This window comes from Amycolatopsis viridis (assembly GCF_011758765.1).
GTDB lineage: Bacteria > Actinomycetota > Actinomycetes > Mycobacteriales > Pseudonocardiaceae > Amycolatopsis_E > Amycolatopsis_E viridis.
The window spans coordinates 3,416,260-3,471,177 of sequence record NZ_JAANOU010000001.1; the positions used below are offsets into that span (position 1 = coordinate 3,416,260).

Annotated in this window: 59 protein-coding genes and 1 riboswitch (2 of these 60 cut by a window edge); of the genes, 23 read left to right on the top strand and 36 right to left on the bottom strand. The window is 72.4% G+C overall.

The window, feature by feature from the left end:
• Both FHX46_RS16990 and acnA read left to right on the top strand, forming a co-directional pair.
• Nucleotides 1–1,326 carry the 3' portion of a flagellar basal body protein FliL gene (locus FHX46_RS16990; protein WP_167115800.1) on the top strand. The gene continues 96 nt to the left of window position 1, outside the view, so 1,326 of the gene's 1,422 nt are visible here — the last part of the coding sequence; the start codon falls outside the window, past its left edge; it ends in the stop codon at nt 1,324–1,326.
• Nucleotides 1,327–1,527: 201 nt separating this feature from the next.
• The gene (gene acnA / locus FHX46_RS16995; protein WP_167115804.1) at nt 1,528–4,338 is read left to right on the top strand and encodes an aconitate hydratase AcnA; all 2,811 of its coding nucleotides are present in this window, start codon (nt 1,528–1,530) and stop codon (nt 4,336–4,338) included.
• Nucleotides 4,339–4,712: 374 nt separating this feature from the next.
• On the opposite strand, the gene FHX46_RS17000 is transcribed toward acnA, so the two are convergent.
• The 8 genes from FHX46_RS17000 to FHX46_RS17035 all read right to left on the bottom strand — a co-directional run bounded on the left by FHX46_RS17000 (nt 4,713) and on the right by FHX46_RS17035 (nt 11,899).
• The gene (locus FHX46_RS17000) at nt 4,713–5,948 is read right to left on the bottom strand and encodes an RNA polymerase sigma factor (protein ID WP_167115807.1); all 1,236 of its coding nucleotides are present in this window, start codon (nt 5,946–5,948) and stop codon (nt 4,713–4,715) included.
• Complete coding sequence (locus tag FHX46_RS17005; RefSeq protein WP_167115809.1) at nt 5,945–6,268, bottom strand: YciI family protein; 324 nt, start codon at nt 6,266–6,268, stop codon at nt 5,945–5,947. Before FHX46_RS17005 ends, FHX46_RS17000 begins: the two co-directional genes overlap by 4 nt.
• A 34-nt stretch (nt 6,269–6,302) precedes the next feature.
• Nucleotides 6,303–6,923 (bottom strand): dihydrofolate reductase family protein, encoded by a 621-nt coding sequence (locus FHX46_RS17010; protein ID WP_167115813.1) that lies wholly within the window; start codon nt 6,921–6,923, stop codon nt 6,303–6,305.
• Nucleotides 6,924–7,033: 110 nt separating this feature from the next.
• Nucleotides 7,034–7,504 carry a nitroreductase family deazaflavin-dependent oxidoreductase gene (locus FHX46_RS17015; RefSeq protein WP_167115816.1) on the bottom strand — a complete coding sequence of 157 codons (471 nt, stop codon included), beginning with the start codon at nt 7,502–7,504 and terminating at the stop codon, nt 7,034–7,036.
• 45 nt (nt 7,505–7,549) lie between these two features.
• Nucleotides 7,550–8,524 (bottom strand): L-histidine N(alpha)-methyltransferase, encoded by a 975-nt coding sequence (egtD, locus tag FHX46_RS17020; protein WP_167115819.1) that lies wholly within the window; start codon nt 8,522–8,524, stop codon nt 7,550–7,552.
• Nucleotides 8,521–9,282: an ergothioneine biosynthesis protein EgtC gene (gene egtC, locus FHX46_RS17025; protein ID WP_167115822.1), complete on the bottom strand. Its 762-nt coding sequence runs from the start codon at nt 9,280–9,282 to the stop codon at nt 8,521–8,523. Before egtC ends, egtD begins: the two co-directional genes overlap by 4 nt.
• Before the next feature lie 2 nt (nt 9,283–9,284).
• Nucleotides 9,285–10,670 carry an ergothioneine biosynthesis protein EgtB gene (gene egtB, locus FHX46_RS17030; RefSeq protein WP_208400179.1) on the bottom strand — a complete coding sequence of 462 codons (1,386 nt, stop codon included), beginning with the start codon at nt 10,668–10,670 and terminating at the stop codon, nt 9,285–9,287.
• Nucleotides 10,667–11,899, bottom strand: a complete 1,233-nt coding sequence (locus FHX46_RS17035) for a glutamate-cysteine ligase family protein (RefSeq protein ID WP_243871290.1) — start codon at nt 11,897–11,899, stop codon at nt 10,667–10,669. Before FHX46_RS17035 ends, egtB begins: the two co-directional genes overlap by 4 nt.
• A 186-nt stretch (nt 11,900–12,085) precedes the next feature.
• On the opposite strand from FHX46_RS17035, the gene FHX46_RS17040 reads away from it, so the two are divergent.
• The 5 genes from FHX46_RS17040 to FHX46_RS17060 all read left to right on the top strand — a co-directional run bounded on the left by FHX46_RS17040 (nt 12,086) and on the right by FHX46_RS17060 (nt 17,425).
• Nucleotides 12,086–12,679: a TetR/AcrR family transcriptional regulator gene (locus FHX46_RS17040; RefSeq protein WP_167115827.1), complete on the top strand. Its 594-nt coding sequence runs from the start codon at nt 12,086–12,088 to the stop codon at nt 12,677–12,679.
• A 194-nt stretch (nt 12,680–12,873) separates the two neighbouring features.
• Nucleotides 12,874–14,217 carry a hemolysin family protein gene (locus tag FHX46_RS17045; RefSeq protein WP_449224104.1) on the top strand — a complete coding sequence of 448 codons (1,344 nt, stop codon included), beginning with the start codon at nt 12,874–12,876 and terminating at the stop codon, nt 14,215–14,217.
• Nucleotides 14,214–15,257, top strand: coding sequence for a hemolysin family protein (locus tag FHX46_RS17050; RefSeq protein WP_167115833.1), 1,044 nt, complete (start codon nt 14,214–14,216; stop codon nt 15,255–15,257). Before FHX46_RS17045 ends, FHX46_RS17050 begins: the two co-directional genes overlap by 4 nt.
• Nucleotides 15,254–16,132: a 3-methyladenine DNA glycosylase gene (locus FHX46_RS17055; RefSeq protein ID WP_167115836.1), complete on the top strand. Its 879-nt coding sequence runs from the start codon at nt 15,254–15,256 to the stop codon at nt 16,130–16,132. Before FHX46_RS17050 ends, FHX46_RS17055 begins: the two co-directional genes overlap by 4 nt.
• 111 nt (nt 16,133–16,243) lie before the next feature.
• Nucleotides 16,244–17,425: a substrate-binding domain-containing protein gene (locus FHX46_RS17060; RefSeq protein ID WP_167115839.1), complete on the top strand. Its 1,182-nt coding sequence runs from the start codon at nt 16,244–16,246 to the stop codon at nt 17,423–17,425.
• Between the two features lie 25 nt (nt 17,426–17,450).
• Here FHX46_RS17060 and FHX46_RS17065 read toward each other — a convergent pair whose 3' ends face one another.
• Nucleotides 17,451–18,221, bottom strand: coding sequence for a helix-turn-helix transcriptional regulator (locus FHX46_RS17065; protein ID WP_167121514.1), 771 nt, complete (start codon nt 18,219–18,221; stop codon nt 17,451–17,453).
• Between the two features lie 124 nt (nt 18,222–18,345).
• Here FHX46_RS17065 and FHX46_RS17070 point away from each other — a divergent pair, with 124 nt between their 5' ends.
• Nucleotides 18,346–18,708: a nuclear transport factor 2 family protein gene (locus tag FHX46_RS17070; RefSeq protein ID WP_167115841.1), complete on the top strand. Its 363-nt coding sequence runs from the start codon at nt 18,346–18,348 to the stop codon at nt 18,706–18,708.
• 154 nt (nt 18,709–18,862) lie between these two features.
• Nucleotides 18,863–18,963: riboswitch (glycine riboswitch) on the bottom strand.
• A 42-nt stretch (nt 18,964–19,005) separates the two neighbouring features.
• Here the strand turns inward: FHX46_RS17070 and FHX46_RS17075 are convergent.
• From FHX46_RS17075 to FHX46_RS17105, 7 genes are all read right to left on the bottom strand, one after another.
• Nucleotides 19,006–19,572 carry a MerR family transcriptional regulator gene (locus FHX46_RS17075; protein ID WP_167115844.1) on the bottom strand — a complete coding sequence of 189 codons (567 nt, stop codon included), beginning with the start codon at nt 19,570–19,572 and terminating at the stop codon, nt 19,006–19,008.
• Between the two features lie 360 nt (nt 19,573–19,932).
• Nucleotides 19,933–20,406 carry a bifunctional nuclease family protein gene (locus FHX46_RS17080; RefSeq protein ID WP_017988091.1) on the bottom strand — a complete coding sequence of 158 codons (474 nt, stop codon included), beginning with the start codon at nt 20,404–20,406 and terminating at the stop codon, nt 19,933–19,935.
• A 247-nt stretch (nt 20,407–20,653) separates the two neighbouring features.
• The gene (ftsR, locus tag FHX46_RS17085) at nt 20,654–21,406 is read right to left on the bottom strand and encodes a transcriptional regulator FtsR (protein WP_167115846.1); all 753 of its coding nucleotides are present in this window, start codon (nt 21,404–21,406) and stop codon (nt 20,654–20,656) included.
• Nucleotides 21,403–21,867: a glycogen accumulation regulator GarA gene (gene garA / locus FHX46_RS17090; RefSeq protein ID WP_017988089.1), complete on the bottom strand. Its 465-nt coding sequence runs from the start codon at nt 21,865–21,867 to the stop codon at nt 21,403–21,405. The genes ftsR and garA overlap by 4 nt, the downstream gene beginning before the upstream one ends.
• Before the next feature lie 103 nt (nt 21,868–21,970).
• Nucleotides 21,971–22,354, bottom strand: a complete 384-nt coding sequence (gcvH, locus tag FHX46_RS17095; protein ID WP_167115848.1) for a glycine cleavage system protein GcvH — start codon at nt 22,352–22,354, stop codon at nt 21,971–21,973.
• A gap of 57 nt (nt 22,355–22,411) precedes the next feature.
• On the bottom strand, nt 22,412–23,023 hold the full coding sequence (locus FHX46_RS17100) for a CDP-alcohol phosphatidyltransferase family protein (protein ID WP_167115850.1): 612 nt from the start codon (nt 23,021–23,023) through the stop codon (nt 22,412–22,414).
• 86 nt (nt 23,024–23,109) lie between these two features.
• Entirely contained in the window at nt 23,110–23,313 is a 204-nt protein-coding gene (locus tag FHX46_RS17105) for a hypothetical protein (protein WP_167115853.1), read from the bottom strand.
• A 152-nt stretch (nt 23,314–23,465) separates the two neighbouring features.
• Between FHX46_RS17105 and FHX46_RS28270 the strand changes: the two genes are divergently transcribed.
• Nucleotides 23,466–23,951 carry a hypothetical protein gene (locus tag FHX46_RS28270; RefSeq protein WP_208400182.1) on the top strand — a complete coding sequence of 162 codons (486 nt, stop codon included), beginning with the start codon at nt 23,466–23,468 and terminating at the stop codon, nt 23,949–23,951.
• 39 nt (nt 23,952–23,990) lie between these two features.
• Here the strand turns inward: FHX46_RS28270 and FHX46_RS17115 are convergent, their stop codons facing one another.
• Nucleotides 23,991–25,706, bottom strand: a complete 1,716-nt coding sequence (locus FHX46_RS17115; RefSeq protein ID WP_167115855.1) for an AMP-binding protein — start codon at nt 25,704–25,706, stop codon at nt 23,991–23,993.
• 10 nt (nt 25,707–25,716) lie between these two features.
• Nucleotides 25,717–26,559: a crotonase/enoyl-CoA hydratase family protein gene (locus FHX46_RS17120; protein WP_167115858.1), complete on the bottom strand. Its 843-nt coding sequence runs from the start codon at nt 26,557–26,559 to the stop codon at nt 25,717–25,719.
• 79 nt (nt 26,560–26,638) lie between these two features.
• Between FHX46_RS17120 and FHX46_RS17125 the strand changes: the two genes are divergently transcribed.
• Nucleotides 26,639–27,457 (top strand): alpha/beta fold hydrolase, encoded by an 819-nt coding sequence (locus tag FHX46_RS17125; RefSeq protein ID WP_167121516.1) that lies wholly within the window; start codon nt 26,639–26,641, stop codon nt 27,455–27,457.
• Between the two features lie 172 nt (nt 27,458–27,629).
• Here the strand turns inward: FHX46_RS17125 and cobA are convergent, their stop codons facing one another.
• From cobA to rpmB, 5 genes are all read right to left on the bottom strand, one after another.
• Nucleotides 27,630–28,859, bottom strand: a complete 1,230-nt coding sequence (gene cobA, locus FHX46_RS17130; RefSeq protein ID WP_167115860.1) for a uroporphyrinogen-III C-methyltransferase — start codon at nt 28,857–28,859, stop codon at nt 27,630–27,632.
• 129 nt (nt 28,860–28,988) lie between these two features.
• The gene (gene rpsR, locus FHX46_RS17135; RefSeq protein WP_167115861.1) at nt 28,989–29,237 is read right to left on the bottom strand and encodes a 30S ribosomal protein S18; all 249 of its coding nucleotides are present in this window, start codon (nt 29,235–29,237) and stop codon (nt 28,989–28,991) included.
• Nucleotides 29,234–29,539 (bottom strand): 30S ribosomal protein S14, encoded by a 306-nt coding sequence (gene rpsN / locus FHX46_RS17140; RefSeq protein ID WP_167115864.1) that lies wholly within the window; start codon nt 29,537–29,539, stop codon nt 29,234–29,236. The genes rpsR and rpsN overlap by 4 nt, the downstream gene beginning before the upstream one ends.
• Nucleotides 29,539–29,703, bottom strand: a complete 165-nt coding sequence (rpmG, locus tag FHX46_RS28550) for a 50S ribosomal protein L33 (RefSeq protein ID WP_167115866.1) — start codon at nt 29,701–29,703, stop codon at nt 29,539–29,541. The genes rpsN and rpmG overlap by 1 nt, the downstream gene beginning before the upstream one ends.
• Nucleotides 29,703–29,939, bottom strand: coding sequence for a 50S ribosomal protein L28 (rpmB, locus tag FHX46_RS17150; protein WP_167115868.1), 237 nt, complete (start codon nt 29,937–29,939; stop codon nt 29,703–29,705). The genes rpmG and rpmB overlap by 1 nt, the downstream gene beginning before the upstream one ends.
• A 49-nt stretch (nt 29,940–29,988) precedes the next feature.
• Between rpmB and mrf the strand changes: the two genes are divergently transcribed.
• From mrf to rpmF, 3 genes are read left to right on the top strand one after another with little or no spacing between them, the layout of a single operon-like run.
• Complete coding sequence (gene mrf / locus FHX46_RS17155; RefSeq protein ID WP_167115871.1) at nt 29,989–31,227, top strand: ribosome hibernation factor-recruiting GTPase MRF; 1,239 nt, start codon at nt 29,989–29,991, stop codon at nt 31,225–31,227.
• On the top strand, nt 31,224–31,472 hold the full coding sequence (locus FHX46_RS17160) for a type B 50S ribosomal protein L31 (protein ID WP_167115873.1): 249 nt from the start codon (nt 31,224–31,226) through the stop codon (nt 31,470–31,472). Before mrf ends, FHX46_RS17160 begins: the two co-directional genes overlap by 4 nt.
• Complete coding sequence (gene rpmF, locus FHX46_RS17165; protein WP_167115876.1) at nt 31,472–31,630, top strand: 50S ribosomal protein L32; 159 nt, start codon at nt 31,472–31,474, stop codon at nt 31,628–31,630. Before FHX46_RS17160 ends, rpmF begins: the two co-directional genes overlap by 1 nt.
• Before the next feature lie 26 nt (nt 31,631–31,656).
• Here the strand turns inward: rpmF and FHX46_RS17170 are convergent, their stop codons facing one another.
• The 4 genes from FHX46_RS17170 to FHX46_RS17185 all read right to left on the bottom strand — a co-directional run bounded on the left by FHX46_RS17170 (nt 31,657) and on the right by FHX46_RS17185 (nt 36,427).
• Nucleotides 31,657–33,087, bottom strand: coding sequence for a pyridoxal phosphate-dependent decarboxylase family protein (locus FHX46_RS17170; protein ID WP_167115878.1), 1,431 nt, complete (start codon nt 33,085–33,087; stop codon nt 31,657–31,659).
• On the bottom strand, nt 33,084–34,385 hold the full coding sequence (locus FHX46_RS17175; protein ID WP_167115881.1) for an MFS transporter: 1,302 nt from the start codon (nt 34,383–34,385) through the stop codon (nt 33,084–33,086). Before FHX46_RS17175 ends, FHX46_RS17170 begins: the two co-directional genes overlap by 4 nt.
• Before the next feature lie 96 nt (nt 34,386–34,481).
• Nucleotides 34,482–35,507: an LLM class F420-dependent oxidoreductase gene (locus tag FHX46_RS17180; protein ID WP_167115885.1), complete on the bottom strand. Its 1,026-nt coding sequence runs from the start codon at nt 35,505–35,507 to the stop codon at nt 34,482–34,484.
• Nucleotides 35,504–36,427 (bottom strand): oxygenase MpaB family protein, encoded by a 924-nt coding sequence (locus FHX46_RS17185; RefSeq protein WP_167115888.1) that lies wholly within the window; start codon nt 36,425–36,427, stop codon nt 35,504–35,506. Before FHX46_RS17185 ends, FHX46_RS17180 begins: the two co-directional genes overlap by 4 nt.
• Nucleotides 36,428–36,475: 48 nt before the next feature.
• Here FHX46_RS17185 and FHX46_RS17190 point away from each other — a divergent pair, with 48 nt between their 5' ends.
• Entirely contained in the window at nt 36,476–37,066 is a 591-nt protein-coding gene (locus tag FHX46_RS17190; RefSeq protein WP_167115891.1) for a TetR/AcrR family transcriptional regulator, read from the top strand.
• Here FHX46_RS17190 and dmpG read toward each other — a convergent pair.
• On the bottom strand, nt 37,063–38,085 hold the full coding sequence (gene dmpG / locus FHX46_RS17195) for a 4-hydroxy-2-oxovalerate aldolase (RefSeq protein ID WP_167115893.1): 1,023 nt from the start codon (nt 38,083–38,085) through the stop codon (nt 37,063–37,065). The genes FHX46_RS17190 and dmpG overlap by 4 nt on opposite strands.
• Nucleotides 38,082–38,993: an acetaldehyde dehydrogenase (acetylating) gene (locus FHX46_RS17200; protein ID WP_167115896.1), complete on the bottom strand. Its 912-nt coding sequence runs from the start codon at nt 38,991–38,993 to the stop codon at nt 38,082–38,084. Before FHX46_RS17200 ends, dmpG begins: the two co-directional genes overlap by 4 nt.
• A gap of 60 nt (nt 38,994–39,053) precedes the next feature.
• Here FHX46_RS17200 and FHX46_RS17205 point away from each other — a divergent pair, with 60 nt between their 5' ends.
• A complete protein-coding gene (locus tag FHX46_RS17205) occupies nt 39,054–39,800 on the top strand; it encodes an IclR family transcriptional regulator (RefSeq protein ID WP_243871291.1) in 747 nt (248 codons plus the stop codon).
• 79 nt (nt 39,801–39,879) lie between these two features.
• The gene (locus tag FHX46_RS17210; protein WP_167115899.1) at nt 39,880–40,383 is read left to right on the top strand and encodes a hypothetical protein; all 504 of its coding nucleotides are present in this window, start codon (nt 39,880–39,882) and stop codon (nt 40,381–40,383) included.
• A 19-nt stretch (nt 40,384–40,402) separates the two neighbouring features.
• Here FHX46_RS17210 and folP read toward each other — a convergent pair whose 3' ends face one another.
• Nucleotides 40,403–41,215 (bottom strand): dihydropteroate synthase, encoded by an 813-nt coding sequence (gene folP / locus FHX46_RS17215; protein ID WP_167121518.1) that lies wholly within the window; start codon nt 41,213–41,215, stop codon nt 40,403–40,405.
• A 145-nt stretch (nt 41,216–41,360) separates the two neighbouring features.
• Between folP and FHX46_RS17220 the strand changes: the two genes are divergently transcribed.
• Entirely contained in the window at nt 41,361–41,996 is a 636-nt protein-coding gene (locus tag FHX46_RS17220) for a TetR/AcrR family transcriptional regulator (protein ID WP_167115902.1), read from the top strand.
• A 120-nt stretch (nt 41,997–42,116) separates the two neighbouring features.
• On the opposite strand, the gene rpsA is transcribed toward FHX46_RS17220, so the two are convergent.
• Entirely contained in the window at nt 42,117–43,613 is a 1,497-nt protein-coding gene (gene rpsA, locus FHX46_RS17225) for a 30S ribosomal protein S1 (protein WP_167115905.1), read from the bottom strand.
• A 273-nt stretch (nt 43,614–43,886) separates the two neighbouring features.
• Here rpsA and FHX46_RS17230 point away from each other — a divergent pair, with 273 nt between their 5' ends.
• The 5 genes from FHX46_RS17230 (at nt 43,887) to FHX46_RS17250 (ending at nt 48,876) form a co-directional block, all read left to right on the top strand.
• Nucleotides 43,887–44,765 carry a class I SAM-dependent methyltransferase gene (locus FHX46_RS17230; protein WP_167115908.1) on the top strand — a complete coding sequence of 293 codons (879 nt, stop codon included), beginning with the start codon at nt 43,887–43,889 and terminating at the stop codon, nt 44,763–44,765.
• Nucleotides 44,762–45,679 (top strand): GNAT family N-acetyltransferase, encoded by a 918-nt coding sequence (locus tag FHX46_RS17235; RefSeq protein ID WP_167115911.1) that lies wholly within the window; start codon nt 44,762–44,764, stop codon nt 45,677–45,679. The genes FHX46_RS17230 and FHX46_RS17235 overlap by 4 nt, the downstream gene beginning before the upstream one ends.
• Nucleotides 45,680–45,749: 70 nt before the next feature.
• Complete coding sequence (locus tag FHX46_RS17240) at nt 45,750–46,412, top strand: ATP-binding cassette domain-containing protein (RefSeq protein ID WP_167115914.1); 663 nt, start codon at nt 45,750–45,752, stop codon at nt 46,410–46,412.
• Complete coding sequence (locus FHX46_RS17245) at nt 46,409–48,289, top strand: YhgE/Pip domain-containing protein (protein ID WP_167115917.1); 1,881 nt, start codon at nt 46,409–46,411, stop codon at nt 48,287–48,289. The genes FHX46_RS17240 and FHX46_RS17245 overlap by 4 nt, the downstream gene beginning before the upstream one ends.
• A complete protein-coding gene (locus FHX46_RS17250) occupies nt 48,286–48,876 on the top strand; it encodes a TetR/AcrR family transcriptional regulator (protein ID WP_167115920.1) in 591 nt (196 codons plus the stop codon). Before FHX46_RS17245 ends, FHX46_RS17250 begins: the two co-directional genes overlap by 4 nt.
• A gap of 2 nt (nt 48,877–48,878) precedes the next feature.
• Here the strand turns inward: FHX46_RS17250 and FHX46_RS17255 are convergent, their stop codons facing one another.
• Complete coding sequence (locus FHX46_RS17255; RefSeq protein WP_167115924.1) at nt 48,879–49,745, bottom strand: helix-turn-helix transcriptional regulator; 867 nt, start codon at nt 49,743–49,745, stop codon at nt 48,879–48,881.
• A 169-nt stretch (nt 49,746–49,914) separates the two neighbouring features.
• On the opposite strand from FHX46_RS17255, the gene FHX46_RS17260 reads away from it, so the two are divergent.
• A complete protein-coding gene (locus tag FHX46_RS17260) occupies nt 49,915–50,682 on the top strand; it encodes an SDR family oxidoreductase (RefSeq protein ID WP_167115929.1) in 768 nt (255 codons plus the stop codon).
• 95 nt (nt 50,683–50,777) lie between these two features.
• Here the strand turns inward: FHX46_RS17260 and FHX46_RS17265 are convergent, their stop codons facing one another.
• The 4 genes from FHX46_RS17265 to polA all read right to left on the bottom strand — a co-directional run.
• On the bottom strand, nt 50,778–51,383 hold the full coding sequence (locus FHX46_RS17265) for a hypothetical protein (RefSeq protein WP_243871292.1): 606 nt from the start codon (nt 51,381–51,383) through the stop codon (nt 50,778–50,780).
• 4 nt (nt 51,384–51,387) lie between these two features.
• A complete protein-coding gene (locus FHX46_RS17270; protein WP_313886168.1) occupies nt 51,388–51,900 on the bottom strand; it encodes a VOC family protein in 513 nt (170 codons plus the stop codon).
• A gap of 31 nt (nt 51,901–51,931) precedes the next feature.
• The gene (locus FHX46_RS17275) at nt 51,932–52,321 is read right to left on the bottom strand and encodes a helix-turn-helix domain-containing protein (RefSeq protein ID WP_167121520.1); all 390 of its coding nucleotides are present in this window, start codon (nt 52,319–52,321) and stop codon (nt 51,932–51,934) included.
• A 70-nt stretch (nt 52,322–52,391) separates the two neighbouring features.
• Nucleotides 52,392–54,918, bottom strand: partial view of a DNA polymerase I gene (gene polA / locus FHX46_RS17280; protein ID WP_313886169.1) — the 3' portion only. It continues 209 nt past the right edge of the window; 2,527 of the gene's 2,736 nt are visible here — the last part of the coding sequence; its start codon lies beyond the right edge, outside the window — the gene reads right to left on this strand; the stop codon is at nt 52,392–52,394.

Consider the following 54,918-nt stretch of genomic DNA (forward strand, 5'->3'; position numbering starts at 1 on the left):
CCGTACCCCCAGCAGGAGTACCCGCAGGCTGGTCACGGGCAGCCGTGGGGGCAGCAGCCATGGGGGCAGCCGCCGGCGCAGCCGTTCCAGCTGCTGCCGCCCCAGCAGCCACCGCCGCGGAGCCGCCGCGGGCTGGTCATCGGCCTGGTGGTCGCGCTGGTCGTGCTGCTGGGCGGCGGCGGGACCTGGTTCGCGCTGTCGCAGCGGGACTCGATCGCCTCCGGTGCGGCCACCCCGACCGAGGCGGCGCGGAACCTGGCGACCGCGCTGAGCGGCAGCGACGTGGTCGGCATGATCGGCGCGCTCGCGCCGGCCGAGGCGAAGCTGCTGACCGAGCCCGTCGGCCAGGCGACCGGCGAGCTGAAGCGGCTCGGCATCCTCAAGCCGGACGCCGATCCGCGGGCCCTGACGGGCCTCCAGGTCAAGGCCGAGAACCTGACCTTCGACGAGACGGGCGCCGAGCAGGTCAACGACCACCTGACGATCACCAAGCTCACCGGCGGCACGCTCACCGTCACTGCGGACCCGGCGCGGCTGCCGCTGTCGGATCAGCTGATGGACCAGATGCCTGCCGGGCAGGGCCCGCAGACCAACACGATCGACATCGCCCGGCAGGTCCGCCGGTCCGGTGAGCCGGTGCGGATCGCCACCGTGAAGGTCGACGGCGAGTGGTACCCCAGCCTGCTCTACACCGTCGCCGACTACGCGCTGCGCGAAGCGCACGAGCCCTGGCCGTCCACCTCGATCCCGGCGCGGGGCGCGTCCAGCGCGAACGAGGCCGTCGAGCAGCTGCTCCAGGCCGCACTGGACGCCGACGTCACGCGGGTCATCGAGCTGCTGCCGCCGGACGAGATGGCCGTGCTGCACGACGCCGGCCCCGCGATCGTCGCCGCCGCGCGCGAGGACGCCGAGCCCAGCGGGGCGAAGGTGCTCGACCTGACCACCGAGACCTCTCCGGTGCCGGGCGGTACCCGTGCCACCGTGACCCGCGTGCGGCTGCAAGGCCCGGACGGTGACACCTACACCCTGACGAAGAAGGGCGACTGCTACGAGGCCACCGGCGAGGGCCGTACCGAGGAGCTGTGCGCCGACTACCTCGCGGACAACATCGAGCACGAGATCGGCTCCTCGGTGCCCGCCGAGGTCACCGCGGTGCTGCGCCACCTGTCCAGCGGTGTTCTCAGCCAGGGCCTGGGCATCGTCACCACCGAGATCGCCGGCCAGCACTACGTCAGCCCGCTGCGCACGTACACGGAGCTGGGCCTGACCGTGCTGCGCAGCCTGCAGCCGGAGGACATCACCGCGCTGCTGCACCTGGCCGGGTAGCGCGAACCACGTCACACCGTCACCGCACTGCCTTGGGCGGGTCGCGTTGAACTCAAAAAAGGACAAGCGTACTGTTTGCCGTGTGGGAGCCTGCGCTCATCCCCGCGTCTGCGGACGCGACCCGCGTGCGCCAGACTCGCAATGGTCGACAGAAAGACCCGAACCGAACTGACGGCGACGACCCTGCCCAGGGAGTTAGACGTGACCGCACCATCCAGCAAGGACAGCTTCGGCGCCCGGGACACCTTGAAGGTCGGTGACGCCTCGTACGAGGTGTTCCGCCTGGACAAGGTGCCCGGCTCCGAGAAGCTGCCCTACAGCCTGAAGATCCTGCTCGAGAACCTCCTGCGCACCGAGGACGGCGCGAACATCACCGCCGACCACATCCGCGCGCTGGGCGGCTGGGACCCGACCGCGGATCCGTCGATCGAGATCCAGTTCACCCCGGCGCGCGTGATCATGCAGGACTTCACGGGCGTGCCGTGCGTGGTCGACCTCGCCACCATGCGCGAGGCCGTCACCGAGCTCGGCGGCGACCCGGACAAGGTGAACCCGCTCGCCCCGGCCGAGCTGGTCATCGACCACTCGGTGATCATCGACGTGTTCGGCCGCGCGGACGCCTTCGAGCGCAACGTCGAGATCGAGTACGAGCGCAACCGCGAGCGCTACCAGTTCCTGCGCTGGGGCCAGAGCGCGTTCCAGGAGTTCAAGGTCGTGCCGCCGGGCACCGGCATCGTGCACCAGGTCAACATCGAGCACCTGGCGCGCACGGTGATGGCGCGGGGCGGCCAGGCCTACCCCGACTCCTGCGTGGGCACCGACTCGCACACCACCATGGTCAACGGCCTGGGCGTGCTGGGCTGGGGCGTCGGCGGTATCGAGGCCGAGGCCGCGATGCTCGGCCAGCCGGTGTCGATGCTGATCCCGCGGGTGGTGGGCTTCAAGCTGACCGGTGAGATCCCGGCCGGCGTCACCGCCACCGACGTGGTGCTGACGATCACCGAGATGCTGCGCCGCCACGGCGTGGTCGGCAAGTTCGTCGAGTTCTACGGCGAGAGCGTCGCCCAGGTGCCGCTGGCCAACCGCGCCACGATCGGCAACATGAGCCCGGAGTTCGGCTCGACCGCCGCGATCTTCCCGATCGACGACGAAACGGTCCGCTACCTGAAGCTGACCGGCCGCTCCGCCGAGCAGGTCGCCCTGGTCGAGGCGTACGCCAAGGAGCAGGGTCTGTGGCACGACCCGAGTCGCGAGGCGTCCTACTCCGAGTACCTGGAGCTGGACCTGTCGACGGTGGTGCCGTCGATCGCCGGCCCGAAGCGCCCGCAGGACCGCATCGAGCTCTCCGCGGCGAAGTCGGCGTTCCGCCAGTCGGTGCACGACTACGTCGAGGGGAACCACGCGACGCCGCACACCAAGGTGGACGAGCAGGTCGAGGAGTCCTTCCCGGCCAGCGACGCGCCGAGCCTGTCCTTCGCCGACGAGGACGCGGTCCCGCTGCAGTCCGCGGCGAACGGTGCCTCGGGCCGCCCGAGCAAGCCGGTCACGGTGAAGTCGGCCGACCGCGGCGAGTTCGTGCTCGACCACGGCGCCGTGGTGATCGCCTCGATCACCTCGTGCACCAACACCTCCAACCCGTCGGTCATGCTGGGCGCCGCCCTGCTGGCCCGCAACGCGGTGGAGAAGGGCCTCGAGGTCAAGCCGTGGGTCAAGACGTCGATGGCGCCGGGCTCGCAGGTCGTCACCGACTACTACGAGAAGGCCGGCCTGTGGCCGTACCTGGAGAAGCTGGGCTACCACCTCGTCGGCTACGGCTGCACCACCTGCATCGGCAACTCCGGCCCGCTGCCCGAGGAGATCTCGGCCGCGGTGCAGGAGAACGACCTGACGGTCGTGTCGGTGCTGTCCGGCAACCGGAACTTCGAGGGCCGGATCAACCCGGACGTCAAGATGAACTACCTGGCCTCGCCGCCGCTGGTCATCGCCTACGCGCTGGCCGGCACGATGGACTTCGACTTCGAGTCGCAGCCGCTGGGCCAGGACAAGGACGGCAACGACGTGTTCCTGCGCGACATCTGGCCGTCGCCGCGGGAGATCCAGGAGACCATCGACTCGGCGATCACCCAGGAGATGTTCTCCAAGGACTACGCCGACGTGTTCGACGGCGGTGAGCGCTGGAAGGCGCTGCCCACCCCGGAGGGCAAGACCTTCGAGTGGGACGCGGAGTCGACCTACGTGCGCAAGCCCCCGTACTTCGAGGGCATGCAGGCCGAGCCGGAGCCGGTCACCGACATCACCGGTGCCCGGGTGCTCGCGAAGCTGGGCGACTCGGTGACCACCGACCACATCTCCCCCGCCGGTGCCATCAAGGCGGACTCGCCGGCCGGCCGGTACCTGGCCGAGCACGGGGTGGACCGCAAGGACTTCAACTCCTACGGCTCCCGGCGCGGGAACCACGAGGTGATGATCCGCGGCACCTTCGCCAACATCCGGCTGCGCAACCAGCTGCTCGACGACGTGCAGGGCGGGTACACCCGCGACTTCACGCAGGAGGGCGGCCCGCAGGCGTTCATCTACGACGCCGCGCAGAACTACGCTGAGGCGGGCATCCCGCTGGTCGTGCTGGGCGGCAAGGAGTACGGCTCCGGCTCGTCGCGGGACTGGGCGGCCAAGGGCACGCGCCTGCTGGGCGTGCGCGCGGTGATCGCCGAGTCGTTCGAGCGGATCCACCGGTCGAACCTGATCGGCATGGGCGTCATCCCGCTGCAGTTCCCGGAGGGTGAGTCGGCGGCGTCGCTGAACCTGGACGGCACCGAGACGTTCGCCATCGAGGGCATCACGAAGCTCAACGACGGCGAGACGCCGCGGACGGTGCGCGTCACCGCGACCAAGGAGGACGGCTCGCAGGTGGAGTTCGACGCGGTCGTCCGCATCGACACCCCGGGTGAGGCGGACTACTACCGCAACGGCGGCATCCTGCAGTACGTGCTGCGCAAGATGACCCGCGCCTGACGGTTTCTCCCCGAGAAGCGCCCGCGAGCCCCGCTCGCGGGCGCTTCTTCGTGTCCAGGCCCGCCTCCCGTTCGCGACTCCCCTGGAGGAGGGTTGCGGCCGACGGCGAAACCGACCCCGCCATCCGGGCGCACCACCGGGCCTTCGGGGACGGGCTCTTCTGCGATTCCACGCTGGACTTCGCCGCTCACGGGGATCCCGGCAAGTCCGTGCACGGCGCCGCGCCGTATAGGTCGTTATACGTCAGTCGCGCGATGACGGGCTCCAGGCACCGCAGCAGCGCGCCGACTCTGCGTCGTCACCACCGCGGTCGTCCAGCCTCCGCCGCGGCGGCGACACGCCTCGCCCGCACGGGGCCCAGCCGGCGTGCGGCGCTACCGCAACTGGTCGCGGCGGCGCGTGAGGTAGGCGGTCTCGGCGGTGTTGCCGGCCAGCTCGATGGCCTTGTCATAGGCCGCGCGGGACTCCTGGCCGCGGCCGAGCCTGCGCAGCAGGTCGGCGCGCGTGGCGTGGAAGGCGTGGTAGCCGGCCAGCTTCGGTTCGAGGCGGTCGACGGCGGCGAGCGCCACCTCCGCGCCGTCGAGTTCGGCGACCGCAACGGCCCGGTTGAGGGCGATGATCGGCGAGGGGTCGAGGCGGACGAGCTGGTCGTAGAGGGCGAGGATCTGCGACCAGTCGGTGTCGCGGGCGTCGCGGGCGGAGGTGTGCACGGCGTTGATCGCGGCCAGGATCTGGTAGCGGCCCGGCGCCACCCCGGCTGCGGCAGCGGCGAGGCGCTCGCGCACCAGCCGGTGACCCTCGGCGACGAGTTCCGCGTCCCAGGCCCCGCGGTCCTGCTCCTGGAGGGGGACCAGCTCGCCGCCCGCCGTCACCCGGGCCGGGCGGCGCGCCTCGATGAGCAGCATCAGCGCCAGCAGCCCGGCCACCTCGCCGTCGTCCGGTAGGAGGGCGCGGATCAGGCGGGCGAGGCGGATCGCCTCGGCGGTCAGGTCGTCGCGGACCGGATCGGCGCCGGACCCGCTGGCCAGGTAGCCCTCGTTGAACACCAGGAACAGCACCGCGAGCACACCGGACACGCGTGCCGGGAGATCCTCCGCCGACGGCACGCGGTACGGGATGCGGGCGGCCTTGATCTTGGCCTTCGCGCGGGTGATCCGCCGCTCCATGGCGGTCTCGGCCACCAGGAACGCGCGGGCGATCTCGCGCACGGTCAGACCACCGACCATGCGCAGCGTCAGCGCCACCCGGGCCTCCACCGCCAGCGCGGGGTGGCAGCAGGTGAAGATCAGCCGGAGCCGGTCGTCGTCGATCACGGCGAGGGTCCCGGGTGGTTCGTCGTCGTGCACCATCCGGGCCTCCTTCTGCTTGTCGTCGCGTTTGTTCTCGCGCCGGATGCGATCGATCGCCTTGCGGGTGGCGGTGGTGGTCAGCCAGGCGCCGGGGTTGGGCGGCACCCCGTCGGCGGGCCACCGCTCGACCGCGGTCGCGAACGCCTCGGCGGCGGCCTCCTCGGCGAGGTCGAGGTCGCCGAAATGGCGGGTCAGGGCGGCCACCACCCGGGCCCACTCCTCGCGGTGGGCCCGGGTGACCGCCTCGCGCGCGTCCATCACCGGAACGGCCGCACCTCGATCTTGCGGTCGCAGACCTTCGAGGCCTCGGTGGCGAGCTTGAGCGCGACGTCCAGATCGGGGACCTCCCAGACCCAGACCCCGGCAAGGTACTCCTTCGACTCGACGAAGGGCCCGTCGCTGAACACCGCCTGCTCGCCCCGGTTGTCGACGACCGTGGCCGACTCGGTGTCCGCGAGGCCGCCCGCGAAGACCCAGTAGCCCTCGGCGATCAGGCGTTCGTTGAACGCGCTGATGGCCGGCTGCCGGTCCGTCCGGCCGGGGTTGTCCTTGTCGTCGATGACGGAAACCAGGTACTGCATCTGCAGATCAACTCCTCCAGTGGGCCGGGATTTTTCAGGCGGCCGGGTACTGCGGGCGCCCGGCGGGCTGGTAGACCTGGATCGTCACGCCCTTCGAATCGGTCCGCGAGTCCACGAGGTCGAGCGCAAGGTCCGGACCCGCGTCCGGGAACAGCCGTGCGCCCTGGCCGAGGACCACCGGGATCACAATCAGCGTCAGCTCGTCGACCAGGTCGTTGGCCAGCAGCCACCGGATCAGGGCGCCGCTTCCGTGCACCTGCAGCTCGCCGCCCGGCTTGGCCTTCAGGTCCGCGACGGCGGCGGCCAGGTCGCCGCGCAGGACGGTGGTGCCCGGCCACCCCGGGTCGGTCAGGGTCGTCGAGGCGACGTACTTGGGCCGGGCGTTGAGCGCCCGCCGGACGGGCTCCCAGCCGGGGACGTCCGCGTCCGTCCAGGACCCCCACGAGCCGGCGAACAGCTCGTAGGTCCGCCTGCCGAACAGGAACGCGTCGGCGCGCTGGTAGGTCTGCTTGATCAGGGCGTGGGTGCCGTCGTCGCCCTTGCCCAGCGCCCAGCCGCCGCGGTCGAACCCGGCGCGGCGGTCCTCCTCCGACGCGCCGCCGTTGCCCTGCACCACGCCGTCCACGGTGATCTGGGTCATGGCCGTCAGTCTCATGGTCGCGGTTCCTCCACCTCGGCGCCGCCCCATTCGCGGGCGGCCTCACCCACACCACGAACGCGACCGACCGGATCCGACACCGCCCCCGGAACTGTTTTTGCGCGGTCCTACCGGCGGGTGAGGAGGAAGATCGGCAGTTCGCGGCCGGCGGCAAGGCGTTCCATCTCGTAGCCGGGCCAGAAGTCGAGCAGGCGCTGCCACATGCGGTCGTAGTCCTCGCCCTTGACGGGCTGCGCGGTGACCGGGATTTCCTTCCCGCGGATGGCCACCGTCGCCTCGGCGTGCTCGCGCAGGTTGTAGGTCCAGCCGGGGTCGCGGGGGCGGCCCCAGTTGGAGCCGACGAGCACGAAGCCGTCCTCGTGCGGGAAGTACAGCAGGTTGGTGCTACGTGGCAGCCCGCTCTTGCGCCCCAGCGTGGTCAGCCGCAGGGACGGCAGACCGGCGATCCCCACCAGGCTCACCCGCCCGCGGAACCACCGGTGCAGCCGCTGGTCCGACCAGATGATGACCTTCGCGAGCCGCATCAGCCACGGCCGGGTGCCCAGCCTGCGGGCGAGGAGCGGGAGCGGGTTCTTCACGTCCCCTATTGGACCATTCGACCGCTCCCGCCCCGCCCGCGGCGGTCAGCTGATCGCGCGCGCCAGCGACACCCCGAACCGGCCCTGCGCGTCGGTCCACCACTGCCGGACCTCGAACCCGGCGTCGGCCAGCTCGGCGACGAGACCCTCCCGGCGGAACTTCGCCGAGATCTCCGTCCGGATGTCCTCGCCAGCCTCGAACGACACCTCCATCCCCGCACCCGGGATGGATACCCGCACCGCCTCGGGGGTGCGCAGCCGCATCTCGATCCACTCGTTGTCGGCGTCCCAGTGGGCCACGTGCTCGAAGGCGTCCGGGTCGAAGTCGGCGCCCAGCACCTCGTTGACCACGCGCAGCACGTTGCGGTTGAACTCCGCCGTCACCCCGGCGGAGTCGTCGTAGGCGCGCACCAGCGTGCCCGGGTCCTTGACCAGGTCGGTGCCGAGCAGGAACCACTCGCCGGGGGCGAGCACGTCCCGCACCGAACGCAGGAACTTGCCGCGTTCGGCGGGCAGGAAGTTGCCGAGGGTGCCACCTAGGAAGGCGACCAGCCGCGGCGGTTCGCCGGGCAGCAACCCCAGGTGCTCGGTGAAGTCGCCGACCACGCCGCGCACGTCCAGCCCCGGGTACTCCGCTCCGATCGCCTCGACCGCCTGGGCGAGGGCGGACTCCGACACGTCCAGCGGCACGAAGGTGCGCAAGCTGCCGTGCGCACGCAGGCCGTCGAGCAGCAGGCGGGTCTTCTCGCTCGACCCCGAGCCGAGCTCCACCAGCGTGTGCGCGCCGGTGATCCGCGCGATCGAGCCGGCCTCCCGTGCCAGCACCTCGCGTTCGGCTCGCGTCGGGTAGTACTCGGGCAGCGCGGTGATCTCCTCGAACAGCTCGCTGCCCCGCGCGTCGTAGAACCACTTCGACGGCAGCCACTTCCGCGGCGCCGACAGCCCCGCCCGCACATCGGCGCGCAGCGCCTCGGCGATCTCGGTCGCGCTGCGGTGGACGTCCAATTCGGACTCGGTCATGACACCACACTCCGATCGGCGTTGAGGGGGAGGAGTTCGACGGCGCCGTGGTGCGCGCGGACCAGGTGCCGGTCCGGCACCTCCGACCAGCCCGGGGCGTCGTCCAGGGGTTCGGACGCGACCAGCACCGCCTCGCCGTCGACCCGGACCGACAGCGAGTGCGTCCACGCCGTCGCGACGAGCACCGTCCCGTCGGTGAGCAGGAAGTTCAGCCGGGAACCGGGCGCGGCGCGCTGGACCTGTGCGATCAGGTCGGCGATCGCGCCCGCCGGGTCCTCCCCCGCCGTGAGCCGCTCGCGCAGCAACGCCCACAGCAACGCCGAGTCGGTCGGCGCCGGCAGCGTCATCAGGTCGGTGACGGGGAGTTTCCCGGCCAGCGCCGCCATGCTGTCCGGCCAGCCGCGCACCACCCCGTTGTGGCTGAACAGCCACCGTCCGCCGGTGAACGGCGCGCAGGCGCCCTCCCCCGGCGGCATCCCGGTCGTGCCGTTGCGCACCGCGGCGACGAACGCGCCGCTGCGCACCGAGCGGGCCAGCCGCGGCAGGTCGTGGTCGCTCCACAGTGGCACCGGGCGCCGGTACCGCACGGGCTCCGGCCCGTCGTCGTACCAGCCCAGCCCGAAGCCGTCGGCGTTCACCACCCCGCCGCCGCGCATGTCCTGCGGTGCGAAGGTCTGCCGCAGCAACGAGTGCGGCGCGTCGAACAGGGCGTCCGCGGGTGAGCGCGGCGGGCCCAGGTAGCCCAGGTGGCGGCACATCGTCAGGCCCGCTCGCCCGGCGGGACGTCCCGCGCGCACCGGAACCCGGCGAAGATCTGCCGCCGGATCGGGTAGTCCCAGTTGCGGAAGGTGCCGCGGATGGCCGCCGCGTCGGTGCCGAACGAACCGCCGCGCAGCACCTTGTACTCCGGCCCGAAGAACACTTCCGAGTACTCCCGGTACGGGAAGGCGCGGAAACCCGGGTACCCGGCGAAGTCGCTGCTCGTCCACTCCCACACATCGCCGATCAGCTGGTGCACGCCGGACGCCGAGACGCCCTGCGGGTAGGCGCCCACCGGCGCGGGCGACAGGTGACGCTGGCCGAGGTTGGCGTGATCGGGGGTGGGATCGTCGTTGCCCCACGGGTACCGCCGGGACTCGCCGGTGGCCGGGTCGAACCGCGCGGCCTTCTCCCACTCCGCCTCGCTGGGCAGCCGCTTGCCAACCCACTTCGCATACGCCTCGGCCTCGTAGTACGACACGTGCACCACCGGCTGCTCAGGCGGCACCGGTTCGGCGACCCCGAACCGGGTGCGCCACCACCCGTCCGGCTCCCCGTGCCAGAACCGCGGCGCCGTGATGTCGTGCGCGCTGCGGTACGCCCAGCCCGCCTCGCTCCACCACTCGCGCCGGTCGTACCCGCCCGCCTCGACGAACTCGAGGTACGCGCCGTTGGTCACCGGGACCGTGTCCAGGTAGAAGGCGTCCACCTCCACCTGGTGCGCCGGGCGCTCATTGTCCAGCGCCCACGGCTCGAGCGAGGTGCCCATCACGAACGGACCGGCCGGGATCAGCACCTCGCCGGGCAGGGGCCCGGACCGCGCGGGCGGCGGCTCCGGCGCGTGCAGCACCGGATCGCCCCGGCGCAGCTGGTGGGTGGCCAGCATCGTCTCGTCGTGCTGCTGCTCGTGCTGGGTGATCATCCCGAAGGCGAACCCGGCCTCGGTGAGCGGTCTGCCCGTCAGGGGCGCGCGCTCCAGCACGTCGAACGCCTTGGCCCGCACCTCGGCGACGTAGGCCCGCGCCTCCGCCGGGCCGAGCAGCGGCAGCGACGGCCGCGCGGCGCGCGGGTGCTGGAAGGCGTCGTAGAGGTCGTCGATGTCGGGCCGCAGCGGCTCCCGGCCGCCCACGTCCCGCACCAGCCACAACTCCTCCTGGCTGCCGATGTGCGCGAGGTCCCAGACCAGCGGCGACATCAGCTTCGAGTGCTGCCGCACGAGGTCGTCGTCGTCCACCGCGTCGGTGAGCACCGTGCTGCGGGCGCGTGCCCGGTCCAGGGCCGACGCGGCGCGGGCCCGCAGGTGCTCGGCGGGCAGGTCGCGCACCGGGTTGGGCGCCTCGGACAGCGGAACCGGCGATGCCGGCGAAGTCGGTGCCGCGTCGGTCATCTCGTTGCCTCCCCAGCGTGCGCGAGCCGCTGCACGCCTTCGGTGATCTGGTTGACGGTCTCCCCGGGCAGGCCGGTGCGGGCCAGCTCGGCGCATCCGAGGTCGGCGACCTCGCGGGCCACCGCGGCGATCCGCGGGTCGCGCATCCCGGCCCGCGCGGCCGGCTCCCACTCGCCCTCCACGGGCGCGCAGACCGCCCGCACGCGGTCCACAGTGGACGGCCGGTCGAGCAGCGCGGTGAGCAGCGCGACCGGGTGCAGCCAGCGCTGCCGCGGCTGGGCGTCGAGGTAGCGGACCTCCAGGTAACCGTGCGGCCGCACCGGGGTGAACATCGTGGTCAGGTGGTAGTCGAGGTCGGCCAGCGTGGGCCGCGGCAGCACGCGCCCGGCGCCGCGGCCGGCCGCCCAGTCCGCGAACGTCAGGCCCTCCGGGGCGTCCCACGGCCCGTCCCGCCGCACCACGAGCAGCGGGGTGTCCAGAACGCGGCGGGCCCAGCTCGCCGCCGCGTCCGGGCCGCACGCGGCGGCCGTGGTCCGGCAGGGATCGGTGGCCATCACCGCGAGCCACCGCGCGGATGCCGCGCCGGTGTCGCGGCCCGCGTGCCGCGGGGAATTGGCGAACAACGCCAGCAGCGGTGGGCCGAGCGCGTGGATCGCCGCCCAGCGGGCGGCGAACGAGCCGGCCTCGCCGGTGTCGACGCAGACCTGGAGCCCGGCGGTGCTGCACATCATCGTGAGGCCACCGGGGCCGCGCGGGGTGAACCGCCGTTCCATCGCTGCGTAACGGGGCGTGTCGAGCAGCCGGGCGGGTGCGCGATGGGCGTCGATACCCTCGTCACGCAGGACGAACCCGCGCCGCGCGAGCAGATCGGTGAGATGGGCGAGATCGGCGGTGACCGCCTCGGCCAGGTCGCGCAGCGACGGCTGGGGCAGGGCGGAGATCTCCACCTGGCCACCGGGTTCGAGGGTCACCGGAGAGCCGGCCGGCAACGGGAGGGCCGGGCTGTCGGGACGAAGGGTGCGCGGGGCGTGCGGGCCGAGCGCGCGGGCGAGGTCGCCGGGGTCGAGTGGTCTGCGGAGGTCTCCGGCGTAGTGCACGGTGTACTCCAGCTCAACGCCGAGCAGGCGCGGTGGGCCGTGCTTGAAGCACACGGACGCCACGTACGCCTCACCCTCGGCGCGGTCGGAGACCACCTTCGCCGCCACCGCCCCGCCGGGTGCGGGTGACATGGGCCGGGCCGCTGTCATGGTCGTGTCCAATCGCCGGGATCACTTGGTTTCGGACGCTACACGCGGGTACCGACAATTTCAGGAGAGGAAAGCGGCCCACGGCAGAATTCCCGGCGGAATCCGGAAGTCTTGCAGTAAGTACGTACGGTTTGCGAAAGCCCGGCCCGCGGTGACAGGATCTGGTGCATGCCCCGGGTCAGCCAGGACCACCTCGAAGCGCGCAGACGCCAGATCCTCGACGGGTCCCGTGTCTGTTTCGCCCGGTACGGCTACGAGGGTGCCACGGTGCGGCGGCTGGAGGAAGCGACCGGGCTGTCCCGTGGAGCGATCTTCCACCACTTCCGCGACAAGGAGTCCCTCTTCCTCGCCCTCGCGGAGGAGGACGCCGCCCGGATGGCCGACGTGGTCGCCGAGCAGGGCCTGGTGCAGGTGATGCGCGATCTGCTCGCCGAGGGCAGCGACCACCCGGCGGACTGGCTGGGCACCCGGCTGGAGGTGTCCCGGCGGCTGCGCACCGACCCGGAGTTCCGCGGGCGCTGGGCGGAACGCTCGCAGCAGCTGACCGCGGCGACCCGGCAGCGCCTGCTGTGGCAGCGGCAGGCCGGCAACCTCCGCGACGACGTGGACGTCGACGTGCTCACCGCGTATCTGGAACTGGTGCTGGAAGGCCTGGTCTCGCACCTGGCGATGGGCCTGCCCGCGGACGATCTGGGGCCCGTGCTCGACCTGGTCGAGGAGAGCGTGCGGCGCCACCGGGTCCGCGCCACGGCCGAATCCTGACACGCTCACCAGCGCCGACGCCCTCGCCCGATCCCCCGGCCCGGGTATCATGGCGCACACACGTTTCGCCATTTCCGAGGAGTGACTTCTTTCGTGCGCGACGCGCAGTCACCTGGTGACAGTACGAAGCCGGGTGGCGAACCCGGCTTACCCGAGCACCTCTCCGGCCCGGTTCAGGACCGTGACGGCCGATGATGGACGTGCTCCTCTCCGTTCTCGGAGTCCTGTTCTTCGTGTTGCTCACCGTGGGCACCGGTCTCGCGGTGGCCGCCGAGTTCTCCCTCACCGCGCTCGAGCGCAGCACCGTCGAGGCCAATGTCCGCCAGGTCGGTGACCGGCGGTCCCGGACCGTCCGCAAGGCGCACTCGACGCTGTCGTTCCAGTTGTCCGGCGCGCAGGTCGCGATCACCCTGACCACCCTGGTCACCGGGTACGTCGCGGAACCGCTGATCGGCAACCTGGTCCGCCCGCTGCTGGCCGCCACCGGCCTGTCCGCGGGTGCCGCCGCCGGGGCGTCGGTCGCCATCGCCCTGCTGCTGGCGACCATCCTGTCGATGGTGCTGGGCGAGATGGCGCCGAAGAACCTCGCCGTGGCCAGGCCGCTGGAGACCGCGCGGGCCGTGATGGGCTACCACTCCCGGTTCTCGGCGCTGTTCCGCTGGCTGATCACGCTCATGAACAACAGCGCCAACTTCGTCGTCCGCAAGTTCGGCATCGAGCCGCAGGAGGCGCTGCGCTCGGCGCGCTCGCCGCAGGAGCTCGGGTCGATCGTGCGCACCAGCGCGGAAAGCGGCACCCTGGACACCTCGACCGCGCAGCTGCTGGACAAGTCGCTGCGCTTCGGCGACCGCACCGCCGAGGAGCTGATGACCCCGCGCGTGCAGGTGCAGTCGCTCACCGTCGGGGACACGATCAACGACCTGGTGGAGCTGTCCCGGCGCACCGGGTTCTCCCGGTTCCCGGTCTACACCGAGGATCTGGACGACGTGCAGGGCGCGGTGCACGTGAAGCAGGCGTTCGCGGTGCCGGCCGCCGAACGCGCCACGGTGAAGATCGGCTCGGTCATGCGACCGGTCCCCACGGTGCCGGAGTCGCTGCCCGGCGACGCGCTGCTGTCCCGGTTGCGCGACTCGCGTTTCCAGCTCGCCATGGTCGTCGACGAGTACGGCGGCACCGCCGGGCTGGTGACCCTGGAGGACGTGGTCGAGGAGATCATCGGCGACGTCCGGGACGAGCACGACACCGGCGAAGCGCCGTCCTCGCAACAGGTCGGCACCGACACCTGGCTGGTCTCCGGCCAGCTGCGCGCGGACGAGGTCACCGAGATCACCGGGTTCCGGATGCCCGATGGCGACTACGAAACGATCGCCGGCCTGGTGCTGGAACGGCTGGGCCGGATCCCGGTGCCGGGTGACGCCACCGAAGTCGACGGCTGGCGGCTGACGGTGTCCGACATGGACCGGCACCGGATCGCCGCGGTGCGCCTGCGGCCGCTCGCCGACGCCGGTGCCGTCGGTTCCGCGGAGGTGACGCGGTGAACGACTGGCTCGCCATTTTCCTGATCGTCGTGCTGCTGCTGCTCAACGCGTTCTTCGTGGGTTCGGAGTTCACGCTGATCTCCTCGCGCCGCGACCGCCTGGAGGCGCTGCTCGAACAGGGCAAGACGCGCGCGCGGATCGTGATCAACGCCAGCCGGCACGTGTCGCAGATGCTCGCCGGCGCCCAGCTGGGCATCACGATCAGCTCGCTGCTGCTCGGCCGTCTGGGCGAACCCGCGGTGGCACACCGGCTCGCGGTGTTCTTCGACCTGTTCGGCCTGCCCGACGTCCTGCTGCACGCGGTGTCGTTCGCCATCGCGCTGGCCTTCATCACGATCCTGCACGTGCTGATCGGCGAGATGGTGCCGAAGAACCTCGCCATCGCCGAACCGGAGCGGCTGGCGCTGTGGCTGGTGCCGATCCACGTGGCCTGGGTGAAGGTCGCCAACCCGTTCATCTGGCTGCTCAACGCGATGGCCAACAGCCTGCTGCGCCTGGTGCGGGTCGAGCCCAAGGACGAGCTGGAGACCGCCTACACCTCCGACGAACTGGCCGAGCTGCTGTCGGAGTCCCGCCGGGAGGGTCTGCTGGAGCAGTCCGAGCACGAGCGGCTGAGCCAGACGCTGTCGTCGGTGGCGAAGACCGTCGCCGACGTCGTGGTGCCCACCGGCAAGCTCACCACCCTGTCCAGCACGCCGACGATGGGCGACGTCGAGGAGGCGGTCTCGGCGACCGGGTTCTCGCGTTACCCGCTGCGCGGCGCCGACGGGGAGCTGATCGGGTACCTGCACGTCAAGGACGTCCTCGACCAGATCGGGGAGAGCCCGGGCAGCACGATCCCGGCGGACAAGACGCGCCCGCTGACCGACCTGCCGGTGCACGCCCGCCTGGACGAGGCGCTCTCGGCGATGCGGCGCGAGGGCAGTCACCTGGCGCGGGCCCGCGGCGACGACGGCGCGATCGTCGGCGTGGTGGCGCTGGAGGACCTGCTGGAGGAGTACGTCGGCACGGTGCGCGACGGCACCCACGTGACCGCGTGAGGCGCCCGGTGATCCTGGCCGAGCACGAGTGGCGGGCGCGGGCCGCGGCGCACCTCGCACGCGTGCGCCGCTGGACCGGCCCGTACCAGGAGCGCCGGTCGCGCGGCGCGAAGCACCCGGTACACGACTTCCTGTTCCAGTACTACCCGCACCGCCCGGCCCACCTGGAACGGTGGAGCCCGGGCCCCGGGGTGGTCCTCGCCGGAGCGGGCGCGCGGGTGTTCCTGGAGCGGCCCGGGTTCCGCCCGGTCCCCGGCGGCGTGACCCTGGATCCGGACACGTTCACCCCGAAACGGGCGGCGACGACGAAGGCGGTGCTCGTCCTGCTCGAGGCCACCGCGTCCCGTGCGCCGCGGCTGAACTGCTTCGGGCTGCACGAGTGGGCGATGGTGTACCGGCAGGCGCCCGGGCAGATCCGGCACAGCCAGCTGCCGCTCCGGCTCGGCCCGGACGGGACGGACGCGGTGGTCGAGTCGCTGGAGCTGCGCTGCGGGCACTACGACGCGTTCCGGTTCTTCACCCCGCCCGCGCGGCCGCGCAATGCGCTGGAGCCGTCCCGCGAGCGGCAGGTGGAGCTGGAGCAGCCGGGGTGCCTGCACGCGAACATGGACCTCTACCGGGCCGCGGTCAAACTCGGCCCGTTCGTGCCGTCGGAGCTGGTCGGGGACTGTTTCGAGCTGGCGGTGGAGATCCGCGAACTGGACATGCGAGCGAGTCCGTACGATCTGTCGGAGCTGGGCTACTCCCCCGTGCGGATCGAGACCGCCCGGGGGCGCGCGGAGTACGCGCGTGCCCAGGCTGCGTTCGCGGCGCGCGCGGAGCCGCTGCGGATTCGGCTGATCGAGCACTGCCGGACACTCCTCGCGCAGGAGTAGTGACGCTCGGTCCTGCGATTTTCCGGGGTTCATCACGTTTCGCTAACGTCGAGCCCCTGTTAGGGTGAACGACGTTTGGCGCCGCACACGAAGAGTCGAGGAAAGGCACGCATGGGGCGACACAGCAAGGGCGACGACCCCGGGCACGGCCGTCCTGAGGCTGGGGAGCCGGCGGGGTACCCGCGACCAGGCGAGGTCACCGGCGCGTTCGCGGTCGGGTCCGCGCCGGGCGGAGCGCCTGGGCGGAATCGCGCTCCCGGTGAACCCACCGGCCGCTGGAGCGCTCCGCGCGATGCGGCGCCGGGCTCGCGACCGGTCCGTGCGGCGCGCGCCGCCGCGACAGCGACCGGCAATCATCGCGTCCACGCGGCCGACACCCCCGCCGAGTCCACCGGCAGCCGCCGCGCCTACTCCCCCACCGAGACCACCGGCAGCCGCCGCGCCTACTCCCCCACCAGCCCCACCGAGACCACCGGCACGCGCCGCGCCGTGGGTACGACCTCGGGCGACCGGCGGTCATCCACCGGCGGATCGACGGGCACCTCACGGCCGGTGGCCGCGGGACAGCCGGGCCGCCGGGGCGAGTCGACGGGCACATTGCAGGTCCTCGGCGTCGACGGGCGTCCGCAGCTGGGCCGCCGCCGGGCCGGCGAGACCACCGGCTGCCATCGCATCACCCCACCCGGGGAGACCACCGGATCACACCGCGTGGTCGCCGAGGGCAAGCGCGGGATCGCGAAGTGGCCCATCGTCGCCGGGGTGTTCGTCCTGCTCCTCGTCCTGGGGCTGCTCGGCTGGGGCTGGGCCGACGACGTCCTCAGCAACCGGGCCGAGGCGCAGGCCAGCGCGTGCGCCGAGGGCGACTCGAACCTCACGGTGGCCGCCGCTCCGTCCGTGGCGCCCGCCATCACCGCCGCCGCCGACCGGTGGAACCGCGCCGGGACGGTCGTGCACTCGCACTGCATCAACGTCCAGGTGCGGGCCCTCGACGACCAGCGGGTGCTGCAGGCCCTGACCGGCCAGGGCAACCTCGATTCCATCGGCGGTCAGCCCGCCGTCTGGATTCCGCAGACCACGGCGGCACTCACCCAGCTCACCACCGCGCGGCCCGCGGTGCTGACCTCCCCGGCCGAATCGCTGGCGACGACCGCCGGCGGCGACTACCCGTGCGCGGTGCTCACCACCGACAACGTCGACGAGGTCCAGCAGCGGGCCGCTCAGGTCTTCCGCAACTTCCTCGAGGAACCCGCGCAGAAGACCGACCTCACGCGCGCGCTCACCCCCGGGGCGTAGCGCCGCCGGCACGGGCGACGGGAGGTCACCCCGGCTGGCGGCGCGCGAGGACCTCCCGCGTGGCGGCGTCGGCCGGGTAGAAGGACTCGATCACCAGCTCGGCCAGCGTCACGTCCAGCGCCGTGCCGAAGGTGGCGACCATCGACATCAGGGTCAGCACGCCGTCGCCGTGGCGGAGCCGCACCGGCACGAACACCGACCCGGCCGGCGCCTCGTCCACCGGGTCGTCGCAGGGATAGCCGCTCACCTCGGTCAGCAGCGCGGCCAGATCGGCGTCGCCGGTGATCTCCACCTGCCGCCGCAGCCGGCCGAGCAGCTCGGCTCGCCACTGGCCGAGGTTGAGGACGTGCGGCGCCAGGCCACGCGGGTGGAGGGCGGCCCGCAGCACGTTGGCCGGCGGCTCCAGCAGGTCCGGGTCCACGAGGTCGGTCAGCAGCGTGATCCCGCTGTTGGACTCGACGAGGTCCCAGCCGCGGTCGAGCACCAGCGCCGGGTACGGCTCGTGCCCGGCCAGCAGGTGCCGGACCGCCTCCAGCGCCACACCCAGGTCGGGCAGCGGGGTCTGCGGGTAGACCGGGGCGTAGCCGGCGGCGAGCAGCAGCCGGTTGCGTTCCCGCAGCGGCACCTCCAGCCGTTCGCCCAGCCGCAGCACCATCTCGCGACTGGGCCGGGACCGCCCGTTCTCCAGGAAGCTCAGGTGGCGGGTGGAGATCTCGGCGGACAGGGCGAGGTCGAGCTGGCTGAGCCGGCGGCGTTCCCGCCACTGCCGCAACTGCTCGCCCACGGGGCGCTGCATGGTCGTCACCCCGTCGAAAGTACGGGCCGCGCCGGCGGAGCCGCCATTACCTCCGGCGTAATCGACGCGCCGCGCGGTCCGGGAGATCGTGATCTGGTCACACCGACCCGATCAGGAGGATCCGATGACCGACTACACCACCCTCGCCCAGCGCTACATCGACGTGTGGAACACCACCGACGCGGACAAGCGCCGGGCGCTGGTGGAGGACCTGTTCACCCCCGGCGCCACCTACACCGATCCGCTGGGCGCGGTGCAGGGCACCGACGGGATCGACGGGTTCGTCGCCGGGGCGCAGGCGCAGTTCGCGGGGCTGGAGTTCCGCCTCGGCGGCGCCGTCGACGGCCACCACGACCAGGCCCGGTTCACGTGGCACCTGGGGGCACCCGGGGAGGCGGAGCCGCTCGTGATCGGCTTCGACGTCGTCACTACCGTGGACGGGCGGATCAACCAGGTGCTGGGATTTCTGGACAAGCTGCCCAGCTAGGGTCCCGCGGCCCGGCCCGGACCCCCGGGTCCGGGCCCTCCCCACTCTGTCGTGCCCATGGGCGCCTGAGAGGTTCGCCCGAGTGTTGAGCCGGGCTTGCACCGTCGGCGGGGCACGACGGAGTTGTGCCCGTCGGCCCGCTTTCCAGAGGCGTCTCGTCCGCGCGGTCCGGGGTGCCTGAGAGGTTCCGGGGAGGACTTGCTCCTTCGGCGCCGGGCACGATGGTGGTGGCCCGGTCTCTCCCGCGCGGCTTCGGCGACTGCGCTCAGTACCCTACTCCCCGGTTCGGGAAGACGATCATCCGGTACGGCGGGCGTTGCGGCGCTGGGTGAGCTCGTCCGGGGCGGCCGGCTCCACCTGGCCCCCATCGGCGCGTTCGGCGGGGAACTCGTGCAGGGTGCCGCTGATTTCCTGCATGGGGACCTTCACCGCGATGCCGAAGACACCCTGCCCGCCCTGGAGCAGATCCACGATCTCCTCCGGCGAGGTGCACTCGTAGACGGTGGTGCCGTCGGAGACCAGGGTGACCTTCGCCAGGTCACGCGCCCCGCGCTTGCGCAGGTGCTCGACGGCCACGCGGATGTTCTGCAGCGAGACGCCCGTGTCGAGTAAACGCTTGACGATCTTGAGGGCGAGGATGTCCTTGAACGAGTAGAGCCGCTGCGATCCCGATCCGTGGGCCGTGCGGATGCTGGGCGCGACCAGCCCGGTGCGCGCCCAGTAGTCCAGCTGGCGGTAGGTGATGCCGGCGATCTGACAGGCCGCGGGACCCCGGTATCCGACCAGCTCGTCAGGCAGTGACGAGTCCGGGAAGAGCTCACCCTGCTCTCCCGGCACGACCTGAACCGGCCCTTCGTCGACCACGCATGCCTCCCCTCGCCCGGCCGGTGCGGCCGGTCGAAACAAGCACCCGGGGCCCTGGATGTAGGACCCTCGGCAGTGGCAAACCGCGAGTGTGCCCCAGTGACCGCGCCGCGGCCGAATCACACCGAAGCGATTTACCGCCATCGACGGTATGCGCGGGCAGGCCCCCGGTCAACGCGACGCGCGGCCCGCCCTCGAGCCTGTCTGGAGAGTTGACCGGTCAAGGCGTCCGACCAGCGTTACCCGGACGGGTAATTTTCGTCGCCGGGCCGCGGCGACCGGGCCGGAACGCGCCGAAGGGGCCCTCCCGGCCGGTGCTCGAGCCGGGAAGACCCCTTCGGCGCCGCCGGAGGCGGGCGGTCAGGTGTCCGCGCCGCGGAAATCCTCCGGCGAGACGGACTCGAGAAATTCGCGGAACTTCTCGACCTCGTCCTCCTGCTCGTCCGGGATGATCAGCCCGGCCTCGTCGAGCACCGCGTCCACCGCGTGGATCGGCACGCCGACGCGCAGGGCCAGCGCCACCGAGTCGCTCGGCCGCGCGGACACCCGTACGTTGCCGTCGAAGACCAGTTCGGCGAAGAACGTGCCTTCGCGCAGGTCGGTGATCACGACCTGCTCGAGCTCACGGCCCAGCGCGCCGATGACCTCCTTCAGGAGGTCGTGGGTCAGTGGCCGGGCGGGGCGGACGCCCTGCTGCTCGAGCGCGATCGCGGTGGCTTCCACCGACCCGATCCAGATCGGGAGGTACCGCTCACCCTGCGCCTCCCGCAGCAACAAGATCGGCTGGTTCGCGGGCAGTTCCACCCGCACGCCGACGACGCGCATTTCGCTCATCGGGCTTCGCCTCCCTCTCGTGTGCGCGGGCCGCGGCGCTGGTCCGAGGGCCCCGCATCGACATCTTCGACGCTACCCGCCATCCCGGCGCTGTGCTCGCTTTCGGAACCGCGTGGCAGTCGCATGAACCGTTCCGGCAAATCCATCACCAACGGTACGGCATCCGCGGCTCGGTGCGGAGCCCTGAAACCAGTTCCTTACCGTCGGGACCGGCGACCTGGGAAGATCGGGATCCGGCCGGGCGCGCTCAGCCGCCCGTCACGTCCCGGATACCCGCCTTCACGAGCAGTGTGTGCAGCGTCACCGACAGCGCGGCGAACTGGCGCGCCAGTTCGTCCGCCCTGGCCTTCGCATCCGCGTCGTGGTGCCGCGACACGGGCGCGATGATCTGCTGCAGCAGGCCGACCTCCCGGTCCGCCGAGGCGCGGAACGCACGCAGGTGCCGCGGTTCGATGCCGAACTCCGTCATCGCGCGAACCGTGCGGGCCACCAGGACCGCGTCCGGGTCGTAGAACCCGGCCGCACCCGCGCGGATCAGCCCGTACTGCTCCAGCTCGGCGAGCAGGGCGCCGTCGACGCCGGCCTCGGCGAGCAGGTCCTCCCGGGTCAGCCGGACCTCGCGGCCGGGCGCGAAGTCCTCGGGACGGGGCAGCCCGTCACCTGCGCCCGGGTTCGCCGGGAGCGGAACCAGCTTGCGCGGCAGGCGCCCCCCGGGACCCTGACCGTCGGTCAGCCCGCGGTCGGCGGCATCGAGCTGCTCCTTGATGACCTTGAGCGGGAGGTAGTGGTCCCGCTGCGCGGCCAGCACGAACCGGAGCCGTTCGACGTCCGCCGCGGAGAACTGCCGGTATCCGGATGCCGTCCGGCCCGGGCGGACCAGTCCCTCGGACTCGAGGAACCTGATCTTGGAGATGGTGACGTCGGGAAAGTCCGGGCGCAGCTGCGCCAGCACCGCCCCGATGCTCAGCCCATCACGCTGTGGCCGCCCGGCAGCCGTCACCGCGCCCCCTGGCCCCCGTGCCCCGGGCCGGTCAGGAAGACCAGGCGGAACTTCCCGATCTGCACCTCGTCGCCGCCCGCGAGCACCGCCTGGTCGACCGGCTCACGGTTGACGTAGGTGCCGTTGAGGCTGCCCACGTCGATGACGACGAACTCCCCGCCCTCGCGGCGGAACTCCGCGTGGCGACGGGACACGGTGACGTCGTCGAGGAAGATGTCGCTGTCCGGGTGGCGCCCCGCGCTCGTGGTGTCCCGGTCGAGCAGGAAGCGCGAACCCGCGTTCGGGCCCCGCTTGACCACCAGCAACGCCGTACCCGCCGGCAGCGCGTCGACACCGGCGACCGAAGGCTCCGGCGTCGGCGCCTCCTGACCCTCCACATCCGCCAGGAAGTCGGCCCGGAAGACCGAGGTCCGCTCCGGAGACTGCTCCGGGGGAACGCCGGGCCCGTCGTTGGTGCTCACCTGAGCTCTCCTCACCACTGATGTGTCGCTGGCTGAAAACCTGTGGCTGTCAACGTACCGTGCCTGATCGATTCGGCCCCCGCCGCTCCCCCAAAACGCGGTCCTACCCTGCGGTCAGCCGGTTGTAGGCGTCCGCGTCGAGCAGCCCGGAGGGCGCATCCGGGTCGCTCACCCGGATCTCGACGAGCCAGCCCTCGCCGTAGGGGTCGCTGTTGATCAGCTCCGGCGAGTCGGCCACGGCGTCGTTGACCGCGACGACCTCTCCGTCGACCGGGGCGAACAGCTCGGACACGCTCTTGGTGGACTCGATCTCGCCGAACGGTTCCCCCGCCGTCACCGACTTGCCCGCCTCGGGCAGGTCGACGAACACCACGTCGCCCAGCTGGTCCTGCGCGTACTCGGTGATCCCCACCCGGACCACGTCGTCGGCACGGGTGGCGACCCACTCGTGCTCCTCGGTGTAGCGCAACTCTTCTGGCGCGGACACTGCCTGCCCCTTTCCTGCCCCGGCGCGCCCGGGGCGTCCCGATGCTCGCGCGCAGTCTTACATCCCCGCGCCCGTCCTGGCACGCCGGACCGCCCAGAAGGTCTGCAACAGGTACAGGGCACCGGACCACACGTACAGCACGGTGCCCCACGCGGTGAAGGAGTAGGCGATCGGCCGTGCGATGGCCGCCGCGATCGACGTGCCCTGTGTGAGCAGCAGGAACGGGAAGGCGTACATCAGCACGAAAGTCGCGGCCTTGCCGATGTAGGTGACCTCCGGCGGCGCGTAGTCGTGGCGGCGCAGCACCACGAGCGCTACGCCGACCAGCAGCTCGCGCCCGACGAGCACCGCGACCAGCCACCACGGGACGATGCCGCGGACCAGGAACGCGGCCAGCGTGGCGACGATGTAGAGCCGGTCGGCGGCCGGGTCGAGCAACTGCCCGAGGCGGCTGGTCTGATCCAGCCAGCGGGCCAGTTTGCCGTCCAGCCAGTCGGAGACGCCGCTGAACACCAGCAGCACCAGGGCCCAGCCGTCGGCGCGGGGGCCGAGCAGGAGCCAGAGGAACACCGGGACACCTGCCAGCCGCAGCAGGGACAGCAGGTTCGGCACGGTCCACGCCTGCCGCAACAGGCTGGGCCCGGCCGGCTCGGTGCGGTGTTCGATCACCCCGTAACCCTAATCGGTGCGGTGCCGCTTTCCGGCGGCGGCGCCGGGGCGGCGCGCCCGGGCCTGCCGGCGGCACGCGCGGGCGCTCAGCCGGCGCGGCGGTGGCTCCAGCCACGGCGGTGCAGCTCGGCCCCGCTGAGGGCCTGCGGGCGGCCCAGGTGGTCGGTGCCCACCCAGCGCAGCGCCCCGGCGCCGGACTCGAGGACGTAGGGGCGGCCCTGGCTCCACACGACGGAGCACGGGGTGGTCGGGAGCGGATCCGTCGTGGCGGCGGTTTCGGTGCTCAACACGACCGTTGTGTCGCGTCACGGCGCCGAAGTGTTAGCAGTCGGCCAACTATTCACCCGGCCGGTGGATCAACGTCCACAGTGGAGCCGGCGTGGGCGCGTCCTGCCTGCGATTTCGCCGCGGGGCGGTAGTTTCCCCATCCGGGAGGGATCACATGACCACACCTGGCCGCACCCTGGCGCTGCTGCTCGTGTCGGCGGGCGTCCTCGCCGGCTGTACCGGGACACCGGCCGCCCCGGCACCCGCTCCGCCCCCGCCGGCGAGCACCCCCGCACCGGACACCACCGCACCGGACACCACCCCACCGGCCCCGGCCGCCCCGAGCACCCCGGCGCCGGATCCCGCCGGCGCCGGCGCGGGCACCCGTGCCGGCGGGTGCGGCACCGTGCCCGCGGCGAGCGGGCTCACCTTGCAGGTCATGGACACCACGACCAGCCCGCTCAGCTGCGGGCAGGCGACCGACCTGGTGACGCGGTTCCAGCAGGCGATCGCCGGGCGCCAGCCGGCCAGATCGGCCCTTCCGGTCCGGGAAACGGTCGACGGGTGGATGTGCGTGTCCGGCCCGCCCGCCTCCCAGGGCGGTACCACGTGCAGCCGCGGCGAGGACACCGTCTTCGCCCAGGTCACCGAATCGGAGTAGCGGCCACCCCACCCCCGGGGCGGGGCAGGGCGGCCGCGCTCAGCCCTTGAGGTTCGGGAAGTCGTCCTCGCGGAACTCGCCCGCGGTGCGGGACTCCGGCGACGCCTGCTCCTTGCCGCGCAGCTCGACGCGGCGGATCTTGCCGGAGATCGTCTTCGGCAGGTCGGCGAACTCCAGCCGGCGGATCCGCTTGTACGGCGCGAGGTGCTCGCGGCAGAACGCCAGGATGCTCTCCGCGGTGGCCGCGTCCGGCTCGTGCCCCGCGGCCAGCACCACGTACGCCTTGGGCACCGCGAGGCGGATCGGGTCCGGCGCCGGCACCACCGCGGCCTCGGCGACCGCCTCGTGCTCGAGCAGCACGCTTTCCAGCTCGAACGGCGAGATGCGGTAGTCCGACGCCTTGAACACGTCGTCGGTGCGGCCGACGTAGGTGATGTAGCCCCGTTCGTCGACCGAGCCGACGTCACCGGTGTGGTACAAGCCGCCGCGGAAAGCCTCTGCGGTGCGGTCGTCGTCGTCGGCGTACCCGACCATCAGGCCCACCGGGCGTTCGCTCAGGTCGAGGCAGATCTCGCCCTCCTCCGCCGGTTCACCACCGACCGGGTCGACCAGCACGACCTTGAAGCCGGGCACCGGGCGGCCCATCGACCCGGGCTTGACCTCCTGCCCCGGCGTGTTGGCGATCTGCACACTGGTCTCGGTCTGGCCGAAGCCGTCCCGGATGGTCACGCCCCACGCCTTGCCGACCTGGTCGATCACCTCCGGGTTGAGCGGCTCCCCCGCCCCGACCACCTTCACCGGCGGGGTCCGCAGCGCGGTGAGGTCGGCCTGGATCAGCATCCGCCACACCGTCGGCGGCGCGCAGAAGCTGGTGATGCCGCAGCGCTGCATCTGCGCCAGAAGCGCACCCGCGTCGAAGCGGGTGTAGTTGTACAGGAACACCGTGGCCTCGGCGTTCCACGGCGCGAACACGTTGCTCCACGCGTGCTTGGCCCACCCCGGCGAGGAGATGTTCAGGTGCACGTCGCCCGGCTCGAGGCCGATCCAGTACATCGTGGACAGATGCCCGACCGGGTAGGACACGTGCGTGTGCTGCACCAGCTTCGGCTTGGCCGTCGTGCCCGAGGTGAAGTACAGCAGCAGCGGGTCGGTCGCCGCGGTCGGCCCGTCCGCGGTGAACGATTCCTCGGCGGAATAAGCGTCGGCGAAGGACAGCCAGCCGCCGCCGGCGCCCTCGCCCACGGCGATGCGGGTGTAGTCACCCGGGACGTCGGCGAACTTCTCCACGTCCGCCGATCGCACGACCACGTGCCGGGCACGGCCGCGGTCCACCCGGTCCCGCAGGTCGGCCGCGCCGAGCAGGGTCGAAGCCGGGATGATCACCGCGCCCAGCTTGATCGCGGCGAGGATCGTCTCCCACAGCTCGACCTGGTTGCCCAGCATCAGGATCAGCCGGTCGCCGCGGCGGACCCCGTGCCCGCGCAGCCAGTTCGCCACCTGACTGGACCGGCGGGCCATCTCCGGGTAGGTCCAGCGGCCCTCGCTGCCGTCCTCCTCGACGATCCACAGCGCGTACCGGTCCGCGTTGGCCGGGTCGGCGGCGACCACGTCGAACCAGTCCAGCGCCCAGTTGAACTCGTCCAGCCGCGGCCACGCGAAGTCGCGGTACGCGGTGTCGTAGTCCTCGCGATGCGCGAGCAGGAAGTCGCGTGCCTCGCGGAAGCGTTCGTGAGCGGTCGAATGGACAGTGTTCATGACGTTCTCCTCACTCGCCCGTGAACTCCGGCGTGCGGCGTTCCACGAACGCCTGCACCGCTTCCTGCAGATCCTTGCTGGGGAGGAACGCCGCGTTCCAGGCGGAGACGTAGCGCAGCCCGTCGGCGACCTGGCGCTCGGTGTTGAGCGACAGCACGTCCTTGACACCCCGCACGACCAGCGGCGGGTTCGCGGCGATCTCCCCGGCCAGCGCCCCGGCCGCGGCCAGCAGGGCGTCCGCGTCCGGGTACACGTCGTTGACCAGGCCGATCTTCTCCGCCCGCGCGGCGTCGATGTCCTTGCCGGTCAGGGCCAGCTCCCGCAGGTGGCCCTCGCCGATGATCCCCGCCAGCCGCTGCAGGCTGCCCAGGTCGGCCACGATCGCGACCTTCGCCTCGCGCACGCTGAACTTCGCGTCCGCGCTGGCCAGGCGCACGTCGGCGGCGGCGATCAGGTCCACCCCGCCGCCGATGCACCAGCCGGACACCGCGGCGATCACCGGCGTGCGGCACTCCGCCACGGCCGTGACGCTGTCCTGCAGGGACCGGATCTCGCGCAGGAACTCGGTCCGCGGCCCGGCCAGGGCGTCCCCGGCCAGCAGCGGCGCCCAGCCGCCCATCATGGCGGGCAGGTCGAGACCGTAGGAGAAGTTCCTCCCGCTGCCGGTCAGCACGATCGCCCGGACCGCGGGATCGGCGTCCAGGGTGCGGAACACGATCGGCAGCTCGCGCCAGAAGTCCGGGCCCATCGCGTTGCCCTTGCCCGGCCCGAGCAGCGTCACGCGGGCGAGGGCGCCGGTGCGCTCGACGGCGAGCGAGACCAGGTCCGGCAGCTTGTCGGCGGTGTCAGTCATGGCTGCCATCTTGACGCATCCGGACGCTTTCGCGCGCCGCAGCTGTGCGGGAGCGGCCGGTGGTGGTTTCCTGATCGACATGCTGACCCGCCCCCTGGAGCTGGCCGGTGCCTTCACCTTCGAGGGACACCGGCTGTGCTACACGCAGTTCGGCACCGGCGACCGCGTCGTGGTGCTCGCCCACGGCCTGATGTTCACCCGGCGGATGCACGCCCCGCTGGCCCGCACGCTGGCCGCCGACGGGTTCCGGGTGATCACCGTGGACCTGCTCGGCCACGGCGACTCGGACCGGCCGCGCGAGTCGTGGCAGTACTCGATCCCGGCGTTCGGCGATCAGGTGCTGGCGCTGCTGGACCACCTGGACGTGCGGGCAGCCGTGGTGGGCGGGACGTCGCTGGGCGCGAACGTCGCGCTCGAGGTGGCGGTCCGGGCGCCGGAGCGGCTGCGCGGGATCGTGGTGGAGATGCCGGTGCTGGACAACGCCATCGTGGCGGGGCTGCTGGCGTTCACCCCGCTGCTGTTCGCGGCGCGGTTCGTGCCCTTCGGCGTGCGGGCGGTGGCGCGGCTGGCCGCGCTGGTGCCGCACGGCAGCCAGTGGGTCGACGTCGTCACCGACACGCTGGAGCAGCAGCCACCGGCCCTGGCGGCGTTGCTGCACGGGGTGTTCTTCGGGCGCATCGCGCCGCCGCGGTCGGTGCGGCGGCGGATCGAGGTGCCCGCGCTGGTGATCGGCCACGAGCGCGACCCGGTTCACCCGTTCGGCGACGCCGACACCCTGGCCGCGGACCTGGCCGCGGCGGAATTCGTGCAGGCCCGCAGCCCGGTCGAGCTGCGCTTCGACCCGCAACGGCTGACCGGGACGATCCTGGACTTCCTGCGCCGCTGCCACCCCGCCTGACCGGCCAACACACCGCCACCAGCAGCCAACACGCCGCCGCTGGCGGCAAACACGCGCGTGTTGGCCGCTCCGGGCGCCGTGTTCGCCGGCGCGGGCGGTGTGTTCGCCGGCGCGGGCGGCGTGTTGGCCGCTCCGGGCGGTGGGTTGGCGGCTCCGGGCGGTGGGTTGGCCGTTAGTGCAGGTCGTCGGGGAGCAGGCCGGCGACGGGGCCGATCACGATCACCGCGGGCGGGCGGACCCCGGCGGCCTTCGCCTCCGCGGCGGCGGTCGCCAGGGCGAACCGGTGCACCCGCTGGGTCGGCATCGTGGCGTTCTCCACGATCGCCACGGGCGTGTCGCCAGGACGGCCGCCCGCCAGCAGCGCGGCCGCGAACCGGTCGAGCCGTTCCACGCCCATCATCAGCACGATCGTGCCGCGCAGCCGCGCCAGCGCGGCCCAGTCGGTCAGCGAGCTCTCGTCACCGGGCGCGACGTGCCCGGACACCACGACCACCTCGTGTGCCACCCCGCGGTGGGTGACCGGCACCCCGGCGACCGCGGGACCGGCGATCGAGCTGGTGATGCCCGGGACCACCGTGACCGGCACCCCGGCCTCGGCGCAGGCCAGCAGCTCCTCGAAACCGCGCCCGAACACGTACGGGTCACCGCCCTTGAGGCGGACCACGAACTTGCCGGCCTTGGCGTGCTCGATCAGCGTGGCGTTGATGAAGTCCTGGCTCGCCGCCCGGCCGTAGGGGATCTTGGCGGCGTCCACGACCTCGGCGTCCGGCGACAGCTCGTCGAGCAGCTCGCGGGGCGCCAGCCGGTCGGCGACGACGACGTCGGCGCGGGCGAGCAGCCGGCGGCCCTTGACGGTGATCAGCTCCGGATCGCCGGGGCCGCCACCGACGAGCGCGACCCCGGGCAGTTCGGTGGCGTCGGGCGCGGGGCGGTCGCCGGCGATCGCGCCGGTGTGCAGGGCCTCGACGATGTTGTCCCGCACGGCGGCCGACCGCAGCGGCTGACCGCCGGACAGTACGCCGACGACCAGTCCCTCGTGCCGCCCGACCGCCGCGGTGACCGCGGTGCCCTCGATCCCGGCGTCGGCGCGCACGCAGAAGACGCGGCGCCGCTCGGCCTCCGCGCAGACCGCGGCGTTGACCTCCGGGTCGTCGGTGCAGGCCAGCGCGTACCAGGCGCCCTCGAGGTCGCCGTCGGTGTAGCGGCGCTGGTGCCACACCACTTCGCCAGCGTCGATCATGCCGCCCACGGCCGGAGTGGTCGACGGCGAGATCAGCTCGACGGCCGCGCCGGCGCCGATCAGCCGCGGCAGCCTGCGCTGGGCCACGGTGCCGCCGCCGACGAGCACCACGCGCCGCCCGGCGAGATCGAGGCCGACGAGGTAGTGCTGGTCTTCAGGCATGCGGACAAGCATGCCTGCTGGTTGCCGCGAAGACACCCCAGGGTTGCACGAGTGTGAGCAACTCCGTACCGCCCATTGCATACCCGGTCCGCTGCGGTGCGGGCCACCGGGCCGGCGGCCCGCACGTGCTCAGCGCGTCCGCGAGGGGTAGGGCAGCAGGGCCATCTCGCGGGCGTTCTTGATGGCCTGGGCCACCTGTTTCTGCTGCGCCGGTGACAGGCCGGTCACCCGCCGGGCGCGGATCTTGCCCCGGTCGGAGATGAACTTGCGCAGCAGGTCCACGTCCTTGTAGTCCACAACGGACACCTGCTCCGCGGTGAGCAGGTTGCGGCGACGGCGGCCCGGCCGGGCCTCGGTGCGCTTGGACACCGCGCTCACCAGCTCGACTTCGTCACGCCGGGCAGCTCACCGCGATGAGCCATCGCGCGCAGCCGCACCCGGGACAGGCCGAACTTGCGGAGGTAGCCGCGCGGGCGCCCGTCGGCGGTGTCGCGATTGCGCAGCCGTGTCGGACTGGAATCGCGGGGCAGCTTCCGCAGCGCCGCCCCGGCCGCCGCGCGTTCGTCCGCCGAGGACCGCGGCGACGAGATCACGGCCTTCAGCTCGGCCCGGCGCCCGGCGTAGCGGGCCACGACAGCACGCCGCTGCTCGTTGCGGGCGATCTTCGACTTCTTGGCCATCAGCGCTCCTCCCGGAACTCGACGTGCCGGCGCACGACCGGGTCGAACTTGCGCAGCACCAGCCGGTCCGGGTCGTTGCGGCGGTTCTTCCTCGTCACGTACGTGTGACCGGTGCCCGCGGTCGAGCGGAGCCGGATGATCGGCCGGACCTCGTTGCGGGCCACTACAGCTTCACCCCCTTCGCGCGCAGGCCGGCGACGACCGCCTCGATGCCGCGCTTGTCGATCGTCTTGATGCCCTTCGCCGAGACACGCAGGGTGACCCAGCGTCCCTCCGCGGGGAGCCAGTAGCGGCGTCGCTGGACGTTCGGGTCCCACCGCCGCGAGGTCCGCCGGTGCGAATGGGACACCTGCTTGCCGAAGCCCGGCTTGCGGCCGGTGACCTGGCAGACCGCCGACATCCATCCTCCTAGTTGATAGTGATTTTCATTATCAGTTACTCTACACGGTGTGGATCCCGAAACGACCGGCACCACCCGGGTGCCCCTCACCCTGATCAGCGGCCTCGTCCCGGCGGCCACCGCCGACCTCGCCGAACAGGTCCGCGCGGCCCGGCCCGGCACCGCCGTCGTCCACCACGACCTGCGCGAGATCGGCAGCGGCGTCGTGCGGCGGCGCCTGCAGCTGGGCGTCCGCGACGAGACGACCGTGCTCGAGCTGGCCCACGGCTGCGTGTCCTGCACGCTGCGGGAGGATCTGCTCCCCCTGCTGCGCCGCCTGGCCGGCACCTCCGGCGTGCGGCACATCGTCGTGCGGCTGGACGAGGCGATGGAGCCGGAACCGGTCTGCTGGGCGATCCGGCACGTGCTCGTCGGCGACCGTCCGGTGAGCGACTTCGTGACGATCGACGGCGTGCACACCGTGCTGGACCGCGGCACCTGGCTGGCCGACGCGACCGGTGCAGACACCCTCGCCGAGCGCGGGCTGCAGGCGAGCCAGGACGACGAGCGGACGGTCGCACAGGTCGCGCTGTCCCAGGCCGAGTTCGCCGACGTGCTCGTGCTCACCGGCGCGGCCGATGCCTGGACCGACGCGAAGACCGCGGCCGTCCTCGACCGGGTCGCGCCGGCGGCGTGGCGCACCTCGCGGCTGGCCGAGGTGCCCGCGGGTGCGCGGCGGGGCCAGGTGACCGACATGCACGGCCCGCTGCTGCACGGCGAGCCACCCCTGGGCGCCGACTGCGGTGTGGCCACGCTGCTGTTCCGGGTGCAACGCCCGTTCCACCCGCAACGGCTGCACGACGCGTTGGACGTGCTGCTGGACGGGGCCGTGCGCACCCGCGGCCGGGTGTGGGTGGCCAGTCAGCCGGACGTGGCGCTGTGGCTGGAATCGGCCGGCGGCGGCCTCGGCGTCGGACACGCCGGGCCGTGGCTGGCCGCGCCGGACGGCCCCGGCTGGACGGACGTGTCGCCGGAGCGCCGGACGCTGGCGTCGCTGCGCTGGCACCCGGTGTTCGGCGACCGGGCCTCGGAAGTCTTCGTCGTCACCGATCAGGCCACCCCGGCGGAGATCGAGGCGGCGCTGTCCGCCGCGCTGCTCACGGACGCCGAGCTCGCGGCCGGGCGGCGGGAATGGCTGTCCTACGAGGACCCGTTCGGCGCCTGGCACGAGGAGCCCTGCGGGGACGCCGACGAAACCACAACAGAAACGCAGGACGCACCCTTCGCGTCCGGAACGGAGAGGCAGTGAAACAGGGTATCCATCCGGGCTACCACCCGGTGGTCTTCCAGGACTCGGCGACCGGGGACGCGTTCCTGACCCGGTCGACCATGACCTCGGACAGGACGATCGAGTGGAGCGACGGCAACACCTACCCGCTCGTGCTGGTCGACGTGAGCGCGTGGTCGCACCCGTTCTGGACGGGCGGGCGCCGGATCATGGACACGGCGGGTCAGGTGGAGAAGTTCCACCGGCGCTACGGAAGGCGGAAGTGATGGCCGTTCCCAAACGCAGGATGTCCCGCAGCAACACCCGCCACCGCCGCGCCCGGTGGAAGGCCGTGCAGCCGGACCTGGTGCCGGTCGTGATCAACGGCAGGCAGCAGCTGGTACCGCGCAAGCTGCTCCGCCACTTCCACCGGACCGGACGGTGACCGTCCCGTGCTGATCGAGGCCGGACTCACCCCGGTGAACCCGGCCGGTAGAGCATCCCGAGGAATTCACGCAGCAGCCGTTCCCGCAGCGGCGGCGGCGCGGCGCCGAGCAGGGCGTTGATCTCTGCCATCCGGTCCGGCAACCCCGCCCCGCCGCCCATTCCGGCCGCGGTGAGCAGACCCGCGAACTGCTCGCCGGTCAGGGTGTCCGGGTCCAGCGCGGCGACGAACGCGGCCACGTTCTCGTCCACGGTGACCGGGCCGGCGGCGCGGGCGGCGCTGACCGAGGCGGCGAGGTCGGCGAGGAACTCCGCCTCGCTGCCCCGGTTGGCGGCGGTGACGGTCAGGTGCAGGTTCACCGGCGAGGACCGGTGGGCGAACTGCGGCTGCACGTACCAGCCGCGCACCCGCATCTCGTCGGCGACGGTGAACAGGTCGAAGCCCTCGTCCTCGGTGGTGAGCGCGAGCAGGGTCGAGTCCGGTTCGGCCAGCAGCCGCAGGCCCCGGGTCCCGGTGATGCCGCGCGCCAGCTCGCTCACCGCGGCCAGTGTCCGGCGGGCGAGTTCGAGGTAGCCGTCGTCGCCGAGGTGCTGCACGACTGCCCACGCAGCCGCGAGCGGGCCGCCGGAGCGGGTGGACTGGATGGTGCTGTTCAGCATCGTGTAGCCGGGCCAGTCGGCGCTGGCGAAGTAGTGGCCGCGCCGCAGGTCCGGGCCCGCGTGCAGCAGCACCGACACGCCTTTCGGGCAGTAGGCGTACTTGTGCAGGTCGACCGACACGCTGGTGACACCCTCGACGCCGAACCCGAACTCCGGCACCGCCCGGCCCAGACGCCGGAAGTACGGCAGGATCCACCCGCCGATGCAGGCGTCCACGTGCATCCGGACCCCGCGGGCGGCGGCCGCGGCGGCGATCGGCGCGATCGGGTCGATGATCCCGTGGGCGTAGGAGGGGGCGCTGGCCACGACGAGGACCGTCGTGTCGTCGATGGCCGCGGCCATCGCAGCGGGGTCCGCGCGGAAGGTGACCGGATCGACCGGAACCACGACCGGGCGCACGCGGAACAGGTGCGCGGCCTTGTGGAACGCGGCGTGCGCGGTCGCGGGCAGCACCATGCTCGGCTCGGCGACGTCCGGGCGGCTTTCCCGCGCGGCGAGCACGGCGAGCAGGCATGATTCGGTCCCGCCCGAGGTCACCGCGCCGACGGTGTCCGGGGTGCCGCCCACCAGGCGCGCGGTCGCGGCGACCAGGTCGTTCTCCAGGCGCCGCAGGCTCGGGAACGCAGTCGGGTCCAGGCCGTTCGCGGACGACGCGAGTGCGTGGGCCTGCGCGGCGAGCTCGTCCAGCCCGGTCAGGCCGCTGTCGTAGACGTAGGCGAGGGTGCGGCCCCCGTGGGTGGGCAGGTCGCCCGCACGCAGCTCGCGCAGCTGCGCCAGGACCTCACGCGCGGATCTCATCGTGGCTCCAGGATCGAGCGGCGCAGCAGCGGCAGGCCCGCCACCACGAGGATTCCGGGCAGCAGCGCGAACCCGAGCAGGATCGCGGTGACCGCGCTGCCCGGTTGCACCGCCGAGGCGTCCACACTGGACACGTATCCCCCGGCCGACAGCACCAGGCCGAACAGGCCCGGGCCCAGCGCCAGGCCGAGCGTCTCGGACGCGGTCCACACCCCGGCGGTGATCCCGGCGCGGGTGGCGCCCGTGCGCTCCTCCTCGGCGCTGATCAGGTCGGGCAGGATGGCCAGCGGGAACACCTGGATTCCGGCGTAGCCGACCCCGGCGAGCGCGACGAACACGAACGACACGGCGACCGGCAGCACCCGCGCCCCGCACAGGCCCGCGCACGCCACGCCGAAGGCGATGCAGGCGAACCGGAAGCCCCACAGCTTGCCCCAGCGCGCCCCCAGGCGCGGCCACAGCGGCATGGTCACCAGCGCGGGCAGCACGAACCCGACGAACAGGTACGTCTGCAGGCTCGCGTCGCCGAAGACGTACCGGGACGCGTAGTTCACCCCGGCCAGCAGCGTGGCCAGGCCGAGCGACTGGACGAAGTAGACGCCCAGCAGCCAGCGGAACGGCCGCCACCGGCGCATGGTCGCCAGCAGCTCACGCCAGCCGGGCGTCGGCGGGCGGAGGTTGCCGACCGGTGCGCCGCGCGTGCCCAGGAACACCGCGATCGTGCCCAGCACCATGATCACACCCATCACGGCGCCCATGACGCGGTAGCCGGGGACGCCGCCGACCTGGTTGGTGATCCCGGGAGCGCCACCGCCGGAGACCAGGATCGCGATGGCCAGCAGGCCGATGCGCCAGCTGGTCAGGCGGGTGCGCTCGTCGTAGGAGGAGGTCAGCTCCGCGGGCAGCGCGTTGTAGGGCACCTGGAAGAACGCGAACGCGGTGGCGCACAGGAAGAACGCCAGCACCACGTACCCGGCGTCCAGCGGGGTGCTGCCGAAGCCGGGGTGGGCGAAGATCGCCGCGAACAGCACGGCCACCCCGAGGCCGCCGAAGAGCAGGAACGGCCGCCTGCTCCCCCGGCGCGCCAGGCTCGCGTCGGACAGCCGCCCGGCAACCGGGTTGAACACGACGTCCCACGCCTTGGGCACGAGCACGATCGCCCCGGCGACGGCGCCCGGCACCGCCATCGTGTCGGTGAGGTAGGGCAGCAGCAGCAGGCCGGGCACGGTGCCGAACGCGCCGGTGACGAACGACCCCGCGGAGTAGCCGAGCCTGGTCTTGGCCGGTAGGGCGACCATGGTCCTCCGATCGACACCCGATGATCGAGCGCATCGTGTCACCGCCCGCCCCGCGACGTCCGCGCGGGGCACGAATTCGCCGCGCGGCGGCGGCGCTCAGCCCAGCGCGGCGGCGACCCGGCGGAGGGTGGCGGCGTCCCCGCGCAGCAGCAGCGTCGTCACCACCGTCTCCTCCCAGGCGGCCAGCTCCGCCCGGATCTTCGCGGGCGGGCCGATCAGCGAGGTGTCCTCCACCAGCGCGGTGGGGATCGCCGCCGCGGCCTCCTCCTTCCGCCCGGCCAGGTAGAGCTCCTGGACCTTCTCGGCCACGTCGCCGTAACCCAGCCGCGCGAACACGTCCTTGTGGAAGTTCACCTGCCGCGCCCCCATGCCCCCGATGTAGAGCGCCAGCGACGGCTTGACGAAACCGGCCGCGGTCTCCACGTCGTCGTGCACGATCACCGGTACCGACGCGGCGACCTCGAAGTCCGCCGCGGAGCGTCGCGCCCCCGGCCGGGCGAAGCCCTCCGCGAGCGCCGCCCGGTAGAACGGGTCGCTCTTCGGGGAGAAGAACAGCGGCAGCCAGCCGTCGCAGATCTCGGCGGCCAGCGCGACGTTCTTCGGGCCCTCGGCCGCGAGGTAGATCGGGATCTCCGGCCGCAGCGGGTGCACGGTGGACTTCAGCGGCTTGCCCAGGCCGGTCCCGCCGCGCAGCGGCAGCTGGTAGGTGTCCCCGTCGAAGGTGACCGGCTCGCGCCGCGCCACCACGCGCCGCACGATCTCCACGTACTCGCGGGTCCGGGCCAGCGGCCGCGGGTACGGCTGCCCGTACCAGCCCTCCACCACCTGCGGCCCGGACGCGCCCAGGCCGAGGATGAACCGGCCGCCGGAGAGGTGGTCCAGTGTCATCGCCGCCATCGCCGTCGCCGTCGGCGTACGAGCCGACATCTGGACGATGTTCGTGCCCAGCTTGAGCCGCTCGGTCGCCGCGCCCCACCAGGCCAGCGGGGTCAGGGCGTCGGAGCCGTACCCCTCGGCCGTCCACACCGAGTCGAATCCCAGCTCCTCGGCGGCGCGGATGGCCGCCAGTGCACCCTCCGGCGGGCCGGCCGACCAGTAACCGATGTGATAGCCGAGCTTCACGGCACCTCCCGGGGAACGTAGTGCGTCGGGCTGTCCCGTTCGGACAGCGGAGGCAGGTTGCGCGCGGGCGTTTCCACGAGCGGGGCATCCGGCGGGAGGTCCCCGCGCGCCCGCCGCCACGCCGCCCGGGCCCGGGGGTGGTACCGGAGGTCGTGCGGCACGAGGGCGAACGCGCGCCCGATGGCCCGGCCGGCCAGCCGGTGCAGCGCCTCGTCCCGGCGCGACCAGGAAAAGCCCAGCCGGTCCCGAACCGCCGGGTGGTACAGACCGACCGTCCACCACACGAACGACTTCGCCACGAGGATCCGCAGGACGCGCCACACCGGGTCGGGCACCCGCGCCAGCAGCGGTGGTTTCGCGATCCCGACGAGGTCGAGCACGTCCCGGGTGGCCTTGTTGTCCTCCAGCACGTCGGTGCACATGCGGTCCCAGTACGCGCGGAACTCCTCCCACGATCCGGGCACCGGCCGCATGCTCAGCCCGTAGAGCCGGTACCACTGGACGTGCTCGTCGAACAGGCGCCGTTTGTCCGCCTCGCTCAGCCCGCCCATCAACCGCTCGGCGGCAACCACGGTGAGCATGAAGAACGTGGCGTGCGCCCAGTAGAAGGTGCCCGGGTTCAGGGCGTGGTAGCGGCGGCCGCGCGAGTCCACCCCGTGGATCGTCTCGTGGTAGCCGCGCACGGCGCGGGCGGTCTCGGCCGCGCGCGGCCCGTCGTAGACCGTGCCGCCGATCGGGTACAGGGAGCGGAACAGGCGCTGCCACCGTTCGGCGAAGAACCGCGAGTGCTCCGCCACCGCGGCACCGAGTTCGGGGTGCATGTTCTGCATCGACCCCGCCCACAGTGCCATGAGCAGGGTCCGCCAGTCGCCGAAGTACTTCCACGTCAGGGAGCCGGGACCCAGGGGCTGCGCTGCCATGATCCGAACGCTACAATTGACAACATCTGTAGTCAATTGTGAGGGCGGATGACGGAGAAGACCTGGGCGGGCACCACCCTGCGCGACCGCCGGGCGGCCCGGCGCGCCCAGCTGCTCGACGCGGCCCTCGACCTGCTCGGCACGGCGGGCAGCGCCGCGGTAACGGTGCGGGCGGTGTGCCGGCACGCCAAGCTCACCGAACGCTACTTCTACGAAAGCTTCACCGACCGCGAAGAGCTGGTGGTCGCCGTCTACGAGCAGGTCGCCGACGAGGCGCACAGCGCGCTCGTCGGCGCGGTCGGCGGCAGCGGCCGGAACCCGGCCGAGCGGGCCGAGGCGGCGGTCACCGCGTTCGTCGAGCTCATGCTGGACGATCCGCGCAAGGGCCGGGTCCTGCTGCTGGCCCCGATCACCGACCCGGCCCTGTCCGCCCGCGGGGTGGCGCTGCTGCCCGCCTTCGCCGCGCTGATCCGCGACCAGCTGCCCGGGCGCATGGACACCCTGGACCGGCAGCTGACCGCGATCGGCCTCGTCGGCGCGCTGACCCACCTGTTCACCGCCTACCTGTCCGGCACGCCGCAGATGACCCGCGAGCGCCTCGTCGGCCATTGCGTCCGGCTGCTGGCCCGATCGTCCTAAGCGGACTTGCGCTCCGCGGCCAGCTCCAGGGCGATGTCGATGATCATGTCCTCCTGGCCACCGACGTAACAGTTCTCGCCCACCCGGTAGAGGATCTCGTGCGCCGCCACGCCGTAGCGTTCCGCGGCCCGCTCGGCGTGCAGCAGGAAGCTGGAGTACACCCCGGCGAACCCCTGCACGATCGACGACCGGTCCATCACCGGCAGCCGCGTGATGAACGGCTTGACGACGTTCTCCGCCGCGTCCATCAGCACGTCCTTGTCCACTCCGGTCTCGACGCCGAGCCGCTCGAACACCGCGGCGAGCACCTCGGTCGGCGAGTTTCCGGCACCCGCGCCGAGCGCGACCAGGGAACCGTCGATCTGCTTGGCACCGGCCCGGTGGGCGAGGACCGAGTTGGCGACCCCGAAGCTGAGGTTCTGGTGGCCGTGGTAGCCGACCTGGGCCGCGTCACCGAACTCCGCGACCAGCGCGGCCACCCGGTCGGCCGCCTCCTCCAGGATGAGCGCCCCGGCGGAGTCCACGATGTACACGCACTGGCAGCCGGCGTCGACCATGATGCGGCCTTGCTCGGCCAGGGTTTCCGGCGTGGCCATGTGCGACAGCATCAGGAAGCCGACCGTCTCCAGCCCGAGTTCGCGTGCCGCGGTGAAGTGCTGGATCGACACGTCGGCCTCGGTGCAGTGCGTCGCGATCCGGACCGCGCCGGCGCCGAGATCCGCTGCGGCCTTGAGGTCGGTGACGGTGCCCTGGCCGGGGAGCAGCAGCACCGCGATCCTGGCCTGCGTGGCTTCCTCGACGGCCGCGGCGATCAGCTTCCGCTCGTCCACCAGCGAGAATCCGTAGTTGAAGGTCGAGCCGCCCAGTCCGTCGCCGTGGGCCACCTCGATCAGCGAGATCCCGGCGCGGTCCAGCGCCCGCACGGTGTCCCGCACGTTCTCCTCGGTGAACTGGTGCGCCATGGCGTGGCTGCCGTCGCGCAGGCTCGTGTCGACGAGCCGCACCTCCCGCTCGGTCATGCCGGCACCTCCTGCGTGCGCTGGGTCGCCAGCAGCTCGCCAACGCGGGCGGCCGCGGCGGTCATGATGTCCAGATTGCCGGCGTAGGGCGGCAGGTAGTCCCCGTTGCCGGCGACCTCCAGGAACACCGCCACGCGCGCCCGGCCCTGCCAGCCCGGCCGCGGATCGTCGAACTGCGGCGCCGCCTTGAGCGTGTACCCCGGCACGTAGGTCTGCACGTCGGCGACCATCCGCTCGATCGAGGCGGTGATCGCGTCCCGGTCGGCGTCCGGCGAGATCGCGCAGAACACGGTGTCCCGCATGATGAGCGGGGGTTCCACCGGGTTGATGATGATGATCGCCTTGCCCTTCGCCGCCCCGCCGACGATCTCCAGGCCACGGGCGGTGGTCTCGGTGAACTCGTCGATGTTCGCGCGGGTGCCCGGTCCCGCCGAGCGCGACGACACCGACGCGACGATCTCGGCGTAGGGCACCTCGGTGACGCGGGAGACCGCGTGCACGATGGGGATGGTGGCCTGACCACCGCAGGTGATCATGTTGTAGTTCGCCGCGCCCAGCCGCCCGGGCAGCTCCACCGCGGGGCAGGTGAACGGGCCGACGGCGGCCGGTGTCAGGTCCACGGCCTGGATGCCGGCCTCGGCGTAGCGCGGCGCGTTCGCCAGGTGCGCCTTGGCCGAGGTCGCCTCGAACACGATGTCGGGCAGCTCGTCGCGGGACAGCAGCCAGTCCACGCCCCCGGCGGACGTGTCCACGCCCAGCGCGGCCGCGCGCGCCAGCCCGTCCGAAGCTGGGTCGACGCCGACCATGTAGGCGACCTCGATGTGCTCGCTGCGCCGCAGCTTGACGAGCAGATCGGTGCCGATGTTGCCGGGTCCGACGATCGCGGCCCGTGCCTTGCGGGTGCTCATGCGCCCTCTCCTTTCGGGGTCCGTCCCACGGTGCGCGCCGGGGTGGGGCACACTCAACACATGTGTGCCGCTGAGCGGGACGACGGGATGACGGCGGCGCGGATCGCCGCGCTGCTCGGCGCGTTCCGTCCCGGAGACCAGACACTGGGCACGTCCGAGCTGGCGCGCCGCACGGGCCTGCCCAAGTCGTCGGTGCACCGGCTCACCGGGCACCTGGTCACGCACGGCCTGCTGGAGCGCGACGGCCCCGCGGTGCGGCTCGGCCTGCGGCTGTTCGAGATCGGGCAGCTCGCCGGGCGCGAGCGCGGGCTGGTCGACGCCGCCCGCCCCTACCTGGCCGATCTGCGGGAAGCCACCCGGAACACCGTGCACCTGGCGGTGCTCGAAGGCATCGAGGTGGTCTACCTCGACATCGTGCGGGGGCCGGACGCGCCGGCCCTGCCCTCGCGCATCGGCGGCCGCTTCCCGGCACACGCCACGGCGGTGGGCAAGGCGATCCTGGCCCACTCCCCCGCGTCCGTACTGGACACCGTGCTGGCCGCCGGCCTGACCCGGATCGGCCCGCGCACCATCACCGCGCCGGGGCTGCTGCGACGGCAGCTGACCAGGGTCCGCGACGAGGGTGTCGCCTACGAGCGGGAGGAGTCGGGTGCAGGCGTAACCTGTGCAGCCAGTCCCGTGCTCGACGCGACCGGGCGGGCACGGGCCGCGATTTCGATCTCGGGCTGGAGCAACCGAGTCCGGGTCGAGCGCGTCTCCCCAGCGGTGCGCACGGCGGCTCTCGCTTTGTCACGAGCCTTGCCGTAGGGTCGCGCACCACCGGGGAAGATCGACAGCAACGGGCTCGTGGCGCTCGCTGGGCCACGGGATGTGAGGGAGGAATGGCGTGACCACCGCGACCACCCAGGTAGACGACCTTCGGCTCGTGGCGGCACCGACCGCCGTCAACTGCGCCGAGATGTTCGTCCGCTTCGCCCTCCTGGAGTGGAAACTACGGCCGCTGGCCGACGACGCGGTCACGGTCATCCGCCACCTGGTGCGGTCCTCGGTGGACGGGGCGGACCGGCGCTCACCCCGCTTCCTGACCGTCCGGCTGCGCCTGCACCGCGACTGCGTGGTCGTCGAGCTCGACGACGACCGTCCCGGTGAACCCCCGGAACTGCCCGGCTGGACCATCAACACCGTGGCGCTGCCCGGCGGCCACCGCACCGCGTGGTGCGAGCTGCCGCTGCCCGACGGGCTCAGCGGTGCCCTGCCCACCCGCTCCCCGCACCGGCTGCCCAGCCCGGCCACCGAGTACCCGCCCGAGGAGCCGCTGCCCGAGCCGGACCTGCTGGACTCGCAGATCCTGCAGCGCGTGCTGCACGGCCTCAACGGCTCCGCGCGATAACGCTTTCCGCCCGCCGGCCTCAGGCCAGGCCGCGCACCGCCTGCGCCGGCGGGCGCTCCCCGGCGATCGTCGCGACCATCTCCAGCACGCGGCGCGTCTGCTGCACCTCGTGCACGCGGAACACCTGCGCGCCGTCGCGGGCGGCCAGCGCGGTGGCGGCCAGCGTGCCGTCCAGGCGCTCGGTGATCCCGGCGCCCAGGGTCTCGCCCACGAAGTCCTTGTTGGACAGTGCCATGAGGACCGGCCAGCCGGTCGCCGTCAGGGCAGCCGCGTGACGCAGCAGCGCCAGGCTGTGCCAGGTGTTCTTGCCGAAGTCGTGCGTCGGGTCGATCAGGACGCCGCCACGCGGCACGCCGAGCGCCACCACGTCCTCGGCCCGCCGGGTGAGCTCCTCGACGACCTGGGCGACCACGTCCTCGTAGCGGACCCGGAACGGGCGCGTGCGCGGTGCTGCTCCCCCGGTGTGCGAGCAGACGTACCCGGCGCCGAACTCGGCCGCCACCGCCGCCAGCTCGGGATCGGCACCCGCCCAGGTGTCGTTGAGCAGGTGCGCGCCCTCCTCGCAGGCCAGCCGGCCAACCTCGTGCCGCCAGGTGTCCACGCTGATCACCAGGCCGGGGTGCCGCCGGCGGATCTCCGCGACGAACGGCACCACCCGGCGGATCTCCTCGGCCACGCCGACCTCGCTGCCGGGGCCGGCCTTGACCCCGCCGATGTCCACGATGTCGGCGCCCTCGGCCACCGCGCGGTCGACGGCGGCGAGGGCGTCCGGATCGGCGAAGGACGCGCCGCGGTCGTAGAAGGAATCGGGCGTGCGGTTCACGATCGCCATCACGAGTGCGCGGTCGGAGACGATGCGCCGTCCGCGGAAGACCAGATCTACTGCCACATCTTCATCATGCCTGCCACATCGGGTGCGCGATAACGCGCGTTATGCCCTAAGTTCTTTCCAGGCAGATCGAAGGGGGTGCGCGCGGATGGCCACCCGACACGGCCCGGCGGGGCCCGCCGACAGCCACACCAGGGAGCGCTTCCTGCAGGCCGCGCTGACCGTGCTGCTCGAGCAGGGCGTATCCGGGCTCACCGTGCGCAGCGTCGCCGAAGCCGCGGGCACGTCGACGATCGGGGTGTACACGCGCTTCGGCGGCCGCAACGGCGTGCTGGACGCCTTGTACGAACGCACTTTCGAGATGCTGCACGAGGAGTTCGCGGCCGTGCCGCGGATCCCGGACGACCCGGCGGCCGGAATCCTCGCGCTGGCCCGGTCCTACCGCCGGTTCGCGCTGGACAGCCCCGCCCGGTACGCGTTCATGTTCGAGCAGGCGGTACCCGGCTTCGACCCGGACCCGGATCTGCGGGCCTTCGCGCAGCACACGACGTTCGACCTGCTCGTGGACCGCGTCACCCCGGTGACCCCGCCGGATCGCGACCCGAACCGCACCGGGTACCTGATCTGGACCACGATGCACGGTCTGGTGAGCGTCGAGCTGACGCACCGTGCGCGCAACCCGCCGCCGAAGTGGTTCATCGACACCACCGACGAGGCCTACGACGAGGTGTTCGCCGCCGGGATCCGGGCGATCCTCATCGGACTCGGCCTCCAGCTCCGCTGAGCCGCACCGCTTCCCCCGCACGGGCCCTGGCCCAGGGCACCTGCCCGGAGAACGGCCGTGGCCCCCGGTCTCGATGGAGACCGGGGGCCACGGGTGGTTCAGTCAGCTCGGGAGACGAGCTCACGCACCGCCGGAGAGCTTCTCGCGCAGAGCCGCGAGCTGCTCGTCGCTGGCGAGGGTGCCGCCGCTGCGCTGCTCGGACGAGCCGGTCGAGCTGTAGTTCTGCTCGCCGCCGCCGACCGGCGGGCCGCCGGTGGCCTCCTCGGCCGCCGCCTGAGCGTTGGCCTCGGCCGCCTTGGCGATCTGCCGCATGTGGGCCTCGTAGCGGGCGTGCGCCTCGGCGTACTGGCGCTCCCACTCCTCACGCTGCTTGTCGTAGCCTTCCTGCCACTCCTGCGTGTCGGGGTCGAAGCCCTCGGGGTAGATGTAGTTGCCCTGGTCGTCGTACTCGGCCGCCATGCCGTACTGGGTCGGGTCGAACTCGGTCTCCGTGGTGAAGCCTTCGTTCGCCTGCTTCAGCGACAGCGAGATGCGGCGGCGCTCCAGGTCGATGTCGATGACCTTGACCATGACCTCGGTGCCGACCTGGACAACCTGCTCCGGGATCTCCACATGGCGCTCGGCCAGCTCGGAGATGTGCACCAGGCCCTCGATGCCCTCCTCGACGCGGACGAACGCGCCGAACGGGACGAGCTTGGTGACCTTGCCCGGCACGATCTGGCCGATCGCGTGGGTGCGGGCGAACTGGCGCCACGGGTCTTCCTGGGTCGCCTTCAGCGACAGGGACACGCGCTCGCGGTCCATGTCGACGTCCAGCACCTCGACGGTGACCTCCTGGCCGACCTCGACGACCTCGCTCGGGTGGTCGATGTGCTTCCAGGACAGCTCCGAGACGTGCACCAGACCGTCGACGCCGCCGAGGTCGACGAACGCACCGAAGTTGACGATCGAGGACACGACGCCCTTGCGGACCTGGCCCTTGGCGAGGTTGTTGAGGAACTCGCTGCGCACCTCGGACTGGGTCTGCTCGAGGTAGGCCCGGCGGGACAGGACCACGTTGTTGCGGTTCTTGTCCAGCTCGATGATCTTCGCCTCGAGTTCGCGGCCGACGTAGGGCTGCAGGTCGCGCACGCGGCGCATCTCCACCAGCGAGGCGGGCAGGAAGCCGCGCAGGCCGATGTCGAGGATCAGGCCGCCCTTGACGACCTCGATGACGGTGCCCTTGACGGGCTCGTCCTTCTCCTTGAGCTCCTCGATCGTGCCCCAGGCGCGCTCGTACTGGGCGCGCTTCTTGGACAGGATCAGCCGGCCTTCCTTGTCCTCCTTCTGGAGGACCAGGGCCTCGACCTCGTCACCGACGCTGACGACCTCGCCGGGATCGACATCGTGCTTGATGGACAGCTCACGCGAGGGGATGACGCCCTCGGTCTTGTAACCGATGTCGAGCAGCACCTCGTCGCGGTCGACCTTGACGATGGTGCCCTCAACGATATCGCCGTCGTTGAAGTACTTGATCGTCTTGTCGATCGCGGCGAGGAAGTCTTCCTCCGACCCGATGTCGTTGACGGCGACCTGGGCGGCGCCGGACGTCGGGGCGGTGGTGGTGTCGGTGGTCATTAGGTGGGTAGCTCCGGTTGGTTTACGGCTCGAGTAGGTGTGCAGTTCGCGCGCGCGGTGAGCGTACGACGGCAACCATGAGCAAACGTTCACAACGGAACGGCCGCGGAGCATCACCGCCGACGGTGCGCGACCTCGGAACCCGGCTCAGCTTCGCCGAGTGAAGGTAGCGCGAACCCACTGCGCTAGAGATATCGTACGCGGCCGCCCGCGCGCCGCACAAACAGGGTCGCCCAGGCGGACGGCGCCAGCGCCGGTGGCGAGAATACCGGTGTGACGACGGCGGAGGACAACGGCAGCGAAGACACGGGCGCGGACCGGCACGCGAGCGCCGAGCACCGGCTCGGCACGGTCGGCGTGGCCCACCGGGACGTCGCGGCGGCCGAGGCGACGGCAGCCAACCTGGCGTGGTGGGACGCCGACGCCGACGACTACCAGGCCACCCACGGCGGGTTCCTGGGCGACGCCGACTTCGTGTGGTGCCCGGAAGGGCTGCGCGAGGCCGACGCCCGCCTGCTCGGCGAGGTGCGCGGCCTACGGGTCGCGGAGATCGGCTGCGGCCAGGCGGCCTGCTCGCGCTGGCTCGCCGCGGCCGGGGCGCACCCGGTCGGGCTGGACCTGTCCGCCGGGATGCTGCGGCACGCCCGCGCGGGTGCGGCGCGCACCGGCATCGCGGTCCCGCTGGTGCAGGCGACGGCGGAACGGCTGCCGCTCGCGGACGGGAGCATGGACGCGGCCTGCTCGGCGTTCGGCGCGCTGCCGTTCGTCGCGTCGCTGGAGACCGTGTTCGCGGAAGTGCACCGGGTGCTGCGCCCGCGCGGGCTGTGGGTGTTCGCGGTGACTCACCCGATCCGGTGGATCTTCCCGGACGATCCAGGACCGGCCGGACTGACCGCGAGCCAGCCGTATTTCGACCGCACCCCGTACGTGGAGGTCGACGCGGACGGGAACGCGACCTACGTCGAGTACCACCGCACGCTGGGCGACTACGTGCGGGCGCTGACGGCCACCGGGTTCGTCCTGGAGGACCTGCTGGAGCCGGAGTGGCCGGCCGGGCACACCCGGGTGTGGGGGCAGTGGAGCCCGTTGCGCGGCAAGCTCTTCCCCGGCACCGCGATCTTCCGGACCCGCGCGCGCCCGGGAGCCCGGTGACCGCCGGGCTGCTGTCGGCGCAGCGGGCCCGGTTCGCCGCGCTGGACCCGCTGCTGCCGCCGGCCGCGCCACCGCCGGACGGCGAGGAGCTGACCGCCGCGACCGCGGACGGCACCCGGGTCAGCGGCGTGCTCCAGGTGCAGCGGCACGAGCCGGGCGCGTTCGACCTGTTGTGGTCGGCCGCGCAGGTGTGGCAGCTGTTCCCGTGCACCGGCGCCACCGGGACCGCGGGCATGGACGCGCTGCTGCGCGCGTGGCGGCACCGCATGGACCGCGAGTCGCCCGGCCCCGATTCCGCCTGCACGGTGACCTGGCCGAGCCGGGACGCGGAAGCGATCCGCGCGTTCCTCGACCACGGCCTGGTGCCGCTGTCGGTGCTCGCGGTCCGCACCGGCCCGCCGTCCGGGGATCCGCTCCCGCCCGGCGTGACGGTCCGCCGCGCCCGGCCGGAGGACCTGGAGGAGGTCGTCGCGCTGTCGCTGACGACGTTCCGCTACTCCGCCCTCGTCGCCGGTCCGTGGCGGCCGGGTACCGCCGAGCTCATCGCGCCCCGGCTGGAGCGCAACCTCGCCGCCGGGGCGCCGATCTGGCTCGCCGAGCGGGACGGGGTCGCCGTCGCGCTCGCCGACTGCGGCTGGATGGAGTCGGTGCCCGGGTCCTGGGCGGCCGAGTTGCTGCCGTCCGGGCAGTGGGGTTACGTCAACAACGTGGCCACCAGCGAGCACGCCCGGGGCCTGGGCATCGGGCGGGCGCTGATGGCGCGGGTGCACCGCGAGTTCCACACGCGCGGCGCCCGCGCGACCTACCTGTACTACAACCCGGCCAACCCGCTGTCGTCGGTGTTCTGGCCCCGGCAGGGCTACCGGCCCTTGTGGACCTACTGGGAGGTGCGGCCCGCCTCGGCGCTGCGGTGATCCCCGAGTTGCCGCTCCTCCGGCAGCGGCGTATTTTGAACTGACCAGTCAGTTCAAAAGGGGGGATCCTGTGCGGGTGCACGCCGACCGGGTCACCGTCGAAGGTCCGCACGGCACGGTGCTGCGGCCGACCTCGCTCACCATCACCGAGGGCGAGCTCGCCTTCGTGCACGGCGAACCGGGCGCGGGGGTCACCGCGTTCGGTCTCGCCCTGACCGGACGGATGCGGCCCACGACGGGACTCGTCACGCTCGACGGCAAGGCCGATGCGGCCCGGCTGCGCGCAGCCGGCGCGGTGGTGGACGCGCCGGAGATCACGGCACCGGAGGACTCACTGCCGGTCCGGATGGTGATCGCCGAGGAGCTGTCGATCGGGAAGCTGCCGGCCGGGAAGGACGACGTCGCGCGGTGGCTGGCCGAGCACGACCTCGCCGGGCGCGCCGGTGCCCGGTTCGAGCACCTGTCCGCGGACGAGCGGCTCCGGCTGCTCACCGCGCTCGCCGCGGCGCGCCCGGGCATCCGGCTGCTCGTGCTCGACACCCCCGACCGGCACACCAGCGACGTCGCGAGCTGGACCGGCCTCGCCCGGACCTACGCCGAGCGCGGGTTCGCCGTCGTCGTGCTGACCGCCACCACCCCGCCCGAGGTGCTGCCCGCTCCCCCGGCCCGGCTCGGCCGGACCGAGCAGCCCGAACCCGAACTCGTGCAACTCGCGCAAGGAGATCCGCAGTGACCGGACTTCGCCTCGCCGCCGGGGAACTGCGCCGCCTGACCGCCGGCAAACTGCCCAAGCTGGCCGTGGCCGCCCTGGTGCTCGTCCCCCTGCTCTACGCCTCGTTCTACCTCTACGCCAACTTCGACCCCTACGGCCGGCTGGGCCACCTGCCCGCGGCGATCGTCAACGAGGACGCCGGGGCGAACGACCGGAACGTCGGTGACGAGGTCACGTCCTCGGTCGTGGGCTCGCGCACCTTCCAGTGGCACGAGGTGTCCGCCGCCGATGCCGACGCGGGGGTGCGCGACGACCGGTACTCGTTCGCGATCACCATCCCGCGCGACTTCACCGCCGCGCTGACCTCGAGCGGCGATTTCAACCCGCAGCGCGCCACCATCCAGCTGACCACCAACGACGCGAACAACTACCTGTCGCACACGATCGCGAACCAGGTGGCCGAGCAGATCCGCGGCACGATCGCGGAGAAGGTCGGCAACGAGGCCGCGAACCGGTTCCTGATGGGTTTTTCCACGATCTACGGCAAGACGCAGGAGGCCGCGAACGGCGCGACCCGGCTCGCCGACGGCGCGACCCGGTTGCAGTCCGGGCAGCAGCAGCTCGCCGACGGCGCCCAGCGCCTGGCGGCCGGCAGCGCCCAGCTGTCGTCCGGGCTGGCCACGCTGAAGTCGAGCACCGCGACCCTGCCGCAGAGCACGCGGCAGCTGGCCGACGGCGCGCAGCAGGTCGCCGACGGCAACAGCCGGGTCGCCGCCGCCGGGTCCACCGTCGCGAGCGGGTCGGCGCAGCTGGTCAGCGACCTCGACAACGTGAACAACCAGCTCACCCAGCGGCTGCGCGCCGCCGGACTGTCCGACGCAGACATCCAGCGCGTGCAGGGTGTGCTGGGCGATCTGCGCTCCCCCGTGGACCAGGCGAACGCGAAGATCCAGCAGACCTCGGCCCAGCTCGACCAGCTCGCCGACGGGGCACGGCGGGTCGCCGCCGGTGCCGCCACCCTGGCCACCTCCGCGCCCGCCCTGACCAGCGGCATCGCGCAGGCCGCGGACGGCGCGAACACCCTGTCCGCGGGTGCCGCGCAGCTCGACGACGGCGAGAAGACCGCGCTGTCCGGCACACAGCAGCTCGCCACCGGCGCCGGGCAGCTGCGCGACGGCCTCACCGCAGGGCTGCAGCAGATCCCCAACCCCAGCGACCCGACCCGGACCGCGACCGCGGACACGATCGCCGACCCGGTGACGGTCAACTCGGTCGGCGTCGCCTCCGCCGGCACCTACGGCGCGGGGCTCGCGCCGTTCTTCCTCGCCCTGGCCACCTGGATCGGCGCGTTCGTGCTGTTCCTGCTGATCCGGCCGCTGTCCGCGCGTGCAATCGCGGCCGGGACGGCGCCGCTGCGGGTGGCGCTCGGCGGGTGGCTGCCCTCCGCACTGCTCGGCATCGCGCAGGTGGTCGTGCTGTTCGCGGCGGTGACCTGGTTCGTCGGCATCCACATCGCCCAGCCGCTCGCCGCGCTGGCCTTCGCGATCCTCGCGTCGCTGACGTTCACCGCGATCGTGCATGCGCTCAACGCGTTCTTCGGCGCGGTCGGCAAGTTCCTCGGACTGGTGCTGCTGGTGCTGCAACTCGTCAGCGCGGGCGGCACGTTCCCCTGGCAGACCCTGCCCGACGCGCTGTACCCGCTGCACGTCGTGCTGCCGATGGGGTACGTGGTCGACGGGTTGCGGCACCTGCTCTACACCGGCGCGTCGCTGCGCAACCTGCTCGACGTCGGTGTGCTGGTCGCCTACCTGGTGGGTGCGCTGGCGGTGTCGGCGCTGGCGGCGCGCCGGCAACGGGTGTGGACGGTGTCGAAACTCCAGCCGGAGCTGTCGCTGTGAGCCCGCGTGGTGAGCACACCAAGCAGAAGCTGTTCGAGTCGACGCTGCGGCTGGCCACCGCGAAGGGCCTCGCCGGGCTGACGGTGGACGAGATCGCGGCGGAGGCCGGGGTCGCCAAGGGCACGGTGTACTACAACTTCGGCAGCAAGGACGGGCTGATCGACGCGCTGCTGCGGTACGGCGTCGGTCAGCTCGCCGAGCGGCTGCGCGCGCACACCGGCGAACCCGACCCGGTGGTCGCGCTGGAGTCCATGGTGGACACCGGGCTGGAGTTCATCGCGACCTACCGTGGGTTTTCGCAGATCCTGGTGAGCGAGTTGTGGCGCACACCGGGCCAGTGGCACGAGACGTTGTCGCTGCTACGGGAGGACATCATCTCGATCGTGGAGGAGCAGCTGCACCGGGTGGCTGACGCCGGGCGCCTGCCAGCCGGGGTGCAGGTGCCCACCGCGGCAGCCGGGTTGTTCGGCACCCTGCTGGTGGTCGCGCTGGACTGGCAGGTGTTCCAGCCGCACCGCCCCCGCGCCGAGGTGCGCGACGGGATCATGCTGCTGGTCCGCGGCGTGGCCGGGGCGAACGGGGGCTGATCTCAGCCGACCGGCGCACCGGGGACGTCGGCGGTCCAGCCGGCCAGCAGCCGCAGCGCCGCCTCGGAGGCGGAGCCCGCTTCGGCGGTGTAGACGCACAGGACCTGGTCGGGGTCACCGGGCAGCGTGAAGCACTCGTAGTTCACCACGAGGTCCCCGACCAGCGGGTGGCGGTAGCTCTTCGTGCCGTGGCTGCGGTCGCGGACGTTGTGGTCGGCCCACCAGCGCCGGAACTCGGGGCTGGCGACCGCGAGCTCCCCGACCAGCTCGGCCAGCAGCGGATCGTCGGGGTGGCGGCCGGCGTCCAGGCGGAGGAGCGCGACGTTGTCCCGGGCCACCACCTCCCAGTCCAGGAAGAGCTCGCGCGCCGACTCGTCGAGGAACGTGTAGCGCAGCATGTTCCGGTCGCGGGGCGGCAGCGCCTCGAAGTCGGTCAGCAGCGCGCGAGCCAGCCGGTTGGCGGCGAGGATATCCATCCGCCGGCCGAACACGAACGCCGGGGACACCTCGTCGAGGGTCTCCAGCATCCGGCGGACGCCCGGGCGCACGCGCTGCACGCGGGCGGCGGTCCGGCGCCGCGGGCGGCGCGAGTTGGTGCGCGCGATCTGCCACAGGTAGGAACGCTCGGTGTCGTTGAGGCGCAGCGCGCCGGCGATGGCGTCCAGCACCTCGTCCGAGACGTGCGGAGCGCGGCCCTGTTCCAGCCGCGTGTAGTAGTCCACGCTGACGCCGGCGAGCCGGGCCACCTCCTCCCGGCGCAGCCCGGGCACGCGCCGGACACCGCTCGTGCCGCCGAGTTCCACGTCGTCGACGCCGAGCCGCGCGCGGCGCGAGCGCAGGAACTCCTTCAGCTCCACGTTGTGATCCACCAGTTCATTCTGCCGGGCCGCGGGCCACCGAACCTGGTTCTGCCGGAACCAGGTTTGGTGTGCCCGGTCACCACGGGGCCGGAAGAAGCCGCCCACTGCCCGGCTCCCGCTGGTTGCATCAGTGGTGCGGCCGGACGGTCGCACTGGAGATCGAGGAGACACACAAGCCATGACCGTGCACACTTCCCTGACCGGGCGGATCGCCGTGGTGACCGGCGCGTCGAGCGGCATCGGCCGGGCCGCGGCCGTGCGGCTCGCCGCCGCGGGCGCGAAGGTGGCCGTGCTGGCCCGCCGCGCCGACCGTCTCGCCGAGCTGACCGGGGAAATCGAGCGGGCCGGCGGTACAGCGCTGGCGCTGGCCGCCGACGTGACCGACGCGAGCGCCCTGCGGTCCGCGGCCGACCGGGTGGCCGCCGAGCTGGGCACCGCGGACCTGCTGGTCAACAACGCCGGGGTGATGCTGCCCGCGCCGGTGGCGGAGCTGCCGACCGAGCAGTGGCAGCACCAGATCGACCTCAACGTCAGCGGGCTGATGAACACGATCGGCGCGTTCGTCCCGCAGCTGATCGCCTCCGCCGCGGACCGCGGCGTGGCCGATCTGGTGAACACGTCGTCGATCGCCGCGCAGAACATCTTCCCGAACTTCGCGGTGTACTCCGGCACGAAGGCGTTCGTGACGCACCTGTCGCGGACGTTGCGCGCCGAGCTGGGCCCGAAGGACGTCCGGGTGTCGGCGGTCGAGCCGGGCATCGTGGGCACCGAGCTGCAAAGCCACGTCACCGACCCGGGCGCGCAGGACTGGCTGGAGGGCTCGAAGAAGGAAATGACGTGGCTGGCCCCCGAGGACGTCGCCGAGGCGATCGCGTTCCTGGCCGCCCAGCCCGCGCACGTGAACCTTCAGCAGGTCACCATCATGCCCACGCGGCAGGCTGCCTGACCCCCGCCACCGGAGGGGCCGGGCCGCGGCCGGGCCCCTCCGGGCAGCCGGGGAACAAGCGGCGTCGCCCCCGCGGCGCAGGCGGGCGAACTGGGCTAACGCACCAGTGGCCGCAGCTGACCGACCTGGTGCACGGACGTGGCGTGCCCGGCGAGGGCGCGCCGCACGGCCTCGAGCACTCCCTCACCGATCTCGGCCTGCGCCAGCGACCGGTGCGGGTCGTAGGCGGAGACCGTGCCGAGCTGGACCACCTGGGTCGGGTGCAGCGGCAGGAGCGGGTCGGGCGGGTCACCGCTGGGGCCACCGCGCACCTCGACCACCGTCGCATCGGCCGCGAGCAGGGGCGCCACCGCCCCCATCACCGCGCGCCGGTACTGCTCATGGATCCACGCCACCAGCAGGTCCGCCGGCCCGCGCAGAGCGCTCTCTGCCTTCGCCGCGAGCTCGCGCGGCCGGTCCCAGTGCGCCTCGACCCAGATCGCCTTGCCCTCACCCCGGGATCGGGCGGCGCCCGGGCGGTACGGCCGGTGCCCGGGCCGCCGGAGCGCGCGCAGTGCTGCCGCACCGGGCCGCACCTCGCAGTCGAGCGGGTGGTACCGCCGGCACGGCAGCACCACGTGCCAGCCCTCCCGGGTCAGGACCTCGGCGAGTTCGGCGAGCATCCCGGTACCCGCCAGGATCAGCGCTTTCCTGCCAGCCATGGCCTCACGCTACCTGGCGCCGGCCCCCCGGGCAGCCTGTCGACGTGCCCCGCCCGCGCGGCACCACGCCCGGAGACCACCGCACGTCACGCCCAGTTCTTGTCCGGGTCGAACTCGTGACGCTCGGTGAGGCTGAACCAGTTGCCCGAGTCGTCGCGGAACACCGCTTCGATCCCGTACGGCCGTTCGGCCGGCTCCTGCAGGAACGTGACCCCGCGCGCGGCCAGCTCGGCGTGGGTCGTACGGCAGTCGCGGGTCGTCCAGACACCCCCGCCCAGCGCGCCCTTGGCGACAGTTCCCGGATCTGCTTCTCGGTTTCCGCGTCGTGCTGCGGCGGCCCCGGCTTCATCAGGATGAAGTCGAGGTCCGGCTGGTCGGGCGGGCCCACGGTGAGCCAGCGGAACTCCCCGATCCGCAGGTCCTGCCGCACCTCGAAGCCGAGCTTGCCGGTGTAGAACTCCTTCGCCGAGTCCTGGTCCAGCACGTAGACGCTGGAATGGGACAGTCCCCTGATCATCACGGACCTCCTGTCGTCGAGGAATACGACGCTACGGGTCCGGAGCCTGCGGAAGCTTCTCCGGATGTGCGGTTTCCGGTGCCGGCCGGGTCCACATCATCAGGAAGCACCCCGGGACCGGCGGCGGCCCGCCGGCCCGCATCCGGGCGCGGTACCGGCTCGGCGACTCCCCGGTGATCTCCGCGAAGCGGCGGCTGAAGGTGCCCAGGCTGGCGAAGCCGACGGCCAGGCAGACTTCGGTGACGGTGAGGTTCACCGACCGCAGCAGGTCCTGCGCGCGTTCGATGCGCCGCCGCGTCAGGTACGCCTTCGGGCTCTCCCCGTACGCGGCGGCGAACGAGCGCGTGAAGTGGGAACGCGAGCAGCAGGCGACCGCGGCGAGCCGGTCCACGTCGAGCGGCTCCGCGTAGTGCGCGTCCATCCAGTCCTTGGCGCGCCGCAACGGCGCCAGCACCACCGCCCGGTCGTTCCGCGTGCCGGCGCTCCGCACGTCAGTGCGCCGCGTCGTTCCAGGACCGGCCGAACCCGACCGACACCTCCAGCGGCACGGCCAGCTGGTACGCCGCCCCCATCTCGCGGCAGACCAGCTCCTCGACCCGGTCGCGTTCCCCCTCGGCGACCTCGAGCACGAGCTCGTCGTGCACCTGCAGCAGCACCCGCGACGACAGCCCGGCCCCGGTGAGCGCCCGGTGCACACCGATCATCGCGACCTTGATGATGTCGGCGGCGCTGCCCTGGATGGGCGCGTTGAGCGCCATCCGCTCGGCCATCTCGCGGCGCTGCCGGTTGTCGCTGTTGAGGTCGGGCAGGTAGCGGCGGCGGCCGAAGATCGTCTCGGTGTAGCCGACCTTGCCCGCCTCGGTGACGATGCTCTGCAGGTAGTCCCGCACCCCGCCGAACCGGGCGAAGTACTCGGTCATCAGCTCACGGGCCTCCTCGGTGGAGATCCGCAGCTGCTGCGACAGCCCGTAGGCCGACAGACCGTAGGCCAGGCCGTAGTTCATCGCCTTGATCTTCGCCCGCTGCGGGCCGGTGACCTCGGACGGATCCACCCCGAACACGCGCGCCGCGGTGGCGGCGTGGAAGTCGAACCCGGACTGGAACGCCTCGATGAGCGCCGCATCCTCGGACAGGTGCGCCATGATCCGCATCTCGATCTGGCTGTAGTCCGCGGTGAGCAGCTCCGCGTACCCGTCGCCGACCACGAAGGCGTCACGGATGCGGCGGCCCTCCTCCGTGCGGATCGGGATGTTCTGCAGGTTGGGGTCCACAGAGGACAGCCGGCCGGTGGCCGCGATCGTCTGGTGCAGCGTGGTGTGGATCCGCCCGTCGTCGGCGACCGCCTTGAGCAGGCCCTCCACGGTGCTCTTGAGCCGGGTGGCGTCCCGGTGCTCCAGCAGGTGCTGCAGGAACGGGTGCTCGGTCTTCTCGAACAGCGTCTGCAGCGCCTCGGCGTCGGTGGTGTACCCGGTCTTGGTGCGCTTGGTCTTGGGCATGCCCAGCTCGTCGAACAGCACCACCTGGAGCTGCTTGGGCGAGCCCAGGTTGACCTGCTTGCCGATCACGCCGTACGCGGCCTCCGCGGCCTGCTTCACACGAGCGCCGTAGTGCGCTTCCAGGGCGGTCAGCTGCTCGATGTCGACCGCCACGCCCGCGGCCTCGACCTCGGCGATGACCTGCAGCAGCGGCAGCTCGATCTCGTTGAGCAGGGTGGTGCCGCTGATCTTGTCCAGCTCGCCGGTGAGCGCGCCGGCCAGCTCGGCGACCGCGCTGGCGCGGACCAGCTCGCCCTGGACCAGCGACTGGTCGCCGTCGTCGCCGTCGAGCAGCGACAGCTGGCCGTCACCTGCGTCGGTGTCGTTGCGCAGCTCCCGCTGCAGGTACCGGAGCACCAGGTCGTCCAGCTCGAACGACCGCTGGCCCGGCCGCACCAGGTACGCGGCCAGCTCGGTGTCCATGGCGAGCCCCGCCAGCCGCCAGCCGCGGGCGCGCAGCGCGTGCAGCGGCACCTTCAGCGCGTGCCCGGCCTTGCGGATCGCGGGGTCGGCCAGCCACCCGGCCAGGGCCTGCTCGTCGGCCTCGTCCAGCGTGGTGACGTCCACGTACCCGGCCGGCCCGCCCGGCGCGGCGAGGGAGACCGACTGGATGTCCGAGCGCACCGAGGACCCGGTGGTGCGGAACGACAGCCCCACCGTCTGTCCCGCGCTGGTGTGCTGGGACAGCCAGGCGGCGAGACCGCCGGCCGGCACCGCGGCGCCCTCGACCTCGAACCCGGACTCGGCTTCCGGCTCGGCGCTGGACAGCGTCTGGAACAGCCGGTCGCGCAGCACCCGGAACTCGAGCTCGTCGAACAGCCGGTGCACCGCGTCCCGGTCCCACGGCCGCAACGCCAGATCGGCGGGCACGGTGTCCAGCGGCACGTCCCGAACCAGCTCGGTGAGCTGCCGGTTCAGCATCACCGAGTCCAGGTGGGCGCGCAGCGCGTCGCCCACCTTGCCCTTGACCTCGTCGACCCGGTCGATCAGCGCGTCCAGCGACCCGAACTGCTGGATCCACTTGGTGGCGGTCTTCTCCCCCACGCCCGGGATGCCCGGCAGGTTGTCCGACGGGTCGCCGCGCAGCGCCGCGAAGTCCGGGTACTGCGACGGGGTGAGCCCGTACTTCTCCGACACCCCCGCCGGGTCGTACCGCACCAGGTCGGACACGCCCTTGCGCGGGTAGAGCACCGTCACCGAATCGGTCACCAGCTGCAGCGCGTCCCGGTCGCCGGTGCAGATGAGCACCTGGAAACCATCGGCGGTGGCCTGGGTGGTGAGCGTGGCGATGATGTCGTCGGCCTCGTAGTTGTCCTTGGCCAGCACCGGGATACCGAGCACCCCGAGCACATCCTTGACCAGGTCGACCTGCCCCTTGAACTCGTCCGGCGTGGTCGTGCGCGTCGCCTTGTACTCGGCGAAGGTCTGCGAGCGGAACGTCTGCCGCGACACGTCGAAGGCCACCGCGAGGTGGGTGGGCTGC

What these genes read in the sequence shown, in the direction of transcription:
- FHX46_RS17005 (WP_167115809.1), bottom strand. Translation starts at nt 6,268, where the DNA reads ATGCAGTACCTGGTTTCCGTCATCGACGACAAGGACAACCCCGGCCGG.
- FHX46_RS17010 (WP_167115813.1), bottom strand. Translation starts at nt 6,923, where the DNA reads ATGAGACTGACGGCCATGACCCAGATCACCGTGGACGGCGTGGTGCAG.
- egtD (WP_167115819.1), bottom strand. Translation starts at nt 8,524, where the DNA reads ATGACCGAGTCCGAATTGGACGTCCACCGCAGCGCGACCGAGATCGCC.
- egtC (WP_167115822.1), bottom strand. Translation starts at nt 9,282, where the DNA reads ATGTGCCGCCACCTGGGCTACCTGGGCCCGCCGCGCTCACCCGCGGAC.
- egtB (WP_208400179.1), bottom strand. Translation starts at nt 10,670, where the DNA reads ATGACCGACGCGGCACCGACTTCGCCGGCATCGCCGGTTCCGCTGTCC.
- FHX46_RS17035 (WP_243871290.1), bottom strand. Translation starts at nt 11,899, where the DNA reads ATGTCACCCGCACCCGGCGGGGCGGTGGCGGCGAAGGTGGTCTCCGAC.
- FHX46_RS17040 (WP_167115827.1), top strand. Translation starts at nt 12,086, where the DNA reads ATGCCCCGGGTCAGCCAGGACCACCTCGAAGCGCGCAGACGCCAGATC.
- FHX46_RS17045 (WP_449224104.1), top strand. Translation starts at nt 12,874, where the DNA reads ATGGACGTGCTCCTCTCCGTTCTCGGAGTCCTGTTCTTCGTGTTGCTC.
- FHX46_RS17060 (WP_167115839.1), top strand. Translation starts at nt 16,244, where the DNA reads ATGGGGCGACACAGCAAGGGCGACGACCCCGGGCACGGCCGTCCTGAG.
- FHX46_RS17065 (WP_167121514.1), bottom strand. Translation starts at nt 18,221, where the DNA reads ATGCAGCGCCCCGTGGGCGAGCAGTTGCGGCAGTGGCGGGAACGCCGC.
- FHX46_RS17070 (WP_167115841.1), top strand. Translation starts at nt 18,346, where the DNA reads ATGACCGACTACACCACCCTCGCCCAGCGCTACATCGACGTGTGGAAC.
- FHX46_RS17080 (WP_017988091.1), bottom strand. Translation starts at nt 20,406, where the DNA reads ATGAGCGAAATGCGCGTCGTCGGCGTGCGGGTGGAACTGCCCGCGAAC.
- FHX46_RS28270 (WP_208400182.1), top strand. Translation starts at nt 23,466, where the DNA reads ATGACCACACCTGGCCGCACCCTGGCGCTGCTGCTCGTGTCGGCGGGC.
- FHX46_RS17115 (WP_167115855.1), bottom strand. Translation starts at nt 25,706, where the DNA reads ATGAACACTGTCCATTCGACCGCTCACGAACGCTTCCGCGAGGCACGC.
- FHX46_RS17120 (WP_167115858.1), bottom strand. Translation starts at nt 26,559, where the DNA reads ATGACTGACACCGCCGACAAGCTGCCGGACCTGGTCTCGCTCGCCGTC.
- FHX46_RS17125 (WP_167121516.1), top strand. Translation starts at nt 26,639, where the DNA reads ATGCTGACCCGCCCCCTGGAGCTGGCCGGTGCCTTCACCTTCGAGGGA.
- cobA (WP_167115860.1), bottom strand. Translation starts at nt 28,859, where the DNA reads ATGCCTGAAGACCAGCACTACCTCGTCGGCCTCGATCTCGCCGGGCGG.
- rpsN (WP_167115864.1), bottom strand. Translation starts at nt 29,539, where the DNA reads ATGGCCAAGAAGTCGAAGATCGCCCGCAACGAGCAGCGGCGTGCTGTC.
- rpmB (WP_167115868.1), bottom strand. Translation starts at nt 29,939, where the DNA reads ATGTCGGCGGTCTGCCAGGTCACCGGCCGCAAGCCGGGCTTCGGCAAG.
- rpmF (WP_167115876.1), top strand. Translation starts at nt 31,472, where the DNA reads ATGGCCGTTCCCAAACGCAGGATGTCCCGCAGCAACACCCGCCACCGC.
- FHX46_RS17170 (WP_167115878.1), bottom strand. Translation starts at nt 33,087, where the DNA reads ATGAGATCCGCGCGTGAGGTCCTGGCGCAGCTGCGCGAGCTGCGTGCG.
- FHX46_RS17175 (WP_167115881.1), bottom strand. Translation starts at nt 34,385, where the DNA reads ATGGTCGCCCTACCGGCCAAGACCAGGCTCGGCTACTCCGCGGGGTCG.
- FHX46_RS17185 (WP_167115888.1), bottom strand. Translation starts at nt 36,427, where the DNA reads ATGGCAGCGCAGCCCCTGGGTCCCGGCTCCCTGACGTGGAAGTACTTC.
- FHX46_RS17190 (WP_167115891.1), top strand. Translation starts at nt 36,476, where the DNA reads ATGACGGAGAAGACCTGGGCGGGCACCACCCTGCGCGACCGCCGGGCG.
- dmpG (WP_167115893.1), bottom strand. Translation starts at nt 38,085, where the DNA reads ATGACCGAGCGGGAGGTGCGGCTCGTCGACACGAGCCTGCGCGACGGC.
- FHX46_RS17200 (WP_167115896.1), bottom strand. Translation starts at nt 38,993, where the DNA reads ATGAGCACCCGCAAGGCACGGGCCGCGATCGTCGGACCCGGCAACATC.
- FHX46_RS17205 (WP_243871291.1), top strand. Translation starts at nt 39,054, where the DNA reads ATGTGTGCCGCTGAGCGGGACGACGGGATGACGGCGGCGCGGATCGCC.
- folP (WP_167121518.1), bottom strand. Translation starts at nt 41,215, where the DNA reads ATGGCGATCGTGAACCGCACGCCCGATTCCTTCTACGACCGCGGCGCG.
- FHX46_RS17220 (WP_167115902.1), top strand. Translation starts at nt 41,361, where the DNA reads ATGGCCACCCGACACGGCCCGGCGGGGCCCGCCGACAGCCACACCAGG.
- rpsA (WP_167115905.1), bottom strand. Translation starts at nt 43,613, where the DNA reads ATGACCACCGACACCACCACCGCCCCGACGTCCGGCGCCGCCCAGGTC.
- FHX46_RS17260 (WP_167115929.1), top strand. Translation starts at nt 49,915, where the DNA reads ATGACCGTGCACACTTCCCTGACCGGGCGGATCGCCGTGGTGACCGGC.
- FHX46_RS17265 (WP_243871292.1), bottom strand. Translation starts at nt 51,383, where the DNA reads ATGGCTGGCAGGAAAGCGCTGATCCTGGCGGGTACCGGGATGCTCGCC.
- FHX46_RS17270 (WP_313886168.1), bottom strand. Translation starts at nt 51,900, where the DNA reads ATGATCAGGGGACTGTCCCATTCCAGCGTCTACGTGCTGGACCAGGAC.
- FHX46_RS17275 (WP_167121520.1), bottom strand. Translation starts at nt 52,321, where the DNA reads ATGGACGCGCACTACGCGGAGCCGCTCGACGTGGACCGGCTCGCCGCG.